The sequence below is a fragment of the [Flexibacter] sp. ATCC 35208 genome (assembly GCF_001975825.1).
Taxonomy (GTDB): Bacteria; Bacteroidota; Bacteroidia; order Chitinophagales; family Chitinophagaceae; genus Chitinophaga.
Genome location: NZ_MTKN01000027.1, coordinates 1 through 57,671, shown reverse-complemented (window position 1 = coordinate 57,671; position 57,671 = coordinate 1). Strand labels below are relative to the sequence as shown.

General features: G+C 44.9%; 53 protein-coding genes (1 of these 53 running past the window's edge). 13 read left to right on the top strand and 40 right to left on the bottom strand.

The genetic code is table 11. From position 1 onward, the window contains the following. The 3 genes from BW716_RS17935 to BW716_RS17925 all read right to left on the bottom strand — a co-directional run. On the bottom strand, window positions 1–726 hold the 5' portion of the coding sequence (locus tag BW716_RS17935; RefSeq protein ID WP_083724460.1) for an SPFH domain-containing protein. It extends 195 nt beyond the left edge of the window; only the first 726 of its 921 coding nucleotides appear in the window; it begins with the start codon at window positions 724–726; its stop codon lies off the left edge, out of view. Between the two features lie 250 nt (window positions 727–976). Beyond that, window positions 977–1,186, bottom strand: a complete 210-nt coding sequence (locus BW716_RS17930) for a hypothetical protein (protein WP_083724458.1) — start codon at window positions 1,184–1,186, stop codon at window positions 977–979. A 181-nt stretch (window positions 1,187–1,367) separates the two neighbouring features. Then, the gene (locus BW716_RS17925; protein ID WP_083724456.1) at window positions 1,368–2,072 is read right to left on the bottom strand and encodes a LuxR C-terminal-related transcriptional regulator; all 705 of its coding nucleotides are present in this window, start codon (window positions 2,070–2,072) and stop codon (window positions 1,368–1,370) included. Window positions 2,073–2,373: 301 nt separating this feature from the next. On the opposite strand from BW716_RS17925, the gene BW716_RS17920 reads away from it, so the two are divergent. Further along, on the top strand, window positions 2,374–2,979 hold the full coding sequence (locus tag BW716_RS17920) for a superoxide dismutase (protein ID WP_083724454.1): 606 nt from the start codon (window positions 2,374–2,376) through the stop codon (window positions 2,977–2,979). Window positions 2,980–3,138: 159 nt separating this feature from the next. On the opposite strand, the gene BW716_RS17915 is transcribed toward BW716_RS17920, so the two are convergent. The 21 genes from BW716_RS17915 to BW716_RS17815 all read right to left on the bottom strand — a co-directional run bounded on the left by BW716_RS17915 (window position 3,139) and on the right by BW716_RS17815 (window position 22,035). Next, a complete protein-coding gene (locus tag BW716_RS17915; RefSeq protein WP_083724452.1) occupies window positions 3,139–3,912 on the bottom strand; it encodes a DUF1080 domain-containing protein in 774 nt (257 codons plus the stop codon). Window positions 3,913–3,977: 65 nt separating this feature from the next. Beyond that, a complete protein-coding gene (locus BW716_RS17910; protein WP_083724450.1) occupies window positions 3,978–5,645 on the bottom strand; it encodes a S41 family peptidase in 1,668 nt (555 codons plus the stop codon). Between the two features lie 191 nt (window positions 5,646–5,836). Beyond that, entirely contained in the window at window positions 5,837–6,064 is a 228-nt protein-coding gene (gene yidD, locus BW716_RS17905; protein ID WP_083724448.1) for a membrane protein insertion efficiency factor YidD, read from the bottom strand. Then, window positions 6,061–6,462 carry a ribonuclease P protein component gene (locus BW716_RS17900; RefSeq protein WP_083724446.1) on the bottom strand — a complete coding sequence of 134 codons (402 nt, stop codon included), beginning with the start codon at window positions 6,460–6,462 and terminating at the stop codon, window positions 6,061–6,063. Before BW716_RS17900 ends, yidD begins: the two co-directional genes overlap by 4 nt. Window positions 6,463–6,566: 104 nt before the next feature. Next, a complete protein-coding gene (gene rpmH / locus BW716_RS17895; RefSeq protein WP_012788729.1) occupies window positions 6,567–6,722 on the bottom strand; it encodes a 50S ribosomal protein L34 in 156 nt (51 codons plus the stop codon). A gap of 171 nt (window positions 6,723–6,893) precedes the next feature. After that, on the bottom strand, window positions 6,894–7,403 hold the full coding sequence (locus BW716_RS17890; RefSeq protein WP_083724444.1) for an OmpH family outer membrane protein: 510 nt from the start codon (window positions 7,401–7,403) through the stop codon (window positions 6,894–6,896). Window positions 7,404–7,504: 101 nt separating this feature from the next. Further along, window positions 7,505–8,023, bottom strand: a complete 519-nt coding sequence (locus BW716_RS17885; protein WP_083724442.1) for an OmpH family outer membrane protein — start codon at window positions 8,021–8,023, stop codon at window positions 7,505–7,507. A 141-nt stretch (window positions 8,024–8,164) separates the two neighbouring features. After that, the gene (locus BW716_RS17880) at window positions 8,165–10,897 is read right to left on the bottom strand and encodes an outer membrane protein assembly factor (RefSeq protein WP_083724440.1); all 2,733 of its coding nucleotides are present in this window, start codon (window positions 10,895–10,897) and stop codon (window positions 8,165–8,167) included. After that, complete coding sequence (locus tag BW716_RS17875; RefSeq protein WP_179091172.1) at window positions 10,878–11,639, bottom strand: isoprenyl transferase; 762 nt, start codon at window positions 11,637–11,639, stop codon at window positions 10,878–10,880. The genes BW716_RS17880 and BW716_RS17875 overlap by 20 nt, the downstream gene beginning before the upstream one ends. Window positions 11,640–11,870: 231 nt before the next feature. Further along, on the bottom strand, window positions 11,871–12,734 hold the full coding sequence (locus BW716_RS17870; RefSeq protein ID WP_083724438.1) for a DUF6089 family protein: 864 nt from the start codon (window positions 12,732–12,734) through the stop codon (window positions 11,871–11,873). 242 nt (window positions 12,735–12,976) lie between these two features. After that, a complete protein-coding gene (locus BW716_RS17865; RefSeq protein ID WP_083724436.1) occupies window positions 12,977–13,867 on the bottom strand; it encodes an NAD kinase in 891 nt (296 codons plus the stop codon). 18 nt (window positions 13,868–13,885) lie between these two features. Further along, window positions 13,886–14,548, bottom strand: coding sequence for a CBS domain-containing protein (locus tag BW716_RS17860; RefSeq protein WP_143708893.1), 663 nt, complete (start codon window positions 14,546–14,548; stop codon window positions 13,886–13,888). A 226-nt stretch (window positions 14,549–14,774) separates the two neighbouring features. Further along, window positions 14,775–15,542, bottom strand: coding sequence for an alpha/beta fold hydrolase (locus tag BW716_RS17855; RefSeq protein ID WP_083724432.1), 768 nt, complete (start codon window positions 15,540–15,542; stop codon window positions 14,775–14,777). 105 nt (window positions 15,543–15,647) lie between these two features. Beyond that, window positions 15,648–16,193, bottom strand: coding sequence for a CvpA family protein (locus tag BW716_RS17850; RefSeq protein ID WP_083724430.1), 546 nt, complete (start codon window positions 16,191–16,193; stop codon window positions 15,648–15,650). A 52-nt stretch (window positions 16,194–16,245) separates the two neighbouring features. After that, the gene (locus BW716_RS17845) at window positions 16,246–16,698 is read right to left on the bottom strand and encodes a GatB/YqeY domain-containing protein (protein ID WP_083724428.1); all 453 of its coding nucleotides are present in this window, start codon (window positions 16,696–16,698) and stop codon (window positions 16,246–16,248) included. Window positions 16,699–16,725: 27 nt separating this feature from the next. Next, window positions 16,726–17,073, bottom strand: coding sequence for a gliding motility protein GldC (gene gldC, locus BW716_RS17840; protein ID WP_083724426.1), 348 nt, complete (start codon window positions 17,071–17,073; stop codon window positions 16,726–16,728). A gap of 86 nt (window positions 17,074–17,159) precedes the next feature. After that, window positions 17,160–18,263: a glycosyltransferase gene (locus BW716_RS17835; RefSeq protein ID WP_083724424.1), complete on the bottom strand. Its 1,104-nt coding sequence runs from the start codon at window positions 18,261–18,263 to the stop codon at window positions 17,160–17,162. A 255-nt stretch (window positions 18,264–18,518) separates the two neighbouring features. Beyond that, window positions 18,519–18,941, bottom strand: coding sequence for a hypothetical protein (locus BW716_RS17830; RefSeq protein ID WP_083724422.1), 423 nt, complete (start codon window positions 18,939–18,941; stop codon window positions 18,519–18,521). Between the two features lie 59 nt (window positions 18,942–19,000). Further along, the gene (locus BW716_RS17825; RefSeq protein WP_083724420.1) at window positions 19,001–20,080 is read right to left on the bottom strand and encodes an ABC transporter permease; all 1,080 of its coding nucleotides are present in this window, start codon (window positions 20,078–20,080) and stop codon (window positions 19,001–19,003) included. Window positions 20,081–20,083: 3 nt separating this feature from the next. Next, window positions 20,084–21,226 carry a glycosyltransferase gene (locus BW716_RS17820; protein ID WP_083724418.1) on the bottom strand — a complete coding sequence of 381 codons (1,143 nt, stop codon included), beginning with the start codon at window positions 21,224–21,226 and terminating at the stop codon, window positions 20,084–20,086. Window positions 21,227–21,234: 8 nt separating this feature from the next. Further along, on the bottom strand, window positions 21,235–22,035 hold the full coding sequence (locus tag BW716_RS17815; protein WP_083724416.1) for an alpha/beta hydrolase: 801 nt from the start codon (window positions 22,033–22,035) through the stop codon (window positions 21,235–21,237). A 150-nt stretch (window positions 22,036–22,185) separates the two neighbouring features. Between BW716_RS17815 and BW716_RS17810 the strand changes: the two genes are divergently transcribed. From BW716_RS17810 to BW716_RS17800, 3 genes are all read left to right on the top strand, one after another. After that, the gene (locus BW716_RS17810; RefSeq protein ID WP_083724415.1) at window positions 22,186–23,976 is read left to right on the top strand and encodes an acyl-CoA dehydrogenase family protein; all 1,791 of its coding nucleotides are present in this window, start codon (window positions 22,186–22,188) and stop codon (window positions 23,974–23,976) included. Between the two features lie 115 nt (window positions 23,977–24,091). Continuing rightward, complete coding sequence (locus BW716_RS17805; RefSeq protein ID WP_179091171.1) at window positions 24,092–25,900, top strand: N-acetylmuramoyl-L-alanine amidase; 1,809 nt, start codon at window positions 24,092–24,094, stop codon at window positions 25,898–25,900. Window positions 25,901–26,096: 196 nt separating this feature from the next. After that, the gene (locus tag BW716_RS17800; RefSeq protein ID WP_220388786.1) at window positions 26,097–28,511 is read left to right on the top strand and encodes a TonB-dependent receptor; all 2,415 of its coding nucleotides are present in this window, start codon (window positions 26,097–26,099) and stop codon (window positions 28,509–28,511) included. 77 nt (window positions 28,512–28,588) lie between these two features. Here the strand turns inward: BW716_RS17800 and BW716_RS17795 are convergent, their stop codons facing one another. Continuing rightward, window positions 28,589–31,402, bottom strand: coding sequence for a TonB-dependent receptor (locus tag BW716_RS17795; RefSeq protein WP_083724525.1), 2,814 nt, complete (start codon window positions 31,400–31,402; stop codon window positions 28,589–28,591). Between the two features lie 391 nt (window positions 31,403–31,793). Here BW716_RS17795 and BW716_RS17790 point away from each other — a divergent pair, with 391 nt between their 5' ends. After that, window positions 31,794–32,144, top strand: coding sequence for a carboxymuconolactone decarboxylase family protein (locus tag BW716_RS17790; protein ID WP_083724409.1), 351 nt, complete (start codon window positions 31,794–31,796; stop codon window positions 32,142–32,144). 106 nt (window positions 32,145–32,250) lie between these two features. Then, entirely contained in the window at window positions 32,251–33,285 is a 1,035-nt protein-coding gene (locus BW716_RS17785; RefSeq protein ID WP_083724407.1) for a 2-oxoacid:ferredoxin oxidoreductase subunit beta, read from the top strand. A gap of 140 nt (window positions 33,286–33,425) precedes the next feature. On the opposite strand, the gene BW716_RS17780 is transcribed toward BW716_RS17785, so the two are convergent. Next, window positions 33,426–34,076 (bottom strand): LysE family translocator, encoded by a 651-nt coding sequence (locus tag BW716_RS17780; RefSeq protein ID WP_083724405.1) that lies wholly within the window; start codon window positions 34,074–34,076, stop codon window positions 33,426–33,428. A 92-nt stretch (window positions 34,077–34,168) separates the two neighbouring features. After that, window positions 34,169–35,707, bottom strand: coding sequence for a GH3 auxin-responsive promoter family protein (locus tag BW716_RS17775; protein ID WP_083724403.1), 1,539 nt, complete (start codon window positions 35,705–35,707; stop codon window positions 34,169–34,171). Window positions 35,708–35,899: 192 nt separating this feature from the next. Here BW716_RS17775 and BW716_RS17770 point away from each other — a divergent pair, with 192 nt between their 5' ends. The 6 genes from BW716_RS17770 (at window position 35,900) to BW716_RS17745 (ending at window position 42,093) form a co-directional block, all read left to right on the top strand. After that, complete coding sequence (locus BW716_RS17770; protein WP_179091170.1) at window positions 35,900–36,673, top strand: inositol monophosphatase family protein; 774 nt, start codon at window positions 35,900–35,902, stop codon at window positions 36,671–36,673. 8 nt (window positions 36,674–36,681) lie between these two features. Continuing rightward, window positions 36,682–37,716: a thiamine-phosphate kinase gene (thiL, locus tag BW716_RS17765; RefSeq protein WP_083724401.1), complete on the top strand. Its 1,035-nt coding sequence runs from the start codon at window positions 36,682–36,684 to the stop codon at window positions 37,714–37,716. 148 nt (window positions 37,717–37,864) lie between these two features. After that, window positions 37,865–39,124 carry a hypothetical protein gene (locus tag BW716_RS17760; protein WP_083724399.1) on the top strand — a complete coding sequence of 420 codons (1,260 nt, stop codon included), beginning with the start codon at window positions 37,865–37,867 and terminating at the stop codon, window positions 39,122–39,124. 12 nt (window positions 39,125–39,136) lie between these two features. Beyond that, the gene (locus BW716_RS17755) at window positions 39,137–39,571 is read left to right on the top strand and encodes a ubiquinol-cytochrome c reductase iron-sulfur subunit (protein ID WP_083724397.1); all 435 of its coding nucleotides are present in this window, start codon (window positions 39,137–39,139) and stop codon (window positions 39,569–39,571) included. Window positions 39,572–39,580: 9 nt separating this feature from the next. Next, on the top strand, window positions 39,581–40,657 hold the full coding sequence (locus BW716_RS17750; protein ID WP_083724395.1) for an imelysin family protein: 1,077 nt from the start codon (window positions 39,581–39,583) through the stop codon (window positions 40,655–40,657). Window positions 40,658–40,713: 56 nt separating this feature from the next. Then, on the top strand, window positions 40,714–42,093 hold the full coding sequence (locus tag BW716_RS17745) for a di-heme oxidoredictase family protein (protein ID WP_083724393.1): 1,380 nt from the start codon (window positions 40,714–40,716) through the stop codon (window positions 42,091–42,093). A gap of 108 nt (window positions 42,094–42,201) precedes the next feature. Here the strand turns inward: BW716_RS17745 and BW716_RS17740 are convergent, their stop codons facing one another. The 13 genes from BW716_RS17740 to BW716_RS17680 all read right to left on the bottom strand — a co-directional run bounded on the left by BW716_RS17740 (window position 42,202) and on the right by BW716_RS17680 (window position 56,539). Continuing rightward, window positions 42,202–43,884: a glycosyltransferase family 39 protein gene (locus tag BW716_RS17740; RefSeq protein WP_083724391.1), complete on the bottom strand. Its 1,683-nt coding sequence runs from the start codon at window positions 43,882–43,884 to the stop codon at window positions 42,202–42,204. Window positions 43,885–43,904: 20 nt separating this feature from the next. Beyond that, window positions 43,905–45,014, bottom strand: a complete 1,110-nt coding sequence (gene nagA / locus BW716_RS17735) for an N-acetylglucosamine-6-phosphate deacetylase (protein WP_083724389.1) — start codon at window positions 45,012–45,014, stop codon at window positions 43,905–43,907. A 26-nt stretch (window positions 45,015–45,040) separates the two neighbouring features. Next, on the bottom strand, window positions 45,041–45,424 hold the full coding sequence (locus tag BW716_RS17730) for a VOC family protein (protein WP_083724387.1): 384 nt from the start codon (window positions 45,422–45,424) through the stop codon (window positions 45,041–45,043). After that, the gene (locus tag BW716_RS17725) at window positions 45,424–46,218 is read right to left on the bottom strand and encodes an amidohydrolase (protein WP_083724385.1); all 795 of its coding nucleotides are present in this window, start codon (window positions 46,216–46,218) and stop codon (window positions 45,424–45,426) included. The genes BW716_RS17730 and BW716_RS17725 overlap by 1 nt, the downstream gene beginning before the upstream one ends. A 58-nt stretch (window positions 46,219–46,276) precedes the next feature. Beyond that, window positions 46,277–46,738 (bottom strand): regulatory protein RecX, encoded by a 462-nt coding sequence (locus BW716_RS17720; RefSeq protein ID WP_083724383.1) that lies wholly within the window; start codon window positions 46,736–46,738, stop codon window positions 46,277–46,279. Further along, entirely contained in the window at window positions 46,738–49,092 is a 2,355-nt protein-coding gene (locus BW716_RS17715; RefSeq protein WP_083724381.1) for an ATP-dependent helicase, read from the bottom strand. The genes BW716_RS17720 and BW716_RS17715 overlap by 1 nt, the downstream gene beginning before the upstream one ends. A 226-nt stretch (window positions 49,093–49,318) precedes the next feature. Continuing rightward, window positions 49,319–49,819 carry an RNA polymerase sigma factor gene (locus BW716_RS17710; protein ID WP_083724379.1) on the bottom strand — a complete coding sequence of 167 codons (501 nt, stop codon included), beginning with the start codon at window positions 49,817–49,819 and terminating at the stop codon, window positions 49,319–49,321. A 608-nt stretch (window positions 49,820–50,427) separates the two neighbouring features. Then, the gene (rpiB, locus tag BW716_RS17705) at window positions 50,428–50,889 is read right to left on the bottom strand and encodes a ribose 5-phosphate isomerase B (protein WP_083724377.1); all 462 of its coding nucleotides are present in this window, start codon (window positions 50,887–50,889) and stop codon (window positions 50,428–50,430) included. 36 nt (window positions 50,890–50,925) lie between these two features. Further along, window positions 50,926–51,783, bottom strand: coding sequence for a twin-arginine translocase subunit TatC (tatC, locus tag BW716_RS17700; protein ID WP_083724375.1), 858 nt, complete (start codon window positions 51,781–51,783; stop codon window positions 50,926–50,928). A gap of 712 nt (window positions 51,784–52,495) precedes the next feature. Continuing rightward, the gene (locus BW716_RS17695; protein WP_083724373.1) at window positions 52,496–53,764 is read right to left on the bottom strand and encodes a hemolysin family protein; all 1,269 of its coding nucleotides are present in this window, start codon (window positions 53,762–53,764) and stop codon (window positions 52,496–52,498) included. An 83-nt stretch (window positions 53,765–53,847) separates the two neighbouring features. After that, entirely contained in the window at window positions 53,848–54,411 is a 564-nt protein-coding gene (gene gmk, locus BW716_RS17690) for a guanylate kinase (protein WP_083724371.1), read from the bottom strand. A 95-nt stretch (window positions 54,412–54,506) separates the two neighbouring features. Then, window positions 54,507–55,820 (bottom strand): UDP-N-acetylglucosamine 1-carboxyvinyltransferase, encoded by a 1,314-nt coding sequence (gene murA, locus BW716_RS17685; RefSeq protein ID WP_083724369.1) that lies wholly within the window; start codon window positions 55,818–55,820, stop codon window positions 54,507–54,509. Continuing rightward, complete coding sequence (locus BW716_RS17680; RefSeq protein WP_083724367.1) at window positions 55,817–56,539, bottom strand: DUF4290 domain-containing protein; 723 nt, start codon at window positions 56,537–56,539, stop codon at window positions 55,817–55,819. The genes murA and BW716_RS17680 overlap by 4 nt, the downstream gene beginning before the upstream one ends. Window positions 56,540–56,891: 352 nt before the next feature. On the opposite strand from BW716_RS17680, the gene BW716_RS17675 reads away from it, so the two are divergent. Continuing rightward, window positions 56,892–57,644 (top strand): SDR family NAD(P)-dependent oxidoreductase, encoded by a 753-nt coding sequence (locus BW716_RS17675; RefSeq protein ID WP_083724365.1) that lies wholly within the window; start codon window positions 56,892–56,894, stop codon window positions 57,642–57,644. The last annotated feature ends 27 nt before the right edge of the window (window positions 57,645–57,671 follow it).

The following is a 57,671-nucleotide window of genomic DNA, read 5'->3' as shown; positions in this document are numbered from 1 at the left end:
ACCTTTTGCCACCTCTTCACGGAACAGCGCCACACCCATACCACGCAGCTGTGCTGCCTGACGTTCAGCTTCCGCTGCAATCTTGATCGCATTACCCTCAGCTTCCGCAGCTTTCGTCTTGGTGATCAGCAATGCCTGCCCCTCATTTTCAGCCGCAGCTTTCAGGTTATTAGACGCCACTACCTGCGCCATAGATTTCATAATCGCATCATCAAAAGTGATATCATTCATCTGCAGATCCTGCAGGTGATATCCCCATCCTTCCAGTGTCAGGTCAATCTGTTCTTTCACATGTTCTGTGATATCACGACGCAATCCCAATACCTCTGATTGCCTTTTAGTAGCCACAAATCCGCGGATAGAACCCTCAATGGTACGTACCAGCGCCTGCATAAAACTACGCTCGTCCAGGAACTTAAAAGCCACATTTTTGATGGTATTTTCCTCCTGATTCCATACGGAATACAGCAACATAGCTTTGAAGTAAACATTTGCCTGGTCAACAGTAATGGCCTGGAATTCCAGCTCTACCGAGCGATTCTGAATGGAAACACGTTTGAATACTTTTTCAACAAGGGGCACTTTGAAATTAAGTCCGGGGAACAAAATACGGTTATACTTTCCAAAGATCGTAGTCACCCCAATAGTACCTTGCTGTATGGTCACAAAACTTGAGAATACCACCAACAGGGCTAAAACAATTAAAATAATAGCGATTGTACCCATATATAGGAGATTTAGCAGTAAATATATAATAAAAGTCGACAATATGCTCATTGCCGACATACAAATACGCGCATACCGATGCCAGAGGCATCAGTGTGCGCGATGCTATTAATTTGGGAAATAATACGAGCTGAAAGATTAGAAAGGCATGCTGTGGGTTATCTTGATTGTGTGTCACATCAAAAACAGCGACAAACAATGGATGAAAGCCGAGCTAAATTACAACGAATGAAAGGGTAATAGCTTCAGGTTAAATCCTTTGTTTCTTTCTGAAATAAATATAGACGTCGTCTAGTTCTATCTGCTTAAGCTGGTACGCCAGCAATGTCTTTAGATCGTCAGTTTCATTTTTGATCTTTTTATATTGATCTTTCAATGACTCATAGCGGGCAACTATCTCTTCTGCAGTTGCAGAACCGTCCAGCTGCAAAACTTTTAATGCGCTTTCCTCGGTGATCATAGCAATAGGGGTATTACTAACTATCTTTTTCCTTTTTTAAAAAATGTCTTTCCTAACGTATCAAACTCTCCTTTGGTTAATAGGTTACTAAATTAATGGAGTTTGATTGTTATGCAAATACCCAAGGTTGGGTATTTTTTTGCAAAACAAGCGCAGGCAAATTGCAGGAAATTTACTTAAATTACTGATACCCAACCTTTCTTGCCAGGGCTACTAATTCAGTAGTATTCCTAACTTTAAGTTTTAACCGGATATTTTTCCGGTGGGTTTCAACCGTATGTCGGCTCAGGTTGAGGGTGTCGGCTATTTCTTTATTGTTCAGGCCCCCGACGGCCAGTTTGAGGATTTCCTTTTCTCTTGCTGTGAGTTTGGCCAGCAGATCGTCGTTATGCCTGCGTAGCACCTCTCTCATCGCTTCGGCCAGCTGATCGTTTGTATCCATTGCCAGTGTCAGATCCAGAAAGGCGCAAATCACATCTTTTACCTTGCCATTTTCATCCCTTGTAAATGGCATCGCCAATCCTACGAGCCAGCACCAGTGCTCCGTATCCCGTTTACGAAATCGTAACACTCCGCCAAATACACTTTTGTTTTCCTGAAATGATTGCTGGGCAATAACCGCCAGATCAAAGTCCTCCGGGTGCATGATCGCTTTGAAAAAATCAAGCCCCATCCCACTCATCTCTTCCAGTGTATACCCCGTCACATCTTCCATATAGCGGTTACACCAGTTGACAGTCTTAATATCATTCTGATGAGTGTATAACATAGCGGGTACATGGTCCAATAAGGTTTCGAGCCACTTGATCCGTGTCTTCAATAGTTCATTTTCCTTTTGTAAGGCGTTGAGGGAGTAATTTTGGCCCATGTCCGAGTCTGTCAACATACTTTTAGTTTTATACGAACAACAGTAACCTCTACGTGTAAACGTAACCGGAATGCCGTACTAAAGTTGTTATAACACTTAACGTAAATATAAAATAAAAAAGCATATATCCAACCCTTTTGGTACGTGAATTGGGCAGTAATACCTATGTTTTGTTGATAACTACAGCGGAAGGAGTTAACGACCGCTTCCATCAGGGTGCCCAATTCGCCTGTGCGTTTTGATATTTACCTTATTAGGCAGTAAATTTGGTACCAATTGATACACTCTTATTTTTTAACGCAATAAAAAAACATAAGTTATGGCATTTACACTTCCGAGCTTACCGTACGCTACCGACGCCCTGGAACCAAATATTGATAAGCAGACAATGGAAATTCACCATGGTAAGCACCATCAGGCATATGTTGATAACCTGAACAAAGCAATTGCCGGTACTGAAAATGAAAATAAATCCCTGGAAGAACTGGTTGCTATCGCTGGTACACTGAGCCCAGCTATCAGAAACAATGGCGGTGGTCACTGGAACCACAGCTTCTTCTGGACTATTCTTGGTCCTAATGCAGGTGGTGAGCCTACTGGCAAACTGGCTGATGCGATCAAGAGCACTTTCGGTTCTTTCGAAGAATTCAAAGAAAAATTCAATGCTGCCGGTGCTACCCGTTTTGGTTCCGGTTGGGCCTGGTTGCTGGTAAAAGGTGGCAAACTGGAGATTTCTTCTACACCTAACCAGGATAATCCACTGATGGATGTAGCTGAAGTAAAAGGTACACCAATCTTAGGTGTGGATGTATGGGAACATGCTTACTACCTGAAATATCAGAACCGTCGTCCTGATTATCTGAAGGCGTTCTGGAATGTTGTAAACTGGGATGCAGTTAGCAAACATTACGAAGCCGCGCTTTAATTTTGAAATTTTAATATTTTGAAATTTTGAAATAGTCAAAAAGGAATGGCCATTGCGAAGCAATGGCCATTCCTTTTTGAGATTCTATCGTTATCGTAGGCAGCTTAGTTGCCTACGATAACGATAGACAGCTATTATAGAAGGCAGCTAAGCAGCCTTCTATAATAGCCGTTTTATTTTAATATTCTTAAACCAGATCTCACTTCCGTGATCCTGCAAATCGATAAATCCATTTTTCGTAGCACCATACCCTTTAGCATCCTTCCACTTTCCTTTCTCCTTTTCTGCCTTCCACTCCTTTGACCCAATTACATAATCTGCTGTCTTCTGCCCATTCAGCCAATGCTCCACATGCCCATGATACACCACAATCCGGGCATGGTTCCACACACCTGCCGGCCGCGTTGCATTCACCAATGGCGCACTCATCGCATAATTACACCCCGTTAGCTGCCAGTCTTCCAGCTTCTCAGGAAAGTTGTTCGCATCGATCAGCTGATACTCTGGTCCGCTCATAAAAGGAGCCGGATATTCTTCTGATGCTAAATAGATGATCCCACTATTACCCTGCGGTGCAATCTTCCATTCCAAAAACAATTCAAAGTTTTCATATGTACTGTCAGAAGTCAGATCTGCACGGTTCGCTTTGAAATCTTTATCTCCCATGCAATGCAACATACCGCTATCTGCGGACCATGCACCTCCTGTCTTGTGCTGATAAAGATGCCAGCCACTCAGATCTTTTCCATTGAACAATAACTGCCATCCTTCCACCCGTTCTGTTTCACTCAGCATATTCATTGCCGTTGTATCAAAATATTCAGTCGTGGTATCTTTTCTGATCACAGTTACTGAATCATGTTGGCTGCTGCTATTGGTATTATTACATGCCAGCAGAATGATGATAATGAAAGGTAGGATGAGTTTCTTCATAAAATGAAAGCTATATGGCATAAAGAAAAATCGCTATTGCTAAAGACAAAAGCGATTAAAAATTATCAATGCAGCAATTGCTGATACCGCTGGGAATCATGCAGCACTTTCACCGCCTCAGTCACTTCATTATCTGTTGCGAGTGACTGTGCGATTCTACCCTTCTGCATATAATAGCGGTTAGATATCTCTTCTTCCAGCAGGTGTTTGATCTCTGTTTTATTCTTCAGCAGATCCTGCTTTTTGTCGTGCTTCATCTTAGCCTGCAGGGCGTCGAATTCCTTAGACACGGCATCGTAATATTTCTCTTTACGGGCAGTAGCCTGGAAGTTTTCCAGTGCTTCTTCCGAACGGGTTTTATAACTATAATTCCTGCCATCCAGGTAATGCATAAAGTCGGTAAAGTCATCTTCATTCAGGGCGAAGGTACCTGCTGCTGCAATCTTAGGATGTGAATAGTAATACTGTGTAGCATAGTCAAAGATGTATTGTCTGCGCAGCAGGGTCACTGTTACCTGGCTGAGCAGCGTTGGATCTACTGCATCATCAGGCTCTATTCCTCCCCCATCACGTACCTTACGGCCATCAGCGGTATTGAATGATTTACGCAGGCTGTCCGGCACAGATTCTACTTCTCCATCATCATTACGGTGGGAGTAGTCAATCGCCTGAATACAGCGGCCACTGGGTGTATAATATTTGGCAGTTGTAACTTTCAGTTTTGCATTGTAGGGCAGCGGGCGGGTAGTTTGTACCAACCCTTTACCAAAAGAGCGCTGACCGATGATCACTCCACGATCCAGATCCTGCATAGCACCTGCTACGATTTCTGAAGCGGAAGCAGAGGAGCGGTTTGTCAAAACAGCCAGTGGGATCCTGGCGTCGATTGCGTTGCCTTCTGTTTTATAGTCGCGGTCCCAGTTCTTTACCTTTCCTTTTGTGCTTACAATCACCTTGTTCTTATCTACAAAGATGTTCGCCACGAGTACAGCTTCGTCCAGCAAGCCACCGGGGTTACCACGCAGGTCCAGGATCACGCCTTTCAAAGTCGGATGGTCCTTTTTCAGCAGGGTAAAGGCGTCGGATACAGCATCGCCGCTATTTTCAGTAAACTGTGTCATGCGGATATACCCGATATCATTACCTACTATACCGGAATAGCTCACAGGCTTTACATTGATCTCTTCGCGGGTGATGATTTTGGCCGTTTCTACGCCTGTGGAAGGGTTTTTAATCACCATTTTCAAGGTAGTGCCGGGTACGCCTTTCAGCATATGGCTGATGTCGTCCTGGTCCATATCCTGGGTAGATTTTCCATCCAGGGACAGGATCAGGTCACCGGTTTTCACACCGGCTTTGTCCATCGGACTACCTTCGTAGATATCAGTCACTACGGTACGGATGCTGTCGGTAATGACTGAGATACCTACACCACCGTATTTACCGGTGGCCATGAATTTGAGTTCATCCAGGTTTTCTTCAGGGATGAAGTCTGTATATGGATCGGTTTCTTCCAGGATGGCGTCTATGCCTTTATGCATCAGTTTTTCCGGGGGCAGGTCGTCTACATAATAGGTATTCAGCTCCCGGTAGAAAGCTGCGAAGATGTCCAGATTCTTAGCGATCTCAAAGTATTTGTCTTTATCACTGTAAGCTTTTATACCGGTAGCACCTATGATAAGCAATACCAATATCACTACAATCCTCCTCTTTCTTTGAAAAAATGCACGCATAGGTAAAAGTTAATGTGAGCTAATTTATAAGCAATTGTAAGCTACAAGTTCTTTACGTATTTGAAAAGTTAAAATACGTGATAGCCAGACGATTGCCTGGCGGCTATATAGATTATATGCAGGGAACATTTTCCTGTTATGCCCTGCATAAAATGCTCAGGTTTATTTCACGGTGCTGCCACACCTGCCATTCAGGGTACCGGATCATGGCCGTGTCCACCCCATGGATGGCAGGACAAGATCCTTTTTACGGTGAGGTAACCGCCTTTTATAAGGCCATGTTTTTTCAGAGCTTCTACGCCGTATTGTGAGCAGGTGGGTGTATACCTGCACTTATTGCCCAGCAACGGTGAAATGCCCCATTGGTAAATCCTGATTACCCAAATAAACGGATAAGTCAACAAGCTGAAGATCTTCATGATACAGCCAGCGCTTCCTTCGCCAGTTTCTTTAAAATTAGGGAAATTTTGTGTTGGAGGGTAGTAAAGGGAGCTATTTTCTTATCTGTATAGATGAAGAATACGGCCAGCTGACCGTTGGGCTGTTGTGCCCGTAGCTGTTCATACAGTTCACCTTTTTGCAGGCGATAAGCTTCCCGGGTCAGGCGTTTTACTCTGTTACGGTCCACAGCATGCGGAAAACGTTTTGTAGAGACGGTAAAACCGGCCTGAACGGGGTATGGGGCAATGGGAGTATCTACCGGCATATATACTACGCGGTATGGAAAAACAGAAAACGCTTTTCCTTCCCGAAAAAGCGTTTCAATGATTTTTCTGCTTTTTAACCTTTCTTCTTTTGTAAAAGAATAAGTTTTTATGGCAAGTCCGATTTATCTATCAAAAGCAATAACATTCTGTTCGATCAGGAACCAGCCTTAAAAGCTGCAGTTATGCCCAAAGGCTTATGCAGTTAAAGCTGATATTATTTCAGCTTACGCTCGTCAGAAACAGTTAATTTCTTACGTCCTTTAGCTCTGCGGGAAGCTAATACTTTACGGCCGTTAGCAGTTTCCATTCTCTTTCTAAAACCATGAACGCTCTTTCTGCGTCTGTTATGCGGTTGAAAAGTACGTTTCATTTTAATATTTTGTTTTTACCTGTACTATACTAAACACTTTCCCGTTTTGCGGAACCCGTGTTTTTAAAACGGAAGGCAAAGGTAAAGAATTTTATGAGATAATAAAGGATTTTTAAAAAAATACCCCGGGAACTGGTCCCGGGGCTATTATAATTAGTTCTAAGTGTCAGATTATTTGATACCCAGCTTAGTTTTTACAGCTGCAGACAGGTCATCACCAGCTGGAGCTACCAGCAGAATGCTCTGAGAGTTGTCGATTACATAACCGTAACCTTTTTCTTTCGCTGTGTCTTCAATTGCTTTACGAGCCTTGTCATAGATTGGTTTCAGCAGTTCCTGACGTTTAGCTTCGATTTTGTTCTGAGCTGCATCCTGGTAGTCCTGGATGTTTTTCTGAGCAGTCTGGAGTTCTTTACCTTTGATTTCTTTAACGTTGTCGCTCATTTTATCTACACCGTCATTAAACTCTTTCATCTTCTTCTGATAATCATCAATCAGTCCTTTACCATCCTTATCCAGTTCTTCTGCATAAGCTTGCAGTGATTTCATTGCCGTCTGGGCTTCCGGCATTGCCTCAATCAGGGCCTGTGCATTAATGTGAGCCACTTTGGACTGTGCCATTGTCTTCACGCTGAACAATCCGGATACTGCCACGAAAGCAATAATTACATACTTCTTCATGATGTTGTCTGTGTTTAAAAAAATTTTGAATACTAAACTAAGGTTAAAAATTGGTACAAAAGGTTAATAATTCCTAAATCACCTTTCTGTTGGATGTCTTGTTACTGCTTCTTTACACCAAGGGTATTTAGAATGTCATCACTTTTATCCAACTTAGGATCAGAGAAAATCACGGTTACACCTCCGGCCTTATCCAGCACAAAGTCGTACATGCGCTGGGCGGCTAGTTTTTGTACGGCATTATAAATTCTGTCCTGTATAGGTTTTACCAGTTCCTCTCTCTTTTTGAATAGGTCCCCTTCGTAACCAAAACGTTTCTTCTGCAAATCCTTTGCCTCTTTTTCTCTCGCTACAATCTCTTCCTCACGCTTGTGCTTTAGTTCGTCTGTAAGCATCACCTGCTCTGCCTGATAAGATTTGTACATCTTATCTACTTCCAGGAATTTAGCGTCGATCTCCTTTTGCCATTGCTCAGCCACAGCATCCAGCTTACTCTGAGCTTCTTTATATTCAGGGATATTGTCCAGAATATATTTGGTATCGATCACGCAATAGCGCTGTGCACTTGCCATCAGGGCAGTTCCCAGCACCAGGGCGATCATGAGGCTTAGTTTCTTCATAGTGTTTATTGATTTAAACTATAGGCACCCCCGGGATTTCGGATTTGCAATATATAATTTAAAATTTATTCAAACGTCACACCTAACCCTGATAGTATGAAAGCCCTCCGTCAGGAGAGCTCCATTCTGCCAGTTCCCCCATTATTCTGGTTCGAAGCCCAGCATGAAGGTGAACTTGGTCGCATCTTTCAGACCATTGCCGGATGTGATACGGTCAAAGCCGACACCGTAGTCAAATCCAAGCAGACCAAACATAGGCAGGTAGAAACGCATGCCAAGACCTGCTGAACGGCGGAGTTTGAATGGATTGTATTCCTGTACATCCCTGTAACCGTTGGCTGCTTCCAGGAATGCCAGACCAAAGATCGTAGAACTTGGGTTCAGGCTGAAAGGATAACGCAGCTCCATGATATACTTGTTGAAGATCGTGAAACCTTCGTAACCAGAAGGCTGGCTGCTTTCGGAATTGCTTCTTGGATCTGATGAATAGTATACGGGGTAACCTCTCTGGGATACGATATCACGGTCATAGATCGCAAAGTTACTCAGACCATCACCACCCAACTCGAAGCGACCGAATGGAGACAGGGTCGTTCTGTTGTTATAACGGCTGATATAACCAAATTTAGCAGCAATCTTCATTACGAACATCTTGTTGTCGCTACCCATTGGCTTGCTCAATGGTACGTACCACTCAGCATTGAATCGGTATTTCTGATATTCGATAAAGCTGAACTGATCTTTGATGGACTGCAGTTTAAAATCCTTATCCGGGCTGAACATAGAGTAAGGAGGTGTAAACTGACCGCTAAACATAAAGTTGGAACCAGATCTTGGGAAGATCTGCTGGTCAACTGATGAACGGGCCAAAGTCAGTTTCAGGTTGATGTTGTTAGAGATACCGTTGGAATAACCTGCAATATTAAAATAGTTATAGTTCTTCAGGCTGTAGCGCTGATAGTTCACCGCGTAGATAAGGGTGAAATAGTCATCAGGCCATTTCAGCTGCTTACCGAGGGAGATAGAAGCACCCATTACCTTGAAGTAAGCATTGTTTGACAGGGTAGAACCATATATATAAGAAGAATATGCGTTCGGGTTCTGGTAGCTGTTATAGAAGCTTACTGAGAACTGGTTTCTCTTTTTACCACCCAGCCATGGCTCAGTGAAAGAGAAGTTGTAAGAACGATATGCTTTACCGTTTGAGGAGACACGAACAGATAATTTCTGACCGTCGCCGCTTGGTAATGGATCCCATGTTTGTTTGTTGAAGATATTGCGCAGGGAGAAGTTATTGAAGGTCACACCCAGTGTACCGGTCAGACCAATATAACCACCCCAACCTGCTGACAGTTCCAGCTGGTCGTTTGCTTTTTCTTCTACTGTATAATCGATGTCCACAGTTCCGTCCTGAATATTAGGCACCGGGTTCATACCGATCTTTTCAGGGTTGAAGAAACCAAGATTCGCAATTTCACGGTTAGAACGAATCAGGTCAGTACGGCTGAATTTCTCACCAGGCAGTGTACGCAGCTCACGACGGATCACATGTTCGTTGGTTTTTTCATTACCTGCGATACGTACTTCCTTAATCGTAGCCTGAGGACCTTCGGAGATCCGGATTTCGTAGTCGATGGTATCACCATGAATACCTACTTCTACCGGATCAGCGTGGAAGAACAGGTAACCGTAGTCCATGTACAGACCACCTACGTCACCACCTTCGGAAGACAGCAGGCGTTTCTGCAGCATTTCCTGGTTGTACGTGTCACCTTCTTTGATACCCAATACTTTTGCCAGCAGAGAGTCAGTATAGCGGGTATTCCCTTTCCAGGTGATTTTACCGAAGTAGTACTTCTTACCTTCCATCACTTCCATGCTCACATTCACACCACCGTTCAGGGATTTGTAAGTTGTATCCCTCAGCAGCACCGCATCGCGGTAACCCTGGGTGTTATAGAAAGAGATCACTTTCTCTTTATCTTCAGTGTACTTGTTTTCGTTGAACTTAGCAGAGGAGAACAGCTTGAAGCGGAAATAAGGATCCAGTTCTTCCAGTGTACGGGAAGGCTGGAGATATCCGAAGGTAGACCAGTAGTCGCCACGGTTATCAGCCGAATCAGGCCATACTGGCTCATAATCCGGATAGATGGTGAGGCGGCTCCTTTCTTTGGTACCCTTCATTTTCTTTTTCAGTTTCGAATCTGAAATGTTCTGGTTCCCAACGATGTATATGTTGTCGACCTTGGCTTTATTACCTTTTGCTACGATAAACTGTACGTTGGTAGCATTGGATTGTGAGCTATCGGTTTGTTCATTGACAGATACTTCGGCGTTGCGGAAACCTTTTTCGCTATAGTATTTCCTGATGATGCCCACAGCATTTTGTTCCATGCTTTCGGTTACCACCTGGCCTTTACGCATGCCGGTTTTCTTGATGATTTCTTCCTGTTCGGATTTTTTAACTCCTTTGAAGAGAAACTTGTTCAGACGTGGTCGTTCCTGCAGTTCAATTTCCAGCCAGATCTGACCATCTTGAATTTTATTTACATAAATAGCGACGTTGGCAAACAGTCTTTGTCCCCACAGGGCCTGGATTGCTTTCGCAAACTGGTCGCCGCCGGGGTAAACGACTTTGTCACCTACGTTCAATCCGGAGAGGGAGATCAGCAGGGACTTATCAAGATACTGGGTTCCTGACACCACGATGTCAGCTATCTCGTATTGCTGAGGTTGTGAATTTCCCAATGGTAAGTTCAATCCCACTGGTTGTTCTGCTGCAGGGATGGTATCTCTCTCCTGGGCGGATACACGAATGCCGGCACTGCAACATAATACTATGGCCAGTAGGCTCTTAGGAAATAATTTGTTCATTCTGCTGTATTTGATCGCTTGTTTTGCCAAAGCGTCGTTCTCTGTTCTGAAAGTTTAAGATAGCTTCGTAAAGATGTTCTTTGCGGAAGTCAGGCCAACGGGTGTCTGTAAAATACAGTTCCGCGTAGGCCAGCTGATAAAGCAGGAAGTTACTGATTCTGCATTCTCCGCTGGTCCGGATCATTAGTTCCGGATCGGGCAGGTCGGCAGTACAGAGGTACTGCTGCCACTTGTCAGGAGTGATGGCCTCGGGTTCGAGTTTTCCATCTTTTACATCCTGCGCAATTTTTTTGGCAGCATTTAGGATTTCCCAACGGGCACTATAACTGAGGGCCATTATCAGGTTGAGTCCTGTACATTGACTGGTAAGGCTTATGGCCTCCTCCATCTCCATTTTACAGTTTCCGGGCAACATGTTCATGTCTCCGATTACATGTAACCGGATGTTATTTTTGATGAGCGTGCTCACTTCACTACGGATCGTATTGACCAATAGCTCCATGATCCCGTTTACTTCATAAACGGGTCGGTCCCAATTCTCGGTAGAAAAGGCATAAAGGGTAAGGTAACCAATTCCCAGTTCGGCGCAGGCTTCGGCAATATTACGCACACTTTCCACTCCCTCATAATGGCCAAACAACCTGTCCTGACCGCGCTCCTTAGCCCAACGGCCATTACCGTCCATAATGACAGCAATATGTCGTGGCAACCGTTGTAAGTCTAATTTGTCCTTCAAACTCATGAGTATCTCCGGCGTATTATATATATCGATACAGATTTTATTAAGGTGTGCAAAGATACAAAAATAGATATATGCCTTTCCCGGCAAAGGGGGGGGTGGGGTTTTAACGGATTTTTAACAGCGAAATCCTTTGCTGTTGGCTGTTTGACTCGAAAAAACGCTTATTGAAAGTAGAAGTAATAGGCCAAATGGCCAGAAAGGACTACAGATAGACAAACTTTGCCTGCGAAATCAGAATTTACATCTATAAGACGTAAACAGGATGCTAATAGTCAGTTCAGCGGTAACGAACTGATCTTTGTCACGGCTGTTACCACGCTGCCTGCCAGCTATCCCAATTCTGTCTCCGGTGGCGTAACTACGGTCCTGAAGGAGGTACGCCGGGGTGGAATTACCGTTGGCATCTGCAGGGAATAAAGCGGTACCTGCGTAGGTGGTGCTCACATCATCCAGGTAGTCGGTGTTGGTAAAGCGGTATAATACTTCCAACCCAAGGTTCACCTTTTTCGACAGGTTGTATTTAAAACCACCTCCCAGCAACCAGGCGCTAGATACGAGGCTATATGGTTTCCTGTCAGGGTACATGGCGCTCCCCTGCCCTTCTGTACGGAGTGGCTGGAGGTAGTACTTCCTGTTATTCAGGAAAGCGTATGGATTGAAGTAGAATAAAGAGGCTCCTCCCGTGAAGTATGGCGTAAAGCGGTAATAGCTGGACCCAGGTTCAAAACGGAAGAAGTTAAAATCGCCCTGCACACCCAGTTCGAATACATTGGTATTGAAACTGAGGTTACGGCGTTTTTGAAAATCGTTGTTGTTATAAGTATCAGAATAACCCAGCATCATATAACGACCGTGGAAGCGTACGCCTACGTAGTCATTCATGTACTTGCGGTAAAAGATACCGATAGCAGGTTTGGGGGCGTTGAGACGTCCATTGGTATTGAGATCCCCAAAATAATGGGCAGCTCCTATGGAAAAGCCCAGTTCACCGGTATAAGACAGCTCGTTCTGCGCAAAAGCAGGCGTCAGGAATAGGGATCCTACTGCTATAAGGGTGGACGTGATGATACGTTTGTAAAAAAAAGGTTTGCCCATAAATCGGTTTGCTTAAACGCGATAATTCCTTTAAACGCGATTATCCTGCTTTTGGTATTATAACAAGTGAACAAATGTAATAAAAAATCCTAATGTGGTAGTTTGCAAATATGTAGCCGGATTACTACAGTAAGCAGTTGTTGCTCCCGATTTTTTTGATTTTACCGTATGCAAAATCAAAAAAATCGACTTTCCGAAGGGAATGGGGAGGTTACCTTTAGCAACCTCCCCATTCTCTTCAACTATTTTAAGGTATTTCTTGCATCAATGCCCCAAAGTAACTTATGTCTTAACGTATGTAAGAAATTACTATCATCCAGCCTCAGCAGGCTCAACTTAAACGACTCTTTCTTTATAGCCAGCTGTACCGTATTATCAATCGTCTCCATTCTCGAATCAAGGGTACAAAGGAACTGATCACTCCTCCCCTCCACTTCAAAACTGATCACATTATCATCCGGTACTATAATCGGCCTCACATTCAGGTTATGCGGCGCCACCGGCGTAATCACAAAACTCCCTGCCTCCGGAAACACTACTGGCCCACCACAACTAAGTGAATACCCTGTAGATCCTGTAGGCGTAGCTACTATCAACCCATCTGCCCAATAAGTATTCAAAAACTCACCGTTCAGGTAAGTATGGATTTTCACCATTGCAGACGTATCTTTCTTATGTATAGTAAAGTCATTCAGGCCATAAGGCACCTCTCCAAACAGAGAAGGTACATTACTATCCAGATGTATCAGCGTTCTCTTATCCACCACATACGTACGTTGCTTTAACGCCTGAACTGCTGCATAAATCGCATCCTTCCCTATACTCGCCAAAAAACCTAACCTTCCAAAATTGATTCCCAGCACCGGAATATTCTTATCCCGTACATAACAAACCGTATCCAGCAGGGTACCATCCCCACCGAGGCTCACAAGAATATCCGCCCTGCCATGCAGATCTGCTGCACAGGCAAAAGTCGCTGGCTCTTTTGTATAAGTGATATGTGGCTGTAAGCCCTTAAAGAAAGCTTCGTAAATGATCACATCAATCTCCTCTCTTGCCAGCTCATTCAGCAACAACTGGATGATAGGCAGGTCTTCTCTTACAAATCCACGGCTATATATTGCAATCTGCATAACTAATCTGGAGGACGATTACATGCTGATATAATTCATCAGCAAATCGTAATTTTTTCGGAGCATATCTTCCTCCTGCTCTTCGGTGATTGTGTATTTAATAGTGTAGTTGAACCGCTCAAACGTAGCCACCAGCCCCTGTAGCTCCTGACGGTTGGTCTTTAACAGTACTTCCAGTCTGCCAGTAGCCGGACTGGTAATGGTATTCACACTGAGCAATGTGATATCATTCGATTCTGCTATTCTCGCGATCTCACTAAGGCTGTAATCGCGGGGGTCAATATCCAGTGCAATGATACCTCCCGGTTCCTTTACACCGTTGTACTGTGCCAGTACCGCCAGTAGATTATCTTTCGTAAGTACGCCAAGGTACTCATTTTCCCGGCTGATGACAGGTAGTACAGACAATTTCAGGTCATAAAAGACCTTTAGCGCCTCATAAAAGTGGGCACTCTCCAATACGCCGGGCTTCGGACCATTGTATTCCATATTCTCGAGTGATACCTCAGTATCTTCCAGATCAAGGATATCATCTTCTTCCACCAGCGCCAGGTACTTATTTTCCAATACCAGGGGCAGTTGGGAAAGATGGTATTCATTCATCAGACGCAACGCTCTGGACCCTGGGTCAAGAGGATGGAGGATTGGTATAACTGTCGATATGAGATCACGTGCCAGCATTATTAATTGCGCTATTGTGATACAATAATAGGAAAAGAATCGCTAACGTCCTCGTACCGGACGAGGGGATTTATGAATAAAGCATGCAGCTATGCTTATATACGTAACGCTAAATGCGCGTGGTTTGTTACATACAGCGCGATGGGATGGTAGTGGATGAGTGATAAAAAAAAATGAAGCTGATCCTGTTGAATCAGCTTCAATATAATGATGTGAGTAGTAGGTTTTATTTACTTCCCAGTTTTTGCAGAAAAGGATGCAGGATCTGATTGAATTCATCCGGCTGCTCCATCATAGGGGCATGACCGCATTTATCAACGAAGTGCAGTTCTGAGTTAGGAATCAGTTTGTGGAACTCCTCACCTACCATTGGCGGAGTCACGGTATCGTTCAATCCCCATACCAGCAAGGTTGGGAGCTTGATTTCACGAAGTTCTTCACCCAGGTTATGGCGTATAGCCGACTTAGCCAGCGTGATGATCTTGATCACCTTAAGACGGTTGGTCGTAATGTCAAATACTTCGTCCACCAGCTCTTTGGTAGCCATTGCAGGATCGTAGAAGGTAAGTTCTGTTTTCTTGCGGATATATTCGTAGTCTCCTCTTTTAGGATAAGTTTCGCCCATCCCGTTTTCAAACAGACCGGAACTACCAGTCAGTGTGAGGGATTTGATCGGAGCTTCAGGATGTTTCAGCAGGTATACCAACCCAACGTGTCCACCCAGGGAGTTACCCAGCAGGTGTACATTGGAATACTCCATCGTTTCAATAAACTTATGAACGTACTTGGCCAGGCCAGCTACAGATGTATCCAGAATATTCAGATCAAACAAAGGCAAAAGCGGTACCACTACTTTGTTGTAGTGGCGGAAGTATTCGATCAGCCCACCAAAATTACTCAGTGCACCAAATAGCCCGTGCAATAATACCAGCGGTTCACCCTCCCCTTCTTCAACAAACTTAAACTTTCCCTGTGTTTTGATTTCGTAATCCATTGCCAAAGCTTGAAAGTCAATTTTGCGCTAAAATAATTCTTTTTATTAATTCAAATAATCTTTGAAGCGAGGGATATAGATCATTTAACCTATGTCCATGACCCTCTATTGTTTGCTCTGTATCTCCCTGGCTGCATTGTCAAAAAATGATTGCAGACTGGCAAACATATCCTTAAAGATGGGTATTAGTTTGCCAACGCCATTCATGACCGCCGGCCCGAGATGCTCAATGTACGGATATACAACAGATTGTATTTTGATTTCCGGGCTTAACCAATATAACTGATTGGCTATCCATAAAAGGACACTGTAGACCATGATAAAGATAGCACTATATAGTAAAATCCCGCCTAATTTGTTTAGCCAGCCCATCATAGCCACTTCTACCAGCTTTTGCAGCAGAGTGGCCCCAAGACGGACTAAAAATATTACTCCCAGGAACAGGGCGATGAAGCAAATGACTGGTAACCAACGTGTATGCATATCCCAATGTGATTGGGCGTACAATACGGCCACGGTGGTCAACTTCAATGCTGCTGCAAGCCCCAATGTGACTGCTATAAATGAGAATACCGCTATGATCAGACCACGGCTATATCCCTTATAAATAGCAATTACAAGGATGATGGCGAATACAATGTCTATACCCATATATTTCTATAGGAAGATAGGAGATCGGGGAAAAAGAATTAAAAGTCCCCAGTTATTTTGCCAATAACTCTTTTACTAATGCGGAAATGGCTTTGCCATCAGCTTTACCAGCTAACTGCTTGGTAGCCACGCCCATTACCTTACCCATATCAGCAGGAGAACTCGCCCCTGTCTCGGTGATAATAGCCTGAATAGTTGCTTTCAGTTCAGCTTCGTCCATCTGCTTTGGCAGGTACTTCTCGATCACAACCAGTTCTTCCTCTTCCTTTGCGGCGAGGTCTTCCCTGTTTTGCTGACGGAATATATCCAGCGAATCTTTTCTTTGTTTGGCTAACTTCTGTAACAGCTTTGTTTCGTCTGTTTCGCTCAGCTCTCCGCTAAAGCCCTCTGCAGTCTTGGCATGCAGGATAGCGGCCTTAATAGCACGCAGCGCACGCAAATCTGCTTCTGCTTTCGCAAGCATAGCTGTCTTGATAGCTGCGTTAATGTTTAGTTCCAGAGACATATATGGTTGTTTTGAAAACTTGGATTATTACTGTTCTGCCTTTTGCTTTTCTTCGAACTTCTTGTAGAATTCACGGGCAAAAGTTCTCAGTTCGTCTGCCTGATCCTTGTAAGGAGTAGCACGCTGATAAGTATCTGCCATGGTCATCATCGTCTGAAAGAAGAAATCAGCCATTTCATCCACCATCATCTGCTTTGTCCACAAGTCTATACGCAGCGCGGTCTTGTCAGCCCCATCCCAGAAAGCAATCATCATCGCCTTCGCCTGCTGGAAACGGTCTGCCTGAGTGCTATCTGTCGCCCTCCATTCAATCTTCTCAGGTATCCTGTCATTGTCCAGTTCAACCTGGATTTGTATGGTAGATGTCTTTGCCATAAAAAAATAGTTCCGATATTTTAAAAACGCAAATTTACTAATAACCTGCGAATGTGCTGATGTCCAGATTTATGATACTTATTTTATTATTTTAATATCAGGGAAGCCGCTTCTATCCAGCTTCCGGGCAGGGGCACCTGCTTGCCGCGTTCCAGCATCCTGCTGCGCAACACCTCGTCTTTGTATAATACAGACATTTTTTCTGCCAGATCGTCCAGGCTATCAGGGTCTGTATACAGCACACCTTCGGCTCCTGCCACCCTGGCCGCAGCTCCTTCTATGGCCACCACAGGTACTTCGCTCCTGAGGGCTGCATAAATAGGTAACGCCAGGCCCTCGAACCGACTGGTATATACCAGGGTATAAGCGCCGGCTACTATGCGGGACAAGGTCTCCTGATCGGCATCTTTGAGCCAGATGACGTCGTTTCTGAACTTGTAGGTGGCCATATTTTCGATGATTTCTGCACCGGCATTGGTGGGAGCGCCGGCGAGGATCAGTTTCATATTGGAACGTAAACGGCGTTTCAGCGCGGAAAATGCCTTCAGCAAAGGAAGGATATTATTCCGGGGATGCATACTGCCTACTGCTACAAAATACTCCACCCCATCTGAAAATGCCTTTTTAATCTGCTCTCTTTCCTCCCATTCCACAGGACGATAGCTGCTATCCATACCCGGAGGCAGTAAAACCAGCTTTTCTGCTACAGAAGGGGCATAAGTTAATAAATCTTCCTGTACTACGGGAGAAACTACAAGTACTTTCTGTGCCGCCTGTATATATTTCACGGTATTTCTGCGCAGATATCGCTGCAGATCCTTAGACATACCTGTTACGCCATGCAGAAAACCCGTATCTGTAACTAATAAGCGGGCAGGTACCTTGCTGCGCAGGGGCAATTGACCATCTATACCCAGGTAAAGGTCCAGCTGCTGCTTTTTGATAGCTGCCGGAAGCTGCCATTCTCTCCACCAGTACAGTTGAAATGCCTTACGGCCTTTGAGAGGCACTTCCACAAGTTGCACATTATCAGTGAATTCGCTCAGAGATAAACCCGGACCGTCTACGAAGAAGATAAACTGGTGCTCCGGGTGCAAACGGCATAATTCCTTTAAAAGTGCTGTGCTGATATTTCCTGTATCTGCCGGCCTATCTCCAGCCAGGCCGGCGGCATTCACTCCTATACGCATAGTTAAGCTGCTTGTTCTGATGGGTGCAAAGCTACAGCTTTTGTAATAAGCAGGGTAGAAGTAGGGTAGAGATCCGTCATAACGCCGTTACAAATACGTCACTATAAGGGCACCAAAAGGGCACTTCAATATCCCAGGGATAATGAGGTGCCCTTTTGGTGATCTATTGGTGACCTTATAGTGATCTATTGGAAACGAAGTTGTACCATAGCTATAGTATAGCTACATTATGACTATGGCTATGCTTTCGCCAAACTATTCAGACTTATTAGTAATCCAGAAGGTCTTGGAAATTGTATTGTCGGGATTATCGACTGAAGTAATCACCACCGTCACCAGTACGGTGCGTAATGGCTCTAATCCGATCAGTGTGATCTCAATGGCGCCACTGGAACTCGGTGCTACTGCATTCTGCGGAATGTTGATACCACCCGGGTCAGTTACGGCTGTGACTGTAATGGTCACCCCACTGGCTGGCAATTTGGAAGTAACCTGTGCCTGAAAAGTATAGGTTGTACCGGCTGCTGCGGTATAAGAAGCCTCTGTTACATTTGCGAGAGTCACCTTCAGTCCTTCTTCAGCAGGCTTCACCGTAGTGGTGCCGTCTTTCTTTTTACAGGAAGAAAAGGTCAGTGCAAACAGGGCCAGAATAGGTAAAAGATATGATTTCAAAGGCATAAAAGTACGGATAATGGATAAAGTAAAATTAGTAGTTTTTATAATACGAAACAAGGGAATTACTGCCGTACATCCATCGCATCCCTCAAACCGTTTCCTAACAGGTTAAATGCCAGTACCATCAGCATAATTGCCACTCCCGGTGCCAGGGCCAGCAAAGGATTGTGGGTAATGATGAAATTGTAGTTTTCTTTGATCATCAGGCCCCAAGAGGGTTGTGGCGGCTGTACGCCTACCCCCAGGAAACTCAGCCCCGCCTCTACCACGATTGCCGTGGCAAAATTACCGGCAGCAACCACCATCACAGGTCCTAATATATTAGGTAAAATATGCTTTACAATTGTACGGGTATGCCCAAAGCCCAGTGCACGGGTAGCCTCGATAAAGGTCAGTTCTCTCAGCGACATCACCTGCCCCCTGATAATGCGGGCTACATTTACCCACATTGTGAGGCCTACCGCAATAAATACCTGCCAGAAACCTTTGCCCAGGGCCAGGGTAATGGCAAATACGAGTAATAATGTAGGTACTGACCAGATCACATTCACCAGCCACATCACAACCTCATCCGTTACTCCACGGAAATATCCGGCTACTGCCCCTAAGAGAATTCCAATAGTAAGCGAAATTATCACCGCTATAAACCCTACACTCAGGCTTACCCTCGTACCTACCAGCAGGCGGCTCAGGATATCCCTTCCAAACTTGTCCGTGCCCAGCCAGGCTTTGTAGTGTCTGATGTAAGTCCTTTTCGCCGGGTAGCTTTCCCTCATAGACGTATCTTCATCTATATAGCGCTGCACAATGACGCTATCTCCTGCAGAACGGTAGCTGGTCACAGGCACCCAGGTTACATCTTCTGCCTGTCCATCCATCAACCTTTCCAGGAAACCTACTTTTTCTACTGGTTGCTGTTTGGGCAATGCCAGTAAGTCAATCCTGAAACCGGGATGCTGCCCTCCTATCTCTACGATCATCCTGTTTGCCATCGGCGTGCCATCCGGTGCTACCCAATAGGCAATGACGCTGACTATGACAGCGATGGCGATCAGCAACATACCTGCTACTGCCCCCTTATTCCGTCGCAGCCTGGCCCAGGCCTGCTGCCGGAAAGATGATCGTATATTGAGTTCCGCCATAATTTATTTTACTTTTCGGCCTTTCCACTGGTAAGAACCAAACTTACCAAGCCACCCCGCCACTACAATATATGGAATATGAAATAACTGTCCGGGTATAAACCAGCCAAGCAAGCCTTTTTTCCGGAAGAATTGAGATACAGGGATCAGAAAGAAGAACTCCAGCACCACCTTGTACACCATCGCTATCAGGAAATATGGCAAAGCACCGGGGGCAAAAATGCAGAACAACCCACCAAACAACAATACCACATTCCAGAAGTAGACCAGCGCCAGCACCCAGGTGAGCCGCTTATCGTCATACTTATCTGCTTTGGATGACCAGCGGATACGCTGATTCATAAAAGCCCGGAAGGTATCGACTGGTAACGTCTCCACGATTGCATCCTGGCTTTTCAGGTATTTCACGCCATCTGGATAAGCCTTAAATACCTTGAACATCAGCAACATATCATCTCCTGAGGCAATGTTATCGATCCCTTTGAAAGCATCGACTTCATAGAATACCTTTCTTTCATAAGCAAGGTTGGCCCCATTACACATGGTACCGTCTTTCAATCGGGCTAATGCCCCCGTAATCCCCTGCATGGTCATGAAGTCCAGCGACTGCAGGATCTTGAAGAAGTTAGTTTCTTTATAGAAGCTCACCGGGGCGGCGATGAATTTAGGCTGGTATTGTTCATAGAATCTGACCATCGTACTAACCCATAGTGGCCCCATCACGCAATCAGCGTCTGTGGTCATGATCAGGTCACCGGTAGCTTGTTCTATCGCCAGTTCGATAGCCTTCTTTTTATAGGAATTCAGTCTTTCCGTAGCGCTGAGGTACTGGCTTAGTTGCAGCAGTTTGATATTGGCTGCGGGAAATTCTTTTACGACATTGGGAGTACGGTCTGTAGAAAAGTCGTCGATGACAATGACTTCAAACAGGTGTGCCGGGTAATCCTGGGCATGAAGTGCTGCCAGTAAGGGTGGCAGGTTATCCTCTTCATCGCGGGCAGGAATAATAACGGTCACTTTGGTACCACCGCTGATGGGGGCGGTGGGTGTATAGGGTGGTAATGCCTTCCAGCCAAGTCCATATCGTATCATCAATATGCCATACAATCCTCCCAGCAGGAATAAGACAGTTAGAAAAAAATACATACGCGAATTTAAATCTTATCCAATATTATTTCACCCAGGTCTTCTGTGAGTAGCTGATGACCTTTGTCAAGTACCAGTGTTTCGCAGGGGAAAGTACCGTCCATAAACCGTATACCCAATACCGATGGAATCACCCTGTCGTACTTGCCAAATATGAGCAGGGTATGGATGCGATATTGGGCCAGCAGTTGTTTGATAAGTTTCCGGTTGGGCATCATATGGGCCATGATGGTCCATACATTGAAGACCAGTTCCCGCTTTTCGAGGGTATTCATACTGTTGTTTGCAAAGCGATGCAGGCTGTTGTTGATGAGTCTCAGCTTGTTGCCGGTATTGAGTAGCCAGAAATAAAATCCCGGGTGATAGGTGATGTGTTTAAAGAGCCGGTGACCGATGCGGGTTTGCGTCACAAAGTGGTGCCAGGGATTATCCCTGAGACCATCGGCTGCCAGCAGGATCAGTTCCCTGATCTGTGGGGCCATCTTTTCTGTGATGCAAAGGGCGAGACGGCCACCCATGCTGTATCCCAACAGGGAGAAGACGGTTTTCTTTTGCATTTTCAGGAGCAGGTCGATGATCGCATGAAGGTCTTCTTTTTCAAAAGGGCGGTTTTCCTGCCACACGGTTTTGCCATGAAGGGGCAGGTCGAGTGCCACGATAGTGAAGGCATCGCCAAGAGCGGGAACCAGCCGGGAAAAAGGCAGTGTACTTTCGCCGAAACCGTGCAGGCACACAAGAAGATCGTCGCCTTTGCCGGCGATGACTCCATGGATGCGGCTGTTTTCATATGGAAGGTAGAATGACTGCATTTCGCAAATGTACCAGTTTCAATTTTAACGTTTCCTATTCAGGCCGCCTACAGGCCATTGCCCTTCAATTTTCACGATTTAAAATTGCTATGTGAGGTAAAAAAAGTAAATTGAATGGTAACTCAAATTAACTGACAAAACTTTATCACAATGGAAGCAACTGTTGATAAGTCCACGTTGAAGGGCGCTGAGTTCCTGATCAAAGAAAGCCCTGTACATGAAGTGTTTACTCCCGAAGATTTCAACGAAGAACAAAAAATGATTAAAGAGATGGCCGAACAGTTTGTGGCAAAGGAAGTCACACCTGTGCTGGACCGGATCGATAAACTGGAAGAAGGGCTTATGCCTTCCTTACTGGAAAAAGCAGGCGAGCAGGGATTGCTGGGCGCTGCCTTCCCTGAGGAATACGGAGGGTTAGGCAAAGACTTCATCACAGCGACGCTCATCAATGAAGCCCTGGGTGCGGGTCACTCCTTTTCTGTAGCCATGGCGGCCCATACGGGTATAGGCTCCCTCCCCATTCTGTACTTCGGTACAGAAGCCCAGAAACAAAAATACATTCCTTTTCTTGGCTCCGGCCAGATGAAAGGTGCATATGCACTGACAGAACCCAATTCCGGTTCCGATGCACTCAGTGCGAAGACTACCGCCAAACTCTCTGCCGATGGTAAATTCTATTTACTGAATGGCCAGAAGTGCTGGATCACCAACTCCGGTTTTGCAGATGTATTCACTGTATTTGCTAAAATAGATGGCGATAAATTCACCGCCTTTATTGTGGATAAAGATACTCCCGGATTCACGCTGGGTGCTGAAGAGCACAAGATGGGAATCAAAGGTTCTTCTACCCGCCAGATCTACTTCCAGGATGCACAGGTTCCTGTGGAAAATGTACTGGGCGAGATTGGCAAAGGACATCTCATTGCCTTCAATATCCTGAATATCGGCCGTCTCAAACTGTGTGCAGCAGCATTGGGAGCTGCCAAGAAAACAGCCTCCATTTCCATTGAATACGCGAACACACGCGAGCAATTCAAACAATCCATTGGTAACTTCGGAGCCATCAAACATAAGTTAGCAGAAATGGCAATCCGTATATGGGTGAATGAATCAGCCCTGTATCGGACTGCACAGCTCATAGACGAGAAAGAAAAAGAACTGATAGCAGCCGGTAAGCCATTCAATGAAGCCCTGCTGGGTGCCGCGGAAGAATATGCAGTGGAATGCGCCATCCTGAAAGTAGGTGGTTCAGAAGCACTCGACTATGTAGTGGACGAAGGGGTACAGATCCATGGTGGGAATGGTTTCAGTGATGAATATGTGATATCCAAAGCATATCGCGATAGTCGTATCAACCGCATCTTTGAAGGCACGAACGAAATCAATCGTCTGCTTACACTGGATATGACGCTAAAGCGTGCTATGAAAGGAAGGCTGGACCTGATGAACCCCGCGATGAATGTGATGAAGGAGCTGATGAGTATTCCTGATTTTGGCAGTGATGATGAAACACCATATAGTGCTGAGAAAAAGCAGATCGTGAACCTGAAAAAAGCGATCCTGCTGGTAGCTGGTGCGGCTGCACAAAAGCTGATGACAAAGCTGGAAAGCGAACAGGAAATACTCATGAATATTGCAGATATGGCAATAGAAACGTTCCTTGCGGAAAGTGCTTTGCTGCGCCTGCTCAAGCGAATTGAGATAGAGGGAGAAGCTGCAAATGCATTGCAGGCTGATATCGTGAAGACATACCTGTATGATACTGCTGATCGTATTAATAAGTATGGGAAAGATGCGATTAATTCTTTTGCTGAAGGCGATGAACAGCGTATGATGTTGTTAGGTATTAAGCGGTTTACAAAAGCTGCGCCGGTGAATACGAAAGATGCGAGGAGGAGAATTGCAGATAAACTGCTGGCGGAGAATAAATATAGCTTGTAAAAATAACCTTCCCAAAGGAGCTGCCTATCGGTAGCTCCTTTGGGATTTAATTAAGTAAATGCCATCCCGCGAAGAGGCGGATGGCATTTTTTTTGTTTATTTGCGCCGGACAATCATGAGAGTACTAGCATTCATCATACTGATACAGATAGCCTTTACTGGAGTAAAAGCGCAGGAACAAGCCTTCCTTAAAATGGTGCAGCCTGTAAAGACTGAAATCAATACCAGTAGTTCTAAGCAATATATGTCAGGTCGCACCTGTGTAAGTTGTAAAGTAACACTGAATGATGATACCATACACGTATATCCCACCGGTGTATTTGCTTTAAAGCGGATCATCAAGCCCGGCAGGACTTCATTTACACTAACCACTACGGATACTACCGGTAAAAAGGTATCCCGCACTTACAACTACTACTATACAACATTACCGCCGGTCAAAGCGACCAGCGTATTCAGAATAGATGATATCAAAGTATTTCCAAAAGGGAATAGCACACTCTCTCCCGGTGATACCATCCGTGTAAGGATCAAAGGCTATCCGGGTTGTAAAGCTTACTGGATGCATGAAACACCCTTGCGTGAATTACCTTCTTCCAGGTACGGTGCTGAAGGCTTCTACGAAGGTTTTTATGTGATACAGGAAGCAGACTCTCTGTTAGATAACAAGATTGCCGTATTCCTGAAGAATAAAGATGGCAATACCACTGTCTTACAAAGTAGTAACAAACTCACTTACCAACGTGATCAACTGCTTGCTGGCAGAACGATTGATAGAAATACCTACCTCACAATTGCACCGGAAGGAGATCGCCTTGGGCCCCTCAAAATTGGCTACCTGGATTCGGATGTATTGCTCCGCATCACCGGTAAGCAAGGCAACTATTATAAAGTAAAACTCAGCAATCAGCAAACCGCGTTCATTCCTGAGTTATTATTGGATACTGTTAGTTTGAGTGAGCCAACACCGCTCAATATCGTGGAGGCAACCCGTACATGGAGTGATGCTAAATACGACTACATCGCTGTAGGATTATCTGAACGACTCCCCTACCTCAGCACCCAGCAGGTAGATCCGGGGAAAATAACACTGGATATTCATGGGGCGAACCTGGAACCAGACTTTACGCCGGGGTCTGATTCTATGCAGGAAGTAAAAGGTATCAAATGGGAACAGATCGGCTCGGATGTACTCAGAGTGAATATATCGCTGAAACATAAACAACCATGGGGCTATAAGGTCTATTATGACAGTACCCGCCTCGTAATAGCTGTAAAGCACCCACCGGCCAGTTTCCAGCTGAAAAACCTGACATTTGGTTTGGATCCGGGTCATGGTGGTACAAACGTAGGAGCACTGGGTGCCGCCGGGTATTATGAAAAGCAGCTGACCCTAATGATATCTATGTTGCTGAAAACAGCACTGGAAAAGGAAGGAGCAAAAGTACTTATGACCCGTACTACAGACCAGTTCGTTCCTAATGAAGACAGACTATCGTATTACAGGCAAATGAACCCCGATCTACTCATTAGTATTCACCTGAACTCATCTGTGAACCCGGTGGATGTACATGGTACGGCTAATTATTATAAATACCCCTTCTGCGAACCTTTTAACAGGTCGATCCACGCCCAGTTGCTAGGTTTAGGCTTGTCTGACTTTGGCAATAATGGTGACTTCAATTTTATTCTTAATAACCCGACTGAGTTTCCGGATGCCCTGATCGAGACCTTGTTCTTAAGCAACCCTGAAGATGAAATGAATGTGCTGGACGAGAGTTTCAGACAGAAGATGGTGGATAGGATCATAGCGGGGATCAAAGATTTCCTGCGGGAAGCTGAGCAGGATCAGGTGACCAGAAAGGTGACTGAGCAGGCAGCAGTGTCTGGTACGAATGAAGAAAGTCCGGGCTCCGATCAATAAAACAGGCTCTGATCAGTAAAAACAAGCACAAAAGAAGAAGTTCCTCCGTACAATTGCGATGCTTTTTCGGTAAAAAAGAATGGTTCCGTCATAAATTTTCCCTTTTGCGTAAACGATTTTCCTGAATCGACACGATAAACAGGTTACTATATTGCAATTTTGCTGCGCAAAAAATAACAAAAAGTTTATGGTAAGGATGACTATTAAGTCCTTCATGCTTGTTCTGAGCATGATTGTTTCCTTCTTCTATACCGCTACTGCTACTACTTTAGAAGACAATAATGGAGGAATTAAAGGTAAGATCGTAACATCTGATGGTAAACCAGCTGCGGATGTGTCTGTAATCTTACAGGGTACCAGTTTTATGACGGTTTCTGATGGTGCAGGTACGTTTGTGTTTAAAAATGTGCCTGCTGGTAACTATCAGGTGGCGATTTCTTTTACAGGTTTTGCGAATAAGACAGAAGATGTGACTGTAGAAGCTGGTAAAACTGCATCCGTGAAGTTCCAGCTGGAAGTATCCAGTAAACAACTTTCTGAAATAGTAATTACGGGTAATCAGGCTAAATTGGTAAGACGTTCAAGTAATTATGTGTCTAAATTACCATTAGCGAATGTTGAGAATCCAACAGTATATTCAGTGATTACCAAGGATCTGCTGGCACAGCAACAGGTATATACTGTGGATGATGCGATGAGAAATGCACCTGGTATTACTAAGATGTGGGAAGCTACCAACCGTAGTGGTGATGGTGGAGCGTACTACAACTCACGTGGTTTTACCATCCAGAGCCAATTGCGCAATGGTGTGGCAGGTAACGTTTCTTCTGTAATCGACGCGAGCAATATTGAAAGCATCGAGGTAATCAAAGGCCCTAACGCCACACTGTTCGGTGCTCAGCTGACTTCTTACGGTGGTTTGATCAACCGTGTTACTAAAAGACCTTATGACCATTTTGGTGGCGAGGTAGCAGTAGCAGGTGGTAGCTATAATTACAACCGCATCATGGCGGATGTAAATACGCCACTGGATTCTGCGAAGAATATACTGCTACGTATCAATACCGCTTATACTACACAGGACAGCTGGATGGATGTGGGTCATAGCAAAACATTTGCATTTGCACCAAGCCTTTCTTACAAAATCAACGACAGATTAAATATATCACTCGAAGCAGAATTCATGAGTGGAGAAGGTAACGGTAATACATTCTTCTTTATGCCATGGTGGTTAACTACCGCTGATCTGACGGCACAGAGAGCTGATAAACTGAAAATAGATTACAACCGTGCATTCATCAACGAAGATCTGACTGCTACCAGCCGCAATGCAAACTTTTTTGGTAGCATGAATTATAAGGTATCTGACCAGTGGAACACACAGACAGTTGTATCTATGACCAACAGTTATTCTGACGGTTTTGGTCCTTACTTCTACCTGCTGCCAGGTGATTCTATCTCCCGTCAGGATCAGTCTACTGAAAACAGTAAACAAAGCATCACTGAAATTCAACACAACTTCATCGGTGATTTCAAAATTGGTAAATTCAGAAACCGCTTTGTAGGTGGGATCGACTTCTTCTACCTGAACTCCAACCAGATGTTCAAGAGTGCTGAATATGATCAGGTACCTACTTATGGAACTGTATCAAACTACCGTGATTTCAATGCTACAAACATGAACGATGTTTACAAGTCATTGGGGAGTTCTGTAGAATATCCATACATCTACAAAAAATACGTTTACAGTGCATATGCATCTGATGTGTTCAACATTACAGATCAACTGATGGTACAAGCAGGTTTACGTATCGACTACTATGATTTCAAAGGAAATTATAGCCCTGCTACTGGTACTACATCCGGTGGATATAATCAGACTGCATTGTCTCCTAAATTTGGTATCGTTTACCAGGTTGTTAAGGATCGTCTGTCCTTATTTGGCAACTACCAGAATGGCTTTACCAACACGAATTCACTGATCTACGTAAGTGAAACTGAGACCACTATTTCCAAGCCAGAACAGGCTAATCAATGGGAAGGTGGTGTGAAGATGGATATGTTTGATGGTAAACTGACCGGTACTATTAGCTACTATGATATCAAAGTAAAAGACGTTTTACGTTCTGATGCTGAACATCCTAATTTCTATGTTCAGAATGGTAGCCAGAAGAGCAAAGGTGTAGAAGTAAGCATTATTGCTAATCCATTCCAGGGCTTCAGCGTAGTAGCGGGTTATAGCTATAACGATTCTTATTACATTAATACAAGCGATGATGTAAATGGTCTTCGTCCAGGTACAGCGTCTTCTCCAACCTCTGCTAACCTGTGGTTGAACTACCGTATTTCAAATGGTAAACTGAAAGGTCTGAGCTTTGGTGCAGGTGGTAACTACGCCAGCGATGTGAAGATTGTAAACAGCAGAACTACGGGGGTTTTTGTACTTCCAGCATATACAGTACTGAATGCTGCACTTTCTTACGATACACCTAAATTCAGGTTCGGCGCGAAAGTAGATAACCTGACTGACAAACACTACTGGATTGGTTATTCTTCCATGAATCCTCAGAAGTCCAGAAGCTTCACTGGTACAGTTGCATTCAAGTTTTAACATAACACTTGCATAATTGTAAAAAGGGGTTATCGTAATACGATAACCCCTTTTTATTTAAATGAGCGTTTGCTCTTTTATAAGTCAAACTTCACACCGAAGTTATATCTCGGCCTATAATACTCCGCCTGCATTGTTCTTGAAGAAATTCCCTGATAATACCTTAATGGCTGATTAGTCAGGTTATTCGCCTCCGCAAAAAAGCGCCAGTTCTTTGCAAATTTGTAAGACGCATTTGCATCTAAAAAGAACTGCTTGTCATAATAGCTATCATCAAAATCACTACCACCCAATGCATCCAGGTAAGCCGCTGTATAGTTACCAGAAACTCTTGCGGTAAAGCGCTTATTTTCGAATGAAATGGAAGCATTAAACATATGTGGTGCTGTACCCGGTAAGGTAACACCAGTACGCTTTTCACCATCAGAATTATACACACCACTCGCTGTAGATTTTGTGTAAGTATAGTTCACATACACACCAAAACCTTTTGCAAATCCGGGCAGAAAATCCAGCTGGCGCTGTAACGCTACTTCAAATCCATACACCTTTACATTATCACCATTACGCGCTTGTTTGTACGTCCAGTTCTCACCATCAGGAATCGGGTTTGTAGCAGTGCTACCATAATCAGCCGTGAAATCTGCAGCAGAATAAGACGCATCTTTGAATGTATAAATGAAGTCGTTGATACTCTTATAGAACACGCCACCAGACAGGATACCTACTGATTTAAAATACTGCTCTGCCATGATATCAAAGTTCCATGCATACGCAGCTTTCAGATCGGGATTGCCCGCACTGATCGCAGCATCATCTGCCACACTGCTTACATAAGGGGCGATATCATAGTAGTTAGGACGCGCGATTGAAGTAGTCGCTGCTGCACGCAGTACTAAATCATTATTTACATTATACCGGAAAGTTACACCCGGCAATACATTCAAATAACTGTTCTTTACATTACGCTGACCAGTCAGATCTTCTTCATCTTCTACTACGTTACCTTCATAGTCGATAGCGGTATTTTCCAGACGTACACCCGCAATCATTGAGAGTTTGGATGTAAAGTCCTGATCCCAGCGAACATAACCAGCAGTGATGGTTTCATTTGCTTTGTAGTTCGCTGACAGATACTCCGCAGGATTATCTTCACCTGTGAACTTACTTGCATCATTCAGGTTCAGACTACCTAAATATTCTTTAGATACAAATGAACCACGGCTATATTTGGAACCCGGCTGATAACCTGCACCTGTATAGCTTACCAGCGGCATAGTTGCCAGTGAACCATACTCTGTTACTGGCTCATAATCGAAGTAGTTATTCTCACGTTTCTTATCCTTGATGCGCATTCTTCCACCTACACGCAAACGACCTTTCTGATCAGGCAGAATGCTGAATGGAAAACGCAGATTCAATTTCAGGCCCAACTCATTCTCGCGGGTATAATCATGATTCTCCGACAGGGAATTGAAGTTCAGATCTTCATCAGTTACGGTCGTTGTTACCAATGGAAAACGGGTGTTAGAAAGATCCAGAGATACTGGTGCATCTTTCACACGGAACTCCATATAACGTTCGTTCGGACGATCTTCGCTGGCAGATGAATAGCTCACTGCCCAGTCCAGGTCGACCTTACTACCCAGCAGGTGTTCACCACGCACAGAGTAGTTCTGAACACGCTGGTCTTCCAGTCTTCTACCTTTATTTCTATCATTGTTGATACCACCTTTGGTTTCACGACGTACCTGACCGGTATAACTACTGATGCTGCCATCATCGGCATACTCAGGTTCGATATCGCTATACCTCAGGCGGTAACGGTTTTCACGATCATCGCGCCAGTTGTACATCGCATTGAGGTAGATGGTATTTTTAGGATTGATCTTATAGTCAAGTGCAGCGGATAAGCTACGACGGATGCGCTGTACATTGTAAGTACGCACCTCCATTTCTTCGGTGTATACATGTCCTGCGTCATCTTTTTTCCAGGTAGCTTCCACATCGTCGGAGCCGTAGTCGTTGTTATTGTAAGAAGCACTTACAACTGCACCCAGTTTGTTGTTGAAGAAGCGGTTACCCAATACCAGACCACCGGTGTACAATGGTTTGTTACGGATAGGATTCACACCACCGGAGAGGGTTGCAGATACACGCAAGCCATTGGGTGCTGCGCGGGTCACGAGGTTCACAGAACCACCGATTGCATCTGCATCCATATCAGGGGTGAGGGTTTTGTTTACTTCGATAGTTTGCACCATGTCAGAAGGAATGAGGTCCATCTGTACACGGCGGTTATCACCTTCGGCAGAAGGGATCCTGTCGCCGTTCATAGTTACTGAGTTCAGCTCAGGAGCCAGACCCCGGATAATGATGTTACGGGCTTCCCCCTGGTCGTTCTGCATGGTTATACCTGGGATACGCTTCATCGCATCGCCGATGTTCGCATCCGGGAAACGGCCAATCTGGTCAGCAGACACGATATTGGTGACGTTTGGATTGTTTTTCTGCTGGTTCAGGGCTTTTGCCTGACCGCGCAGACGGTCACCCACAACCAATACCTCTTTTCCGGCTATTCCACCGGCTTCGAGTTGCAGTTTCAACTCAGTGGTTTTGCCTGCAGCCACGGATACTTCCTGTGTGTAAGATTGGTAGCCAATGTAAGTAACTTCGAGTGTGTAGGTACCAACCGGAACGCCGAGAAATTCGAATTTACCCTGCTGGTTGGATACTGTGTAATGATTACCAGGTTTCAGTTTCAGGGTGGCTCCCGGGAGGGACAAAGCCTGATTTTTGTCGACGATACTACCGGTTAACAAGCCGGTAGTCTGACCCAGACAAATGACGCTGAGCCACGAGAAGAGCATTGTGAAAATTAACTTCCGCATAAAGGTTGAATTAATGTGTGGGGGTTTTTCGCATAGTTGAATAGAAGCAGGTTCCCCAGACCTGCAGGTGAGCATTTAGTTCAAAACATGTGGTTGAATAGTGGTGCAAAGGAAATATTCTAATGTTACGCCACTGTTAAGAAGGCGAAAAAATTGGTTTCGACTTCGACGGAAGTGTTTTTGCGGGGCGCCTGCGGCAGGCTTTGAGGGCTAAATGATTACTAATAGTTATGACCTATAACCCGCAGTTATGACAAAGCCCACAATTAGCTAATTATCAACCACTTAATAAATCATGCTTTTGCACTCCCAAACCTATAGTCTACCCGTTAAGTAGATTGATTTATATTTGGGAATCGTTTCATAGCTTTATTGTGACAAATACAACAAAATGGCAGACGAGATAAAAGCATTTAACGATTACCGGGAAAAGATGAATGAGGTCATTCTGGGTAAACAAAACAAAGTGATCAACCGGTTATTCAACCTGGACACCAACACTTATATGGAAGGTGCCCTTAGTACAAAAGTGAAAGAAATGCTGGGGTTGGTTTCGTCTATGGTATTACGTTGCGACGACTGCATCAAATACCATTTGGGCAAATGCCACGAGCAGGGAATCACCACTGAAGAGATGTACGAAATTTTTGCAGTAGCTAATATAGTTGGGGGTACCATCGTAATACCACATACAAGAAGAGCGGCTGAATATTGGGAAGCTTTGTTGGCACAGGAAAGCTGATTGTGGTCAGTTCCCTATATAAGTATTCCGGATTGCGCAATCCCTATCGGGATACAATTCGTAACTTTGCCAACCAATTATAACTTTTTCTATTAACAATACAACAATGTCAACAGCAACTATAGCTCCGCAGGCGTTAACGGCGAAGGATTTTGCAACGGACCAGGAAGTACGCTGGTGCCCGGGTTGCGGAGATTATTCTATATTGAAACAGGTGCAGACCATTATGCCTGGATTGGGCATACCGAAAGAGAACATCGTGATCGTTTCCGGTATTGGCTGTTCATCCCGTTTTCCATACTATATGAATACCTACGGCATGCACTCCATCCATGGCCGTGCTACTGCGATCGCATCTGGTCTTAAAGCCGTGCGTCCTGAGCTGAGTGTGTGGATTGTGACTGGTGATGGTGATGGTTTGTCCATCGGTGGTAACCACACGATTCACCTGCTGCGCCGTAACTTTGATGTCAATGTAATGCTGTTCAACAACCAGATCTATGGTCTGACCAAAGGACAGTACTCCCCTACTTCTGAAACCAGCAAGGTGACGAAGTCTACACCTTATGGCAGTATTGACCATCCGTTCAACCCAATGGCGCTGGCGCTGGGTGCTGATGCGTCTTTCATTGCCAGAAGTATGGACCGCGATCCTAAACACCTGCAGGAAATGCTGAAACGCAGCCATGCGCATAAAGGTGCTTCTTTCCTCGAGATCTATCAGAACTGTAACATCTTTAATGATGGCGCTTTTGAAGTGTTTACGGAGAAGTCAAGCAAGGCTGAGCAGGCCATCTTTGTAGAGCAGGGACAGCCGTTGGTATTTGGTGCACAGAAGAACAAGGGTATCCGTCTGGATGGATTGAAACCTGTGGTAGTTGAGCTGGGTGCTGAGTATAGTGCAGATGACCTGTGGATCCATGATGAGCATGATTTCTATAAGGCACAGATATTGACCCGTATGTTCGACGATCCGCGTATTGAAGGACATTTCCCACGTCCATTCGGCGTGTTTTATCAAGGGTTCCGTCCTACTTATGAGGAGCAATTAAATTTCCAGGTAGAGGATGCATTTAGCAAGAGAGGTCCTGGGGATTTGGATAAGTTGCTGGCTGGTAAGGAAACATGGACAATTAAATAAGCGCTTTTAATCCACCAATAAATAAAAAAAGCATCTTCCGCAAGGGGATGCTTTTTGTTTTATAATGAAAAACGTGCTTTTACCTTCGGTAAAAGCGCGTTTTTCGCAGAGCGCCTGTGGCAAGGCTCTAAATTCGATTATTAATGGCCCAGGGCACTTACATTAAATACCATTTGATACAACAACAGCACTCCAAACACAATCATACTCGCCCCGGATATCTTATTCAACCACTTTACATTCGTCAGGGTCAGCTTATGCCTGATCTTATCCGCCACAAATACCTTCAATATATCTGTAGATAACACCCATACCAGGCATACTCCGTAAGTAATAATCTTATGCCCCGTCGTGTGCGGACTATTCGAAACACAGATACCCAACCAGAATAGTATTACACCGGGATTCAGGGAATTCATCAGGAATCCTGCCAGCCAGATCTTTAAATAATCATGGGTCCGGAACATCTCCGGCTTTTCATCGCCGGTACTGATCTTCACCTTTTTGAACAGAAGGCCATATAGCCCCATACAAATCAGTAAACTCCCACCAACAATACCAATAGGTTTATTATATTCCTTCAGATCCAGAAAAAACGCTGTGGCCAGATTCCCCAGCAGCACATAAAATATATCACTGAATGATACACCCAGCGCAAAACTGATCCCAGCCTTGAAGCCGTTATTTACACTATATTTTATTATCGCGAAGATGACGGGGCCGACAGATACGGATAAAACCAGTCCAAGTGCCACTCCGGAGAAGACCGCTGATAAGAAAGCAGATGTCATGCGCTACAAAATTCCTATCTAAAAATAAGGGGTAACTCTTCCCTTTGTTGATGAAGTTACCCCTCTTTTAACTTTATAATTCGTTAATTATCTTACACTGACTTCAGCCTGGATGCCAGAAAGTTCTCCCAATCTTTCAATTTATCACCTTTCATCACACGTGGGAACTTGTTCATTGCACCTTCCTTACCCTTTACGCGCAGGTAGTCGATGAACACATCTTTTGGCAGGATTTCAACAAAGATCTCCTTCAGTGCAGAGGTACGTTCTACTGCATAATCGTCATTTACCTCGCTCAGGGTCTGGTCAATGATCTCACGGACACGGTTACTGTCTACATTCACATCGTCCGTACCGATAAACCAGCGGTGAGCAAACAGGTTCTCATGTGGGAAACCTGCTACGGTAAATTCATTGACAGTTATACCCAGCTTCTTCTGCACGGCATCGATCGCATTGTTCATGTTATCGATACTCATGTGTTCGCCACAGAGGCTCAGGAACTGCTTGGTACGACCTACAATGATGATTTCATGTTCTTTTACGGAAGTAAACTTCACAACGTCACCAATCAGGTAGCGCCATGCACCGGCACAGGTCGACAGCATCACCGCATACTCCACATCTTCCACCACCTCATGGATCATGTAAGACTTAGGATTTGGTTTTACTTCGCCATCGCTGGTAAAGTTCTCTTCTGTAAATGGAATGAATTCGTAGAAGATGCCCGCATTCAGGACCAGTTTAATGCCCCTTACATTCGGACGGGCCTGGAAGCCGAAGGAGCCTTCCGAAGCCATATATGTTTCAATGAAATTGATTGGTTTACCCAGCAGTTTCTGGAAACTGTCACGGTAAGGCTCGAAGCTAACGCCTCCATGGATGTACACAGCCAGGTTTGGCCAGATCTCATGGATGTTCTTTACCCCGTGGTACTTGATGATCTCTGCCAGTACAATCTGTACCCAGGCAGGCACCCCACATACCGTACCTACATCCCACTGTGGCGCCTTGCGCACAATAAGCTTGATACGCTGTTCCCAGTTTGGTTTTTTGGAAATGTTCCCGCCTGGTTTGTAGAAACGTCTGAACCAACGGGGGATATTCTTTGCCTGAATACCACTCATATCTCCTTCATAGTAATCCCCTTTTTCGTACAGGGCAGTCGTACCACCCAGCATGAGGATCCCTTTGGAGAACGATTTAGGAGGAATGTCGAAGTTAGCCATAGAATACAGCTGCTTAACACCCACCTTCTTCACGTTACGCAGCATATCGCGGGTAACAGGTATGTGCTTGCTCGCAGATTCGGAAGTTCCCGAACTGAGGGCGAAATATTTAATCTTCTCAGGCCAGCTTACATTAGCCTCTCCTTCCAGACACTTATACCACCAATCCGCATGCATCTTGTTATAGTTGTGTACGGGTACAGTGGAACGATAATTAGCGATGATATTCGGGCTATTGAGTATGTCCTGGAAGTTGTAATGCTGACCGAACTGCGTATCCTTAGCTTTCGTAAGTAGCCTGTACAATACCTGTAACTGATACTGGCGTGGCGTACCTAACTTGAATGTGAACTTCTTCCTGATGCGCAGTGACCTGGATATAAGATTACCTAAAATGGCCATTAATTACCTTCTTCTTTATAAACTGCAAAAATACGGCGAATTTCGGATTGGGTGGAGACTCAATTTTATCAGACCGGCCGTTAGCAGCCTGAACATTCAACTACCAATTTTTGTCCCCTCTTGGCAATCCTATACAAACATATTACTAAAAACGATATGGGCAGTAAAAAAATTGAAACGTACCTTTGCCCTATGTTAAAAGAAACCCTTCTCAAGGCAACACAGGCTGGCGGACAAGTTTTACAGCATTATTTCAACGGGGCTTTTCAGATCAGCAGCAAAAGTACCATCAATGACCTGGTAACGGAAGCGGATAAAGGGGCAGAAACTGCCATCTTCAAGGTCATCCAGGATACTTACCCTGACCATTTTATCCTCAGTGAGGAGTCGGGTGAACTGGTAACCACCTCTAACACCAAATGGATTATTGATCCACTGGATGGTACAGTGAACTTTGCTCATGGTATTCCTATCTGCTGCGTAAGCATTGGGGTGGAGGTAGATGGAGAAATGGTACTGGGAGCTGTGTACAATCCCTTCCTGAATGAATTCTACTTTGCAGAAAAAGGGAAAGGGGCTACGCGGAACGACAAGCCTATTCACGTATCTGCGAAGACAGATCTGGGTAGTGCCTGCATGGCAACGGGTTTCCCTTACCAGTGGGAAGGTGGTGAAAATGATCCGGTAGATATTTTTGCTTACTTCGTAAAGAGAGGACAGGCAGTGCGCCGCCTCGGCTCTGCCGCGATTGACCTGTGCTGGGTAGCTGACGGTCGCTTTGACGGCTATTATGAGCATACACTGAATGCCTGGGATGCTGCTGCCGGCTTCCTTATCGTGGAAGAAGCAGGTGGTAAAGTAACCGATTTTAAAGGCAATAGATACTCACCTTACCAGCGCACGCTGATTGCCACCAATGGCAATATTCATCAGCAACTGGTAGATGTCGTTAATGGAAAATTCTGAACAAAACAATGAGTGAAGAAAGAACCGAGATAAACTCGTTAGGCGAATTTGGCCTGATCGATCTCCTGACTAAAAATATTGAAATCCAGCAGGCCAGTACTGTACTGGGTGTGGGTGACGATGCTGCCGTGATAGATCACTTTGGCCGTCAGACAGTGGTATCTACCGACATGCTGGTGGAAGGTATTCACTTTGACCTGATGTATACCCCGCTCAAGCACCTGGGATACAAGTCTGTAACGGTGAACCTCTCCGACATATATGCCATGAATGCAACGCCTACCCATATTACGGTGAGCATTGCCTTCAATAATCGTTTTTCGGTGGAAGCACTGAATGAGTTTTACGAAGGTGTATATGCCGCCTGTGAGAAATATGGTGTGGACCTGATTGGAGGTGATACTTCCAACTCTCAGAAAGGGTTTATCATCAGCGTAACAGCTATTGGTGAGGTAGCACCTGACCAGTTTGTGAGGCGCTCCACTGCCCAAAAAGGCGACCTGCTATGCGTATCCGGCGATCTGGGTGCTGCATTCCTGGGTCTCACCCTGCTGGAAAGAGAGAAGAAGATCTACCTGGAAAGTCCGCAGTTGCAGCCCGACCTGGAAGACCAGACCTATATCATAGGCCGTCAGCTGAAACCAGAAGCAAGAAAGAATATCGTCGAGTGGCTGGAGAAGAACGACATCAAGCCTACAGCTATGATGGATGTAAGTGATGGGCTGAGCTCTGAAATCCTGCATATCTGTAAGCAGTCTAACCTGGGCGTGGTGCTGTACGAAGAGAAGATCCCGATTGCACAGGAGAGTAAGGAAATGGCGCTGAAGTTTGGGATGGATCCAACCGCATGTGCATTGAGTGGTGGCGAAGACTATGAGCTGCTGTTTACCATGAAGCAGGAAGACTATGATAAGATCGTATTGTCCGAAGAAATCAGTGTGATCGGGTATATGGCAGATATCAGCGAAGGAGCACACATCCTTACGAAAGGTGGAAATAAGTTTAAGTTGGTAGCGCAGGGATGGAATGCGTTCAAGCAATAAAACACTAAAGCATTGATTTTAAAAAGCGCTTCTCTCCGAAGCGCTTTTTTGATAACAAATATTTCCGTTTTGGATCATTAATTTTCCGTCTTGCGTAATGTAACCCGTTGTTTTTCAGTAGACATTTGTCTCTCTGTAAAACAACTCCATGATACTGAAGCATGCGCTGATCCTAACACTAGGCAGCATCGTAATCTCCTTTCAACCAATTTTCTCTCAACAAATCACGCCGGCGCAGAAATTAGTCCTTAATACCGGAGAAGATTCTCTGACTGCAGGTACATCTTCCAGCAGAACTGTCATTTCCGGCTATGGCTCAGCGTTCTACCAGCGTGATATGAATGAACAAATGGCCCGCGCCACGCTTGAAAGGGTCGTATTATTTGTAGGACACCAGTTTAATTCCAGAATCGCCTTCTTTAGCGAAATGGAACTGGAAAATGCGAAAGTTCAACCCAATGCCGTAGACAACGGCTTTGCCGGTGAAATTTCGATGGAACAGGCCTACCTTAAATTTAGCCTCAATCCCCGCCAGTACATCGTAGCTGGCTTGTTCGTGCCGCGCATCGGTATCCTGAACGAAAACCACCTCCCTGTCAATTTCAATGGTGTAGAAAGACCGATGGTTGAGCAACTCGTGATCCCCGCTACCTGGCGGGAACTGGGTATCGGCTTTTACGGGAGGGCACGCCGTATACCGCTCAACTATACACTGGCAGTGGTCAATGGCCTGAACGACGCCACCTTCTCTCACGGTTCGGGTGTGGTAGATGGCAAGGCAGAAGGGAGTGGCGCTTATGCCAATAACCTCGCTGTCACCGCCAGTCTGCAATACTACTGGCAGAACTTCCGCTTCCAGGTATCCGGTTATGCCGGTGGTACCAATGGCCTCAATGCCCGTAAGTCGGATAGTCTGAAACTTAGTCATGGTACCTTCAGCCTCCCCATCTACCTGGGCGAAGCAGATATTATGTACAGCAGCAATGGATTCTCTGCCAAAGCAATTGGTACAATCATTTCCTTCCCCAATGCAGCTGATGTAAACAGGGCATACGCCAACAACGTGGCCAAGGTGATGTACGGTGCTTATGGCGAACTGGCCTATAACCTGCTGGAAAAATCTGTGAAGTACAAGGAGCAACAGCTGAACGTATTTGGCAGGTATGAAATACTTGACCTCAATTCGTCCATCCCGTCGAACGGTATCTACGATGGTAAACTGAAACAGCAACATATTATTGCCGGTTTCAGCTACCTGCCCATACCCAACATAGCGATCAAGGCAGATGTGAGATTGTTGCATACCGGCGCTGAAAACCCAGCACTGGTCATCAATCCAAGCCCTGCACGGGTTCCTTACAAGGTCAATAACTCTCTCCTGAATATTGGTATCGGTTACTCATTCTGACAATCGTGATTTATGGAAAACAATGGCAGAAGAACTTTTCTGAAAGATACCTGCAAAATCTGTGTACTGGGCGCTGTATCTTTTTCTATAGCTGACTTTCTGGCTGCCTGCGGCACCACACAGAAAGGGTTTAAAACTACTGTTGACGACCGTAAGGTCACTGTGCCCCTGACTCTCTTTGATGCAGGCAATGCACAAATCATCAGCCCCAAAAACTACGAATACGAAATAGCCGTACAAAAGAGCCCTGACAATACATATCAGGCTTTACTACTACGCTGTACACATCAGCACAATCCGCTCGTACCTACAGGCAACGGCTACCTGTGCAGCCTCCATGGCAGCCAGTATGATAAAACCGGTAAGGTCAAAAAAGGCCCTGCTGAAAAACCACTTCCTACGCTGCAAACGGAAACCACGGCTACCAATTTGATCATATATATATAACCAAACATCATGAAAAAACTTGTATTACTATTCACTGTAGGAGTCTTTACTATCCTGTCCTGTAGCAAAAACAGCGACAACGATACTTCTACTAGTGATTTTGCTGCCCTGGAAGATTCGGTGATTGTAAACTTTGTAAACAAAACGGCTATTCCAGGCTATGAAGACCTCCTGGCTAAAGCTACTACTTTCAACAATGTAGTAACTGCCCTCAACTCCTCACCTACCGAAGCGAATCTGACTGCTGCAAAGACAGCCTGGAAAGATATGCGTAAGACCTGGGAACAATGCGAAGGCTACCTGTTCGGCCCTGTTGAAGATGATAACTATGATCCAAATATGGATACATGGCCGGTTGACTATGTACAAATGGACTCTCTGCTCAATAGCTCCAATGCACTGGAAATAGCTGACATCGAAGGGCTGGCTACACTCTCTCTGAGAGGTTACCACCCGATTGAATATATTCTGTGGGGTACCGATGGTAATCGCGCTGCCACTGACCTGACTGCCCGTGAAAAGAAATACATTACCAGTTTGACTATAGACCTGAAAAATACCTGTACTAAACTGCGTGACAGCTGGATCACTTCGGGTGGTAATTACTCTGCAAAAGTAATGGATGCAGGTATAGGTGCGCAGCCATTCCCAACCAAGCAAAGCCTTTTTACCGCTATGGCAGTGGCTTTGGCAGACATCTGCGGAGAAGTAGGTGAGTCTAAAATGAAGGAGCCTTATGATGCACAGGATCCGAATATTGTAGAATCACCATTCAGCGGTAACTCAACGACTGACTTCAAGAACAATATTGTGGGTGCTTATGACGTATATATGGGAACCTTTCTGGGTAGCAATGGTAAAAGTCTCCATGCGCTGGTAGCAGCTAAAAACCTGAGCCTGGACAATAAGATACAGCAACAGTTCCAGGCAGCCATCGGTTCTTTTGATGCTATCACCATGCCTTATGAAAAAGCGATCATTAGCCAAAGAGGCTTATGCGCAACCACCATGAGTAACCTGGTAACGCTGAAAGGCTCCATTGAAGACGATCTTGAGAATTTCATCCTCACTAATATCAAAGATTGATTTGAACCAGCCGGCACTTCTTGCGAAGGCCGGCTACTTTTTTAATATACTTTTCAATGCGGATAAGGAAGATCTATTTAGCAGCAGCTTTATTAGCCAGCCCTTCATTGCTGATGATGTGTACCAAACCGGCTCCCTTCAGCGATGAGGAATATGACCCGCGATTGAGCGGAGGCGCTGCTACCGTATTTGATGCGACCAGCAAAGCTTTTGGCAACGTCATACCTGGCCTGAGCAGCTATGACCAGCATGTACACGACCTGGGCGATAACAGCGTAGACCAGACATTCGTAACAGCACCGGCTACTATCAATAGTGGTTTAGGGCCTATCTTCAACAATGTGAGTTGTCGTAGCTGTCACCATAACGATGGAAAGGGAAGTCCTACCACAGGTACAGTGACATCCTCGATGCTGATGCGGTTGAGTATTCCTGGTACGGATGCACATGGAGGGCCGCTGGCGGTGCCGGGATTTGGTTTACAATTGCAGGATCTGGCAGTGTTCGGGAAGACAGCAGAAGCTTCTGTGAAGATCACCTATACTGAGCAGGTGTTTACATATCCCGATGGTACAGTTACTACGCTACGTAAACCCACTTATACTTTCGTCAATCCTTATACTTCACTACCTGTGGACCTGATGGTGTCGCCACGTATGGCGCCGCCTTTCTTTGGGTTGGGATTGCTGGTCAACATTCCTGAATCGACGATCCTATCTTTTGCAGATGAAAATGATGCAAATGGAGATGGTATAAGTGGAAGACCTAATTATGTATATGATTCTTCGCAACAAAAAATGATGTTAGGTCGGTTTGGGATGAAGGCGAATACCGCTACGATCCTTACACAAGCAGCGGCAGCGTATCAGCAGGATATGGGGATTACGAACAGGATCTTTCCACAGGAAAGTACGTTTGGACAACCACAGATGGATAACCTGAATGATGATCCGGAGCTGGCGGATTCGTTGCTGAATTCAGTGGAGTTTTATTTGTTGTCTCTGGCGGTGCCGGCCAGGAGGAATACAACCAATACAGATATCATGGCGGGTGAAAAGTTGTTTGCACAGGTGGGGTGTTCCAATTGTCATATTCCAACGATTCAAACTGGGGTGGATGTGCGGTATCCGTATTTAAGTAATCAGCGTATACATCCTTATACAGATCTGTTATTGCATGATATGGGTGATGGACTGGCGGATGGCAGACCGGATTTCAGAGCGGGTGGTAGTGAGTGGAAAACGCCGGCGCTATGGGGTGTGGGGTTATTTGAGAAGACGAATGGGACGCCGTTTTATTTGCATGATGGAAGGGCGAGGACGTTGGAAGAGGCTGTGTTGTGGCATGATGGGGAGGCGGCGAAGGTGAAGGGGAAGTTTACTGAGTTGACGGCGGGGGAACGGGGACAGGTGATATCATTTTTAAAATCACTCTAATATTTTCCGGCTGCTTCGCAGCCGGAAAATATTAGAAAGCCAAAAGGGCGGTCAGCGAAGCTGACCGCCCTTTTGGTGACTGCCATTTTAATGACAGTGCATTGGGTTTTATTGGACGATAACTTTGACTGCCTGGCTATTATGTGTGGGCGGTAATACGCCCGCAAATACACAGAATTTCAACTGGTACGTACCTGGTTTATCAGGCATTTGTACCTCTATTCTCACTATTCTTCGTTCTATTGCTTTACTGATTGTCAGCACTGTTTTTACCGCAGGTATTTCTAAATCTTTTTGCGTAAAAGCATACCCTACTACCGCTTCATTCGCTGTATCTACAGGTACAGCTTCATGATACCCATTATCCACCTGCAACAGGAATCCCATAGTTGCACCTGGCTTTACTTTCACCTGTTGCATAGCTGCTTTAAACTGGATCAGCGAATAGGAATAATAAGGATCCTGTAAATGGAATTTCACCAATCCTTTTGAGGTATTGAAACTATCCGTCACCGGAATAAGCTCCGTTGAGTAGGTAATTTCTACCTGTTTACCCCACAGCTGCTTTTCCGTTTCCCAATAGTTATACTGACTACGGCGGTTGTACCGGCTATTGATACTATACCCCAAACCATTGTCACTATAAAACATGTATTTGGAAGGCTGCTGGTAACTATTCAAAAATACGATCGGACGGCCACCGGCATGTTCCTGCAAGGCCTTTGCCCACTCCCTGTTATGATGTATTTCAGGACGGATATTTACACCAGGCATGAAGTCCCATATCAGGTATACACGGGCAACGAATACAAGTACCAATGTAACAGGCGCCAGGTATTGAATCACTTTCAGTGAACGACGAATAGATCTCTTTCTTCTTACTGACTGATGCGCCAACACCATCACTGGTGTAAACAACATTACTGTCCAGTTAGCCTCTACCCTGCCCTTGAATGTACTGAACAGGAAGAACACCAGCACCCCGATTGTACAGAACTTCAACGCTCTTTCAAAAGCACTCTGGATGGGACATACAAAAGCATAATACAACACTAACCAACCTGCCAGCGGACCAAATAACAGGATCTGCCCAAGGATGTATTCTATCGTAAAATTCAGCTGATAAACGGAGGCATTCCTTTCTATCAGGTGATACTGCAGGGAAGGAAAATTATGTGTGTATTGCCAGTATAAATGCGGAAAGAATAAGATCGTAGTGATGGCTACAGCTATATAAAACTTGAATACCCGCAGGAGATTCAGGTTAGAGAGCACAGTAAATCCTACCAGCAATACCCCATGGTATTTGCTATAAAACATCAGCGCCATACTCAATGCCAGCAGGAAAGTATTTCTCCAGCTTTGCTGTTCGAGGAACGCTCTGTAGATGTAAAAGTATAATGCTGCAAAGAAGATCAACGGCACATCAGGCACAGCCAGCATACCACCCAGCTGCATAGCGCCCATTACCAGCAACAAAAGGTAAAAGAGGCGGTTATCCTTGCGGGGAATAAGTTTATCAGTAACGATAATGGTCCCCAGGTTCAGGATCACCATGCCGATTCGTACACCAAATTCATTGTGAAAAAGGCCATAACCCAGTTTGATCAACACTGCGACCATCGGCGGGTGGTCGAAGTACCCCCAGCTCAGGTGATGGGCATACACCCAATAATAAGCTTCATCATCCATCAGTTCTGTATAACCTGCCTGTATCAAGCAAAGCAGGAACCAGACCAACAGGAAAAGGTTCTTATATTGATTCTTGGTAAAGTAGCGTAGAATGCCCATGAATTAACTGGTTAAAGCCGCTAAGATAAGATAAGTTGCTGTAAGGCCCACCTTTCATCCAGTACCAGCATGGCTGTGCGGAATCCAGGGGCGATGCGGCCCAGCTCCATAGAGAGTCCTGCTACTACCGCAGGATAAGCTGCCGCCATTCGCAAAGCTTCCTGAGGTGCAATACCTACCTGTGCAATACAGTTCTGTACAGCTTCCAGCATGGTGAGTGCAGAACCGGATAAGGTGCCATTCGCATCTTCATAACGACCACTTTCGGTATTCCAATGAAATCCATAGTCCTCTCCATGACTACCTGCTACAGCGTCGGTGATCAGGAACAGACGGTTGCCCATGATCTTCTTGCTGATGCGGATAGTATTGAAGTCTACATGTATACCATCGGCTACCACACTCGCATGTACATGCGGATGATCATAGATAGCCCCCACCATACCGGGTGCCCTGCTTTGCAGTTGAGACATGGCATTGAAGAGATGTGTACAGGTAGTAATACCATTGTCAAATGACTGGTAAAGCTGTTGGTAGGTACCATTGCTATGACCTGCAGATACCAGCACTCCTGCTTCCTGCAGGCGGTTGATGAGTGCAGGGTCCCAACGCTCAGGCGCCACTGTCATCATTTTTACGATACCGGCGCCATGTGTTAATATCCAGTCTATATCTTCTGAAGTAGGTGCTTTGATGTATTTCGGTAGGTGTGCTCCATTCTTCTCGGGGCTGATATAAGGACCTTCCAGGTGTAGGCCTAAGCATCCTTCTCCTCCCTGTTCCCAATATTCCTTTACAGCAGAGATAGATTGTAGAATAATTTCAGGTGATTGTGTAGGAATGGTGATCATAAAGTAAGCTGCACCACCAGCTTTGCAATATTCATACGTCGCTTTGATAGATTCCACATCCGGTAAGACAGGGAAATAACGACCATTGCCACCGTAAATCTGTAAGTCAATGAATGCGGGTACCAGGTCAGCACCGTTCAGGTCATGGATTGTAGCGTGGGCGGGAATTGCTTTTTGGGATACAATATCAGTGATCCTACCGTTTTCCGAAAGTACTACATGGTCTTCGAGCCAGTTGTCGCCAGTGAATATCCTGCAATTGCTATACGCATTCAGCATGGGTTATGTTTTATGATCCGCCGGGCTCACTGTTCATATAGCTCCAGTGGTAACCCATCCGGATCGGTAAAGAATGTAAACCTCTTTTCGGTATGGGGGTCAATACGAACAGGCTCTGTGATTACATCGTGGGTCTTCAGGTGAGCCACGGCCTTGTCGATATCCGACACTGCAAATGCCAGGTGACGCAGACCGTTCGCCTCCGGCTGGGATGACCGGGGCGGGGGATCAGGAAATGAAAATAGTTCGATCACATACTGCCCATTCAATGCAAGATCCAGCTTGTACGATTTTCGTTCCAGCCGGTATACTTCACGGATTATTTCCAATCCGAGTATTTCCGTATAGAATTGCTTACTCCGCTCATAGTCTGAGCAGATCACTGCAATATGATGAATAGCTTGTAACATTAAAACAACTGAAATTTATCAGCATCCCTGAGGAAAGGAATTTTCTCCCTTATGTCGTCCAGTTTGGCACGCTCAAGTGTAGTACTAAAAATATCTTCGTCGTGACTCTTTCTGTATAATATTTCACCCAGTGGGTCAATGAGGCTGGTGTCGCCACTGTGGTAGATGCCATTACCATCGTCTCCTACCCTGTTCACACCAATTGCATATACCTGGTTTTCGATGGCACGTGCCTGAATCAGTGTTTTCCAGGCGGTGCTACGGCGCTCAGGCCAGTTAGCTACGTTGATGAGGAGGTCGTATGCAGGCGCGTTGGTGTCACTATTGATCTGGTTACGCTGCCATACGGGGAAACGCAGGTCGTAACAGATGTTAAGGCATATTTTCCACCCTTTTACGGAAGCGATCAGGCGGGTATCGCCAGCTGAGTAGTGTTTATCTTCACCGGCATAGGCAAAGCGGTGACGTTTGTCGTAAACACCGGCTACGCCGTTTGGCTGCATCCAGATGAAGCGGTTGTAATATTCTCCATCTTCTTCGATGATCAGGCTTCCGCCGATAATGATGTTTTTCTCTGCTGCTTTTTTAGCCATCCACTGCACTGCCTTGCCATCCATCTTTTCTGCCAGCTTTTCAGACTGCATGCTGAAACCTGTGCTGAACATTTCAGGAAGGATTACTACTTCGGTTCTTTCCTTGATGCTATCAATTTTTTCATTGAACATGTTCAGGTTAGCATCAATGTCTTCCCAATGCAATTTGGTCTGTATAAGTGTTACTTTCAGATCTGACATAAATTATCGGTTTCTAATTGCATAAAATTACGATGACTTCGGCTAAAAACTTTTAAAATTATAGCCCATCTTTTGCAATTTGTCTAAGGGTTTCACTTACCAGCTCGGGTTCGAACCCTTTTTGTAACAGGTATTGGGTCGTCTTGTACTGTCTTTTCAGGTATTGTTCTCCTTCCAGAGACGCATATTTCTTCTCCACCAGCGATTGCAGCACATCCATATAATCCTCATCATCAATCTCTTCCATGCCTTTTTTGATGCAGTAAGCAGATACCTGGTGTTGCCTGAGGCCTGCCAGGATCTTTTTGCGTCCCCACTTCTGTGAGCGGAATTTACCACCGGCATAGGCACGGGCAAATCGCTCTTCGTTCAGGAAGTTGTCAGCAATCAGCGCTGCAATAGCTTCCTCGATCTCATCACCACGCAGCCCCAGCTCAAGGCATTTTGTTTTCACCTCGCTGTGGCTGCGTTCCTGATAGGCACAGTAATGACGTAATTTTAAGAGAATAGCAGTCTGCATTATTTCTTTACGATCATCAATCGTGCATAGTTCAGCATAATCTTTTTCTCCCCGCCGCCCTTAGGGAATACAACGGTTGCAATACGATTGTTAGGTGCTCCCTCCATATTGAGGATGGTACCAAAACCGAATTTCTGGTGTTCCACATCCATACCAGCTTCCATAGTAGCCGGATCGTCCGGCGTAAAACCGGCAGTAGGCACATGGGTGCTGGCAGCACCGTTGGCAACGGGTTTAGGTGCAGGGCGTGGACCGGCAACAGGCTGGGAAGACTGGCTACCTGGTGTTTTCTTCTGCATACGGTCGAACATGTTGCTACCACCGCCATTGCCCCATAGGCCACCACCACTGTTGATCGGGCTTCTGGTACCTACAGCACCACCACCTGCATAGCTGCGGTCAATGTATTGCTCAGGCATTTCCTCGAGGAAACGGCTGGATTCATTATTGACCAGCTGACCGAAGCGGTAACGGCTGTTTGCATAAGTGAGAAACAATCTTGCCTTCGCACGGGTGATCACCACATAGAAAAGACGGCGTTCTTCTTCCAGCTCTTCTCTTGAATTGATAGAGAGGGAACTTGGGAAAAGGTTTTCTTCCAGACCTACGCTGAATACTACCGGGAATTCCAGGCCTTTTGCAGCATGGATCGTCATGAGTTTCACCACATCACTGTCTTCGTCGTTGCCTTTGTCAGCATCGGTGAGCAGGGTGATTTGCTGCAGATAGGTACCCAGTGATTTTTCCAGCAGCTCACCATCTTCAGTAGGTGTTTCGGTAAACTCCTTCACAGAGTTCAGGAGCTCCTGGATGTTCTCGTAGCGGGCGAGACCTTCGGTCGTTTTATCGTTGAAGAGTTCTTTGACGATGTTAGTAGACTTACCCACCTGTACGGCGATGTCGTAAGCATTGTGTTTACCCTGCATAGCCTGGAAACTACGGATCATAGTCACGAAGTTCTCAATAGCTTCCAGTGTACCTCCTTTAAATCCGAATTCCTGCGCTCTTTCCAGCACGTTCCAGAAGGTGATATTGTGGTCGTTGGCGAAGATCACTACTTTTTCGACAGTGGTTTTACCAATTCCGCGGATCGGGTAGTTGATGATGCGTTTCAGGCTTTCTTCATCGGATGGGTTCATCACGATGCGCAGGTAAGCCACGAAGTCTTTGATTTCCTTACGCTGATAGAATGAGATACCACCATAGATACGGTACGGTACAGCTTTGCGGCGCAGGTTTTCTTCAAATGCACGGCTTTGTGCATTGGTACGGTACAGGATAGCAAAATCCCTGTTTGCGTAGTGGTTGCGCAGTTTTTGTTCGGCAATGGTTTCGGCTACGAATTTGCCTTCTTCATTGTCGGTCATGGTGCGCACCAGTTTTATCTTTTCACCATTTGGATTGTCTGTCCACAGGTTCTTTTCGATCTGTCCTTTGTTGTTAGCGATCACATCGTTGGCAACCTGGAGAATGGATTTGGTACTACGATAGTTCTGTTCCAGTTTTACCACCCTGGCATCATTGTAATCCTTCTCGAACTGGAGGATGTTCTGGATGGTAGCACCACGGAAGGAGTAGATACTTTGTGCATCGTCTCCCACCACACAGATATTTTCATGTGCAGCGCCCAGCAGTTTGATGATTTCGTACTGAGCAGGGTTGGTATCCTGGTACTCATCGATCATGATATATTTGAATTTGTGCTGGTATTTGTGCAGTACTTCGGGGAAGTTCTTCAGGAGTTGGTACATTTTGAAGAGCAGGTCATCGAAGTCCATTGCGCCGTTTTTGAAGCAGCGTTTGGCATACATTTCATACAGCTTGCCGGTCATGGGGCGGTTGGCCCTCATATCTTCCTGCTGGATGGCGTAATCGTGCTGGTATTCTTCAGGGCCTACGAGGTTATTTTTGGCGGAGGATATGCGGTTATAGACCATATTAGGTTTATAATGTTTATCGTCCAGATTTTGCTCGTTTATGATTGTTTTCAGTACGCTTTTCGCATCGTCAGCATCATAAATAGTAAAGTCGTTGGGGTAACCGAGGCGATGTGCTTCGGCCCTTAACAAACGGGCAAATACGGAGTGGAAGGTACCGATGTAGAGGTTCCTGGCTTCGGTACCGCCGAGAATTTTTTCCACACGTTCCTTCATCTCTTTAGCTGCCTTGTTGGTAAAGGTCAGTGAGAGAATATTAAAAGCATCTACACCATTGTGGAGCAGGTGGGCGATACGGGTGGTAAGTACTTTCGTCTTACCGGAACCAGCACCCGCTACGATCATCAGCGGGCCTTTGATATGCTCAACTGCTTCGCGCTGCCGCTCATTCAGTTCGTCTAAGTAATTTGCCTTCATTATGTATATTAAAAATCCACATTACCATCAGGAACTGATGGGTAAAAATTTAAAGGGAAGCCGTAAAAATACGAATTAAATTCATGTACCCATCGCTGAATGTGGAAAGCGGTGCGGGATGCAGGTTTTAGGGTATTTTTAATTTGTTAAGGTAAAGAGAAATAATGCCCACGCAGATGGTAAAATCTGCGATAACGAATTGTCCCAATTTCATGTAATAAAAAGATTAGAAGCGTACGATCCTTGACTTCAGCATTTTTCTGGCAAAGTGGATGCGGCTTTTCACGGTACCCAATGGTTCATTGAGCATGGCTGCAATTTCATAATACTTATAACCTTCGAAGTAAAGCATGAATGGTTGTTTGAATATTACAGGCAGATTGTACACTGCTGAGTGAACATCCTTGATACGCAGGTTTGTTTCGGCAGCATTACCAATGGTAGGAATCTGCTGATGCATGAGGAACTCACCTGCGGAATTGTCAAGCAGACGAAACTGTCTGTTGCCACGACGATAATTGTTGATAAAGATATTGCGCATGATAGTGTAGAGCCAGGCGCGGATATTGGTACCTGCAAGGTATTTATCGCGATTGGCGAGTGCGCGGAAAAGTGTTTCCTGGTAAAGGTCTTTTGCTGATTCGGAATCCTTAGTGAGGGTAACAGCATACGGTCTCAGGAAATCGGCATTTCCGAGTAAAAGTGCGTTAAATTCTGTCGAAGACATATTTGTGAAGTTTAAGCATCTGAAAAAAATGTTGTTTCAGCTGATAAACCGGATTGAAGGGAAACACATATTACCAGTATGGGATAAAGTGAATATCGCTGCTTACTCTAAATCCGGATGGGGTTGCATCACATTTTATTCAGATCATGTATCCCCGCAATTCACAAATGATGTCGTTGCGCTATTACGACGAATAATAGTGGTTAGGCGCCGGCGTACAATAATAGTAGCAGGTGTTTCCATGGTGGTAAAATTTTACTGGTGACTAATTATGGGGGTTTTGGTTTGCAATACTCTTGTCTAAAAATAATTCCTTGTGCGATGTTAAATACCGGACGTGACAATGCTTGTTCTCGATAGTATGGAGTAGTCGTAGGTATTTACTAAAGCACGCTATGTACAGATTGGATTCTAATATAAAATGACACTCAAGTGACTGACTCTTAACACAATTTAACAAAACAATTTATTATTGCCAAAATAATTATATGCTCAGAATGAGGTTGTTATTTGCGTTTTTGGGGTATTACTTTCTGCCTTCGATTGCAATAAAAGAAAGGCGCTGTTGCATATGCAACAGCGCCTTTCTTTTATTCATCAAGCACCTGTTATAAGCAGGCGATTTTTCTAACTCTGGTTTCATGTCTGCCACCTTCAAATGGGGTGTTAATGAATACGTCTACCATTTGTTTTGCCACTGCATCATCTACAAAGCGGGCAGGTACGCACAACACATTTGCATTGTTATGACAGCGGGACAGGCGGGACAGTTCTTCGCCCCAACAGATCGCTGCACGAATACCCTGGTGCTTATTAGCTGTAATTGCTACGCCATTACCACTACCACACACAAGTATACCAAACGCTGCCTGCTCTCTTTCTACCAGTGTCGCTACGGGATGAGCGAAGTCGGGATAATCGGCTGATTCACTCGAGAATGCACCGACATCCTTTACCTGTAAACCTTTTGCTTCCAGGTATGAAATAATTTCTTCCTTGTAGTCGAAGCCAGCGTGATCAGAGCCGATGGCTATTGGCAATGACAAATTGAATGTTGTTTGTTGTGACATAAAAAAACTTTTAAACAGTGAAACCGTTACGCTTTATCAGGACCACTCTTCTATTTCCGGTTCTTTTTCTTTATCGTCCATACCTTTCAGTGCTCTAACAGATATATAGATACTGATTTCATACAGCAAATATAAAGGTGTAAATACGATCAGCTGGTCAATTACGTCAGGAGGAGTGATCACCGCTGCCAGTACCAGTATTACCACGATAGCGTGACGACGGTAGGTGCGCAGGAAAGTAGGTGTAATCAACCCGATCTTGGTAAGGAAGAAGATGAGTACAGGCAATTCAAATAATACACCCATACCAATTACGATCTGGGTCATCAAATCGAAGTAGTCATCTATGAAAAACTGATTGACAGCTTTGGTCGTTACGGTATAGCCAGCCAGGAAGTTAATCGTAAAAGGCGCCATCAGGAAATAACTGAAGCAGATCCCTAAGAAGAACTGGAAGGATACCCAGAAGATAATACCTTTTGCTCCTTTCACTTCTCTTTCTTTAAGCGCCGGTTTTACAAAGCGCCAGAATTCCCAGAAGATATAAGGGAAGCCTAATACCAGGCCGACAATAAACGCCAGCTTGAACTGGAGCATGATCTGCCCCGTCAGGATATGGTTCTGAAATACTATATCCACCGGGGTAATACAGAGCTTATCTCCCAGCCCGGTTGCGTGGCTAATTTTACACAGTGCGATATAGGAAGGAAAATCTTTATTGGTAGGCCCAAAAACAATTCTATCCAGTATTTCATTTGTATATACCCAACCGATGATACCACACACCACAATTGCTACAGCAGCGCGGAACAGATGCCCTCTTAGTTCATCCAGGTGGTCAAAGAAAGTCATCTCCGCTTTCTCATTGTTATTTGCAAAAAGTTTCTTTAACATATCTGTTATCAGGCTGAGTTAAACATTATTTCCTAAGGAGCACAAATATAGCTGTTGCCTGGAAGAAAACAGAGTAATACAGATGGTTTTAATGTGATTTAAATGCAGGAGTGGATAAGTGATAATTAATAAGGTATAGTCTGGCAGGGAAGTTGATATTAGGTTAACGATTTAGCAGTACAAGAGGAAAAAGTACTTAAAAAAAGAGAGCCAGCCCGAGAAGAATCAAGAGCCGGCCTTTCATCCATTGTTTGTTAACCCCAAAAAAGTTGAATTCGAGAATGTCTTTAGTTTCCAGTGTCACTTCCTATTCGATTGATGGCAAGCTTTCAAAATAGTCCGTGTTTCTGGTCACTTTTAAATTTCTATTACAAAAATAGTAAAGAATTATGTTATTATCAATGTTGTAACAATTTTTTTTACATCCTTTTAACAAAAATCAAATCATTGTGTTACATCATCTGTAGCAAATGTATAAAATTCGTGTTAATTCCCTACTACTTTTTTTAAATCGTTTTAGCAGGTCAGATGCTTAATGACTATGCAAATATATTAAAAAAAATATCACAATATCAATACCTGATTTCTTTTCTTTTATAAAAAACTAGTAAGTTCTCCTAAATACCTGACAAATAAGCAACTAAAAATGAAGTTCTTTTCAAAAAAAGCCGTCATTTTATCCAAATGTGGATAAGTATATGATCCTCTATACTTAACCGAGTACCTTCATCTTAATCATTTCGATGCGTGTCTCAGTTACATTAATTATTTCGAACTCATAATCGTTGATAATAATGCGTTCTTTTTGACGCGGAATTGTCTCGTGATGATTAATGATATAACCTGACAGGGTCTCACTTTCATCTTCAGGAAAATCAAATCCATATTTTTCGTTGAGATAGTCGAGTTCCAGACGACCGGAGAAAATGTATTCTTTTTCTGCAATCTGTTTGTCTACAAACTCTTCCTCATCGTGTTCATCCTTGATTTCCCCGAATATTTCCTCGAGTACATCTTCGATGGTCACAATACCAGCGGTACCTCCAAATTCATCTACTACCCAGGCAATGCTTTTGCGCTCTTTATTGAACTTGCCCAACAGGTCGATGGCACTCATCGTCTCAGGTACAGCCAGGATCGGGTGCAGGATGGCCTGTATATCAGCAGGGCCTTTGAACATATCCAACTGGTGAATATAACCGAGTATATTATCGATGGTGTTTTCGTAAATGATGACCTTAGACAGCTTGGTGTCCATAAACTTGCGCTGTGCCTGTGCAATAGGACTATTTATTTCCAGGGCCTCTATTTCCTTGCGGGGAATGAGACAACCACGGATCTTGACATGTGCGAGAGACAGGGCATTTTCGAACAACTCGGTATTCAGCTCCTGGTTTTCGGTCACATGTTGTTGCGACTGGCGTATAAAATGTTCCACATCTACACGAGGGAAAGAGGTAGCGGTTTCTATAATTCTGACGTTAAAAAGATATTTCAGTATCCATTCAGATACTGATACGAGCAGACTACCTACTACAAACAGTGGTTTTGAAATCACTGATATAGGCAGGGCAAAGAAACTGAGCAGTCCTTCCGGCCGGGAGCGGAATATAGCACGAGGCAGGAAGAAACCGAATGTAAGTAATATCAGGGTCGCCAGGAGCACTTCCATTAATAGTAACAGGGGCTGATAGCTGGTACTTTCCTGTGGGGAGAGCACTTTGTTCCAAAGGGGCTGAAAGAATCCGGCGAACAGAATGCCATAGATAACGATCGTAATCGTAAGGCCCAGCAGGCTGGTAGCCAGGAAACGGGAGGGGTTATCATTAAAACTGGCAAGGATCTTTCCGGTAGCGCGGCCTTGTTTCTTCTTGAGCTCAATGCTAAGTTTATTCACATTGGCGAAGGCTGTTTCCAGCCCTGCGAAGAAACCTGCCAGCAATACCAGGAATGCCAGTATCGGGAGTGTATAAGTATCCATATGTAACAAAAATAAAGAATTCCTGACTGCAAATAGTATGCAGATAATTTGGGAAAGGGGCCTTGCGGCCCCCAACAATACAATTATTTTAAAAAGGCCTCTACCAGCGCTTTTACTTCTGCATAAGCGATCGGCAATTTATCATTGATCACAATTTCATCAAACTGATGCGAGAAAGAAAGCTCATAACGGGCTTTACCTAATCTTTCCTCCAGCGAAGCCTGGGTTTCTGTACCACGCTCACTCAGGCGAACCCGGAGGGCATCGAGTGTAGGGGGTTGAATAAAGATAGTCAACGCTGCTTCCTGGTAATGTTCCTTGATACTCAGGGCTCCCTTTACATCAATGTCTACCATTGGAGTCTGCCCATTGTGCCAGATGCGTTCCAGCTCTGACTTCAATGTGCCGTAATACTTACCGGCATACACCATTTCATACTCGGCAAATGCATGTGCCTCTATCTTATCATGAAAATCTTCCTGTGTCAGGAAATAATAATCTTTTCCATTCACTTCCTGCTCTCTCGCTATACGTGTAGTTGCAGAAATGGAAAATGCCAGCTGCGGCATCTCTGATAACAGTTGCTTAACGATGGTGGTTTTTCCTGCTCCGGAAGGGGCGGTGATAATAATGATCTTATTAGCCATAATATAGTTTCCTGATTAAAATTAAGCCATAAGCAGCAGGAGTTGGTCTCTTGAAGCTTATGGCTTATAAATATTCTGCGTACAGCTAATTGTACTTATACTCTCTTGATATCTGCCCCCAGCTTACGCAGGCGCTCATCGATGTACTGATATCCGCGATCGATCTGCTCAATATTCTGGATAGTACTCTTACCTTCTGCACTTAGTGCAGCTATAAGCAGAGATACACCCGCCCTGATATCAGGTGATGACATGGTAATACCTCTCAGTTTATGCTGACGGCCCAGGCCTATCACCACTGCACGGTGAGGATCACAAAGTACGATCTGTGCACCCATATCGATCAGCTTGTCCACAAAGAACAAACGGCTTTCAAACATCTTCTGATGGATCATCACACTCCCTGATGCCTGTGTGGCAACCACGAGTACGATACTCAGCAGGTCTGGCGTAAAGCCTGGCCATGGGTGGTCAGAGATAGTGAGGATAGATCCATCCAGGAAAGTCTGGATTTCATATTTGTCCTGTGCAGGAATATAGATATCATCACCCTGGATCTCCAGCTGAATACCCAGTTGACGGAACTTTTCAGGAATAATACCCAGGTGCTGCACACCGGCACCTTTGATCGTGATTTCGCTTTGGGTCATTGCTGCCAGACCAATGAAGGAACCGATCTCAATCATATCAGGCAGCATACGATGGCTGCAGCCTTTGAGAGAAGTGACCCCTTCGATGGTAAGGAGGTTAGATCCTACTCCACTGATCTTAGCACCCATGCTGTTCAGCATTTTTGATAGCTGTTGCAGGTAAGGTTCGCAGGCAGCATTATAGATGGTGGTTGTACCATTTGCCATCACAGCTGCCATTACGATATTGGCTGTACCTGTTACTGAAGGCTCGTCCAGGAGCATGTATGTACCTTTCAGGCCACTATCGCCAGCTTCAAGTCTGAAATAATTATCATCATTATCATATACGAACTGAGCACCCAGTTTTTCGAACCCAATAATATGGGTATCGAGACGGCGGCGACCTATTTTATCACCTCCGGGTTTAGGGATATAGGCTTTGCCAAAGCGGGCCAGTAATGGACCAGCTATCATGACAGAACCTCTCAGTCGTCCTGATTTCTTTTTGAATTCCGCACTTTCCAGATAAGGAAGGTTGATCTGATCAGCCTGAAATTCGCAGGTGTCACGGCTAATCCTGTTAATTTTCACCCCCATATCACCCAACAACTCGATCAGCAGGTTTACATCCAGGATGTCCGGGATATTGCTGATAGTCACCTTTTCGGGAGTTAGTAAAACAGCACTGACAATCTGTAAAGCTTCGTTTTTGGCACCCTGGGGCACAATTTCCCCCTTCAGTCGGTTGCCACCTCTTACTTCAAAAGCACTACTCACTTGTTCCTGTTTTTATATTTTTGGTTCTTATTGTTGTTGTTTTTAGTTTTTCCGCCTTTGAAGTTATTCTGCTGCGAGAAATTGCGTTTCTTGTTACTACTGCCTGCATTATTGCTGGAAGTACGAACAAATTCAGCATTAGTATTAAAGTTCGGACTCGTTGCAGCGATGACTGCACTCGCATGTGCCGCAGTATTGAAACCTGGGTGAAACTCCAGCTGACCGTTAGTGATACCAGTGAGCTCCGCTTTGATAGCATCGTCATGGACACTTTCCTTATGCCAGTTGCTATAGGCCAGTTTCATGTAGTTACCAATACATTGTGTAAACCCATCCTTCTTTTCCTGATTGTCTTCGGCGATGGCCTTATCAATGACCATCTCCAGATTTTTACCAAAGTGACGATTGCGGGGATACTTTTTAGGGTAAGGCAGTCTTTCTGGTCTTGCTTTCAGGGTTTCGCGCGTAGGAATGGGGTAAGGTGATTCTACTTCTAATCTGAAATCGGAGATAAGAAACAGGTGATCCCATAACTTATGCCGGAAGTCTTCAACATTGCGGAGGTGAGGGTTGAGCGTGCCCATAAGCTCGATAAGCGCCATTGCATTGGCCTGGCGGTGATCTGGGTCTTGTATGTTCAGAACGTACTCTATCATCTTTTGGATGTTACGTCCATACTCCTTCATAATCAAATGGTTACGGGTGGTATTGTATTCCATATCACAATTTAAAAAATACTAATGTAGTCTTGCTTGAAAGGTAAGTTTGTGCTTTGCGCATTCACAAATGCAAAAGTGCTAAAGGAGACCATTTTTAATTTTTGTACCCTGGGCTCTGGCTAAAGCCGGGATGGCTTTTTTCATGTGAAAGCAAACCGTTCTATGCAAACTTATGAAAAATAGTTTAATTGTACGATAGCTGAGAGTTTCGTGGAGAATTAGTTTAACGTTTTGTATAGAAACACCGGGCCCTGCCAATCCCGATGTTAAATCTTTCCCAACTTCAATATTACTTCAACATCCGGGCCTTAAATTTGTTGTCACAACACGTATTCTTCAAAAATTATATTTTATGGGAGCACTGAACAACAAAGTTGCGCTTGTAACAGGCGCAGGATCAGGCATTGGCGAAGCAATCGCGATCGTTTATGCCAGGGAAGGAGCTAAGGTCGTCGTTTCGGATTTAAATGAAAAGGGTGGAAATGAAGTAGTGGATACCATCAAAAAAAATGGCGGAGATGCCATCTTTATTAAAGCAGACGCAGGAAATGCGGAACAGTGGAACGATCTGATTAAACAGATCAAATCTCATTATGGCAAGCTGGACATTGCCTGCAACAATGCCGGAATTGGTGGCAAACCCGCTCCGGTAGGCGAGTATGACATTGCAGAATGGGAAAAAGTGATTGGTGTGAACCTGAATGGGGTATTTTATGGTATGCGATCGCAAATTCAGGCAATGCTGGAAAATGGTGGTGGCGTAATCGTGAACATAGCTTCTATTCTGGGCGCTGTAGGCTTTGCCCAGTCGTCTGCTTATGTAGCCGCTAAACATGGAGTAGTAGGTCTGACACAGAATGCAGCGATCGAGTATGCACAGCAAAACATTCGTGTCAATGCTGTAGGCCCAGCTTTCATTCATACGCCGCTTTTAGGCAAAAACATGACACAGGAAGCAATCGATCAGCTGGCAGCTTTACACCCTGTAGGCCGGTTAGGTCAACCTGAAGAAGTTGCGGAACTGGTGCTGTTCCTGAGCAGCCCGGCCGCTTCATTCGTGACCGGATCTTATTATCCGGTGGATGGCGGTTATCTCGCACGATAAAAAAAGGCCGCAATTATAAGTGAGGGA

Excerpts from the sequence above, each read along its gene's own strand:
- BW716_RS17885 (WP_083724442.1), bottom strand. The coding sequence starts at position 8,023 with ATGAAGAAACTAAGCCTCATGATCGCCCTGGTGCTGGGAACTGCCCTG.
- BW716_RS17860 (WP_143708893.1), bottom strand. The coding sequence starts at position 14,548 with ATGCTGGCACGTGATCTCATATCGACAGTTATACCAATCCTCCATCCT.
- BW716_RS17880 (WP_083724440.1), bottom strand. The coding sequence starts at position 10,897 with ATGAACAAATTATTTCCTAAGAGCCTACTGGCCATAGTATTATGTTGC.
- thiL (WP_083724401.1), top strand. The coding sequence starts at position 36,682 with ATGAGTGAAGAAAGAACCGAGATAAACTCGTTAGGCGAATTTGGCCTG.
- BW716_RS17770 (WP_179091170.1), top strand. The coding sequence starts at position 35,900 with ATGTTAAAAGAAACCCTTCTCAAGGCAACACAGGCTGGCGGACAAGTT.
- BW716_RS17825 (WP_083724420.1), bottom strand. The coding sequence starts at position 20,080 with ATGGCGGAACTCAATATACGATCATCTTTCCGGCAGCAGGCCTGGGCC.
- BW716_RS17760 (WP_083724399.1), top strand. The coding sequence starts at position 37,865 with ATGATACTGAAGCATGCGCTGATCCTAACACTAGGCAGCATCGTAATC.
- rpmH (WP_012788729.1), bottom strand. The coding sequence starts at position 6,722 with ATGAAACGTACTTTTCAACCGCATAACAGACGCAGAAAGAGCGTTCAT.
- BW716_RS17810 (WP_083724415.1), top strand. The coding sequence starts at position 22,186 with ATGGAAGCAACTGTTGATAAGTCCACGTTGAAGGGCGCTGAGTTCCTG.
- nagA (WP_083724389.1), bottom strand. The coding sequence starts at position 45,014 with ATGCTGAATGCGTATAGCAATTGCAGGATATTCACTGGCGACAACTGG.
- rpiB (WP_083724377.1), bottom strand. The coding sequence starts at position 50,889 with ATGTCACAACAAACAACATTCAATTTGTCATTGCCAATAGCCATCGGC.
- BW716_RS17920 (WP_083724454.1), top strand. The coding sequence starts at position 2,374 with ATGGCATTTACACTTCCGAGCTTACCGTACGCTACCGACGCCCTGGAA.
- BW716_RS17720 (WP_083724383.1), bottom strand. The coding sequence starts at position 46,738 with ATGCAGACTGCTATTCTCTTAAAATTACGTCATTACTGTGCCTATCAG.
- tatC (WP_083724375.1), bottom strand. The coding sequence starts at position 51,783 with ATGTTAAAGAAACTTTTTGCAAATAACAATGAGAAAGCGGAGATGACT.
- BW716_RS17710 (WP_083724379.1), bottom strand. The coding sequence starts at position 49,819 with ATGTCTTCGACAGAATTTAACGCACTTTTACTCGGAAATGCCGATTTC.
- BW716_RS17925 (WP_083724456.1), bottom strand. The coding sequence starts at position 2,072 with ATGTTGACAGACTCGGACATGGGCCAAAATTACTCCCTCAACGCCTTA.
- BW716_RS17730 (WP_083724387.1), bottom strand. The coding sequence starts at position 45,424 with ATGTTACAAGCTATTCATCATATTGCAGTGATCTGCTCAGACTATGAG.
- gmk (WP_083724371.1), bottom strand. The coding sequence starts at position 54,411 with ATGGCTAATAAGATCATTATTATCACCGCCCCTTCCGGAGCAGGAAAA.
- BW716_RS17830 (WP_083724422.1), bottom strand. The coding sequence starts at position 18,941 with ATGCCTTTGAAATCATATCTTTTACCTATTCTGGCCCTGTTTGCACTG.
- BW716_RS17785 (WP_083724407.1), top strand. The coding sequence starts at position 32,251 with ATGTCAACAGCAACTATAGCTCCGCAGGCGTTAACGGCGAAGGATTTT.
- BW716_RS17910 (WP_083724450.1), bottom strand. The coding sequence starts at position 5,645 with ATGCGTGCATTTTTTCAAAGAAAGAGGAGGATTGTAGTGATATTGGTA.
- BW716_RS17755 (WP_083724397.1), top strand. The coding sequence starts at position 39,137 with ATGGAAAACAATGGCAGAAGAACTTTTCTGAAAGATACCTGCAAAATC.
- BW716_RS17850 (WP_083724430.1), bottom strand. The coding sequence starts at position 16,193 with ATGGGTATAGACATTGTATTCGCCATCATCCTTGTAATTGCTATTTAT.
- BW716_RS17820 (WP_083724418.1), bottom strand. The coding sequence starts at position 21,226 with ATGTATTTTTTTCTAACTGTCTTATTCCTGCTGGGAGGATTGTATGGC.
- BW716_RS17695 (WP_083724373.1), bottom strand. The coding sequence starts at position 53,764 with ATGGATACTTATACACTCCCGATACTGGCATTCCTGGTATTGCTGGCA.
- BW716_RS17725 (WP_083724385.1), bottom strand. The coding sequence starts at position 46,218 with ATGTCAGATCTGAAAGTAACACTTATACAGACCAAATTGCATTGGGAA.
- BW716_RS17780 (WP_083724405.1), bottom strand. The coding sequence starts at position 34,076 with ATGACATCTGCTTTCTTATCAGCGGTCTTCTCCGGAGTGGCACTTGGA.
- BW716_RS17680 (WP_083724367.1), bottom strand. The coding sequence starts at position 56,539 with ATGGAATACAATACCACCCGTAACCATTTGATTATGAAGGAGTATGGA.
- BW716_RS17870 (WP_083724438.1), bottom strand. The coding sequence starts at position 12,734 with ATGGGCAAACCTTTTTTTTACAAACGTATCATCACGTCCACCCTTATA.
- BW716_RS17745 (WP_083724393.1), top strand. The coding sequence starts at position 40,714 with ATGCGGATAAGGAAGATCTATTTAGCAGCAGCTTTATTAGCCAGCCCT.
- BW716_RS17915 (WP_083724452.1), bottom strand. The coding sequence starts at position 3,912 with ATGAAGAAACTCATCCTACCTTTCATTATCATCATTCTGCTGGCATGT.
- BW716_RS17795 (WP_083724525.1), bottom strand. The coding sequence starts at position 31,402 with ATGCGGAAGTTAATTTTCACAATGCTCTTCTCGTGGCTCAGCGTCATT.
- BW716_RS17845 (WP_083724428.1), bottom strand. The coding sequence starts at position 16,698 with ATGTCTCTGGAACTAAACATTAACGCAGCTATCAAGACAGCTATGCTT.
- BW716_RS17835 (WP_083724424.1), bottom strand. The coding sequence starts at position 18,263 with ATGCGTATAGGAGTGAATGCCGCCGGCCTGGCTGGAGATAGGCCGGCA.
- BW716_RS17750 (WP_083724395.1), top strand. The coding sequence starts at position 39,581 with ATGAAAAAACTTGTATTACTATTCACTGTAGGAGTCTTTACTATCCTG.
- BW716_RS17930 (WP_083724458.1), bottom strand. The coding sequence starts at position 1,186 with ATGATCACCGAGGAAAGCGCATTAAAAGTTTTGCAGCTGGACGGTTCT.
- BW716_RS17815 (WP_083724416.1), bottom strand. The coding sequence starts at position 22,035 with ATGCAGTCATTCTACCTTCCATATGAAAACAGCCGCATCCATGGAGTC.
- BW716_RS17800 (WP_220388786.1), top strand. The coding sequence starts at position 26,097 with ATGACTATTAAGTCCTTCATGCTTGTTCTGAGCATGATTGTTTCCTTC.
- BW716_RS17890 (WP_083724444.1), bottom strand. The coding sequence starts at position 7,403 with ATGAAGAAGTATGTAATTATTGCTTTCGTGGCAGTATCCGGATTGTTC.
- BW716_RS17805 (WP_179091171.1), top strand. The coding sequence starts at position 24,092 with ATGAGAGTACTAGCATTCATCATACTGATACAGATAGCCTTTACTGGA.
- BW716_RS17715 (WP_083724381.1), bottom strand. The coding sequence starts at position 49,092 with ATGAAGGCAAATTACTTAGACGAACTGAATGAGCGGCAGCGCGAAGCA.
- yidD (WP_083724448.1), bottom strand. The coding sequence starts at position 6,064 with ATGAAGATCTTCAGCTTGTTGACTTATCCGTTTATTTGGGTAATCAGG.
- BW716_RS17790 (WP_083724409.1), top strand. The coding sequence starts at position 31,794 with ATGGCAGACGAGATAAAAGCATTTAACGATTACCGGGAAAAGATGAAT.
- BW716_RS17855 (WP_083724432.1), bottom strand. The coding sequence starts at position 15,542 with ATGGATTACGAAATCAAAACACAGGGAAAGTTTAAGTTTGTTGAAGAA.
- BW716_RS17740 (WP_083724391.1), bottom strand. The coding sequence starts at position 43,884 with ATGGGCATTCTACGCTACTTTACCAAGAATCAATATAAGAACCTTTTC.
- gldC (WP_083724426.1), bottom strand. The coding sequence starts at position 17,073 with ATGGCAAAGACATCTACCATACAAATCCAGGTTGAACTGGACAATGAC.
- BW716_RS17865 (WP_083724436.1), bottom strand. The coding sequence starts at position 13,867 with ATGCAGATTGCAATATATAGCCGTGGATTTGTAAGAGAAGACCTGCCT.
- BW716_RS17675 (WP_083724365.1), top strand. The coding sequence starts at position 56,892 with ATGGGAGCACTGAACAACAAAGTTGCGCTTGTAACAGGCGCAGGATCA.
- BW716_RS17875 (WP_179091172.1), bottom strand. The coding sequence starts at position 11,639 with ATGAGTTTGAAGGACAAATTAGACTTACAACGGTTGCCACGACATATT.
- BW716_RS17775 (WP_083724403.1), bottom strand. The coding sequence starts at position 35,707 with ATGGCCATTTTAGGTAATCTTATATCCAGGTCACTGCGCATCAGGAAG.